The organism is Pseudomonas palleroniana (genome assembly GCF_003031675.1).
Taxonomy (GTDB): domain Bacteria; phylum Pseudomonadota; class Gammaproteobacteria; order Pseudomonadales; family Pseudomonadaceae; genus Aquipseudomonas; species Aquipseudomonas palleroniana.
In genome coordinates this window covers 1-57,671 of the sequence record NZ_PYWX01000017.1, presented here as the reverse complement: position 1 = coordinate 57,671, position 57,671 = coordinate 1, and the positions used below count along the sequence as shown (strand labels likewise).

Annotated in this window: 42 protein-coding genes (1 of these 42 running past the window's edge); 26 read left to right on the top strand and 16 right to left on the bottom strand. The window is 61.6% G+C overall.

Going from position 1 to position 57,671, the window contains the following annotated elements; all coding sequences use genetic code 11:
• From C9383_RS05800 to C9383_RS05755, 10 genes are all read left to right on the top strand, one after another.
• Positions 1 to 423: the final stretch of an AAA family ATPase gene (locus C9383_RS05800; RefSeq protein WP_090370604.1), read on the top strand. It extends 2,004 nt beyond the left edge of the window; only the last 423 of its 2,427 coding nucleotides appear in the window; the start codon falls outside the window, past its left edge; it ends in the stop codon at positions 421 to 423.
• On the top strand, positions 420 to 1,952 hold the full coding sequence (locus C9383_RS05795; RefSeq protein ID WP_090370606.1) for a sigma-54 interaction domain-containing protein: 1,533 nt from the start codon (positions 420 to 422) through the stop codon (positions 1,950 to 1,952). Before C9383_RS05800 ends, C9383_RS05795 begins: the two co-directional genes overlap by 4 nt.
• Positions 1,953 to 2,033: 81 nt before the next feature.
• Positions 2,034 to 2,165 (top strand): hypothetical protein, encoded by a 132-nt coding sequence (locus tag C9383_RS05790; RefSeq protein ID WP_048729418.1) that lies wholly within the window; start codon positions 2,034 to 2,036, stop codon positions 2,163 to 2,165.
• Between the two features lie 16 nt (positions 2,166 to 2,181).
• Positions 2,182 to 3,372: a type VI secretion system-associated FHA domain protein TagH gene (gene tagH / locus C9383_RS05785; protein WP_162843528.1), complete on the top strand. Its 1,191-nt coding sequence runs from the start codon at positions 2,182 to 2,184 to the stop codon at positions 3,370 to 3,372.
• 5 nt (positions 3,373 to 3,377) lie between these two features.
• Positions 3,378 to 3,863: a type VI secretion system lipoprotein TssJ gene (tssJ, locus tag C9383_RS05780; protein WP_090370608.1), complete on the top strand. Its 486-nt coding sequence runs from the start codon at positions 3,378 to 3,380 to the stop codon at positions 3,861 to 3,863.
• A gap of 1 nt (position 3,864) precedes the next feature.
• Positions 3,865 to 5,193, top strand: a complete 1,329-nt coding sequence (tssK, locus tag C9383_RS05775) for a type VI secretion system baseplate subunit TssK (RefSeq protein WP_090370609.1) — start codon at positions 3,865 to 3,867, stop codon at positions 5,191 to 5,193.
• A gap of 5 nt (positions 5,194 to 5,198) precedes the next feature.
• Complete coding sequence (icmH, locus tag C9383_RS05770; protein ID WP_090370611.1) at positions 5,199 to 6,059, top strand: type IVB secretion system protein IcmH/DotU; 861 nt, start codon at positions 5,199 to 5,201, stop codon at positions 6,057 to 6,059.
• 16 nt (positions 6,060 to 6,075) lie between these two features.
• Positions 6,076 to 9,435 carry a type VI secretion system membrane subunit TssM gene (gene tssM / locus C9383_RS05765; RefSeq protein WP_090370613.1) on the top strand — a complete coding sequence of 1,120 codons (3,360 nt, stop codon included), beginning with the start codon at positions 6,076 to 6,078 and terminating at the stop codon, positions 9,433 to 9,435.
• Complete coding sequence (locus C9383_RS05760) at positions 9,432 to 10,163, top strand: PP2C family protein-serine/threonine phosphatase (RefSeq protein ID WP_090370615.1); 732 nt, start codon at positions 9,432 to 9,434, stop codon at positions 10,161 to 10,163. Before tssM ends, C9383_RS05760 begins: the two co-directional genes overlap by 4 nt.
• Positions 10,160 to 11,002, top strand: coding sequence for a serine/threonine-protein kinase (locus tag C9383_RS05755; RefSeq protein ID WP_090370617.1), 843 nt, complete (start codon positions 10,160 to 10,162; stop codon positions 11,000 to 11,002). The genes C9383_RS05760 and C9383_RS05755 overlap by 4 nt, the downstream gene beginning before the upstream one ends.
• 52 nt (positions 11,003 to 11,054) lie before the next feature.
• On the opposite strand, the gene C9383_RS05750 is transcribed toward C9383_RS05755, so the two are convergent.
• Positions 11,055 to 11,333, bottom strand: coding sequence for a hypothetical protein (locus C9383_RS05750; RefSeq protein WP_060752596.1), 279 nt, complete (start codon positions 11,331 to 11,333; stop codon positions 11,055 to 11,057).
• A gap of 291 nt (positions 11,334 to 11,624) precedes the next feature.
• Between C9383_RS05750 and C9383_RS05745 the strand changes: the two genes are divergently transcribed.
• A complete protein-coding gene (locus tag C9383_RS05745; RefSeq protein WP_090370619.1) occupies positions 11,625 to 13,700 on the top strand; it encodes a PTS sugar transporter subunit IIC/EAL domain-containing protein in 2,076 nt (691 codons plus the stop codon).
• On the opposite strand, the gene C9383_RS05740 is transcribed toward C9383_RS05745, so the two are convergent.
• The 3 genes from C9383_RS05740 to C9383_RS05730 are packed head-to-tail and all read right to left on the bottom strand — an operon-like array spanning position 13,697 to position 16,980.
• The gene (locus tag C9383_RS05740) at positions 13,697 to 14,539 is read right to left on the bottom strand and encodes a metal-dependent hydrolase (protein ID WP_060752598.1); all 843 of its coding nucleotides are present in this window, start codon (positions 14,537 to 14,539) and stop codon (positions 13,697 to 13,699) included. The genes C9383_RS05745 and C9383_RS05740 overlap by 4 nt on opposite strands.
• Before the next feature lie 15 nt (positions 14,540 to 14,554).
• Positions 14,555 to 15,445, bottom strand: a complete 891-nt coding sequence (locus C9383_RS05735) for an SDR family NAD(P)-dependent oxidoreductase (protein WP_090370621.1) — start codon at positions 15,443 to 15,445, stop codon at positions 14,555 to 14,557.
• Entirely contained in the window at positions 15,442 to 16,980 is a 1,539-nt protein-coding gene (locus tag C9383_RS05730; protein ID WP_090370623.1) for a flavin-containing monooxygenase, read from the bottom strand. The genes C9383_RS05735 and C9383_RS05730 overlap by 4 nt, the downstream gene beginning before the upstream one ends.
• A 277-nt stretch (positions 16,981 to 17,257) precedes the next feature.
• On the opposite strand from C9383_RS05730, the gene C9383_RS05725 reads away from it, so the two are divergent.
• The 10 genes from C9383_RS05725 (at position 17,258) to C9383_RS05680 (ending at position 30,813) form a co-directional block, all read left to right on the top strand.
• A complete protein-coding gene (locus C9383_RS05725) occupies positions 17,258 to 18,256 on the top strand; it encodes an alpha/beta fold hydrolase (protein WP_174554039.1) in 999 nt (332 codons plus the stop codon).
• A 318-nt stretch (positions 18,257 to 18,574) separates the two neighbouring features.
• Positions 18,575 to 19,855, top strand: a complete 1,281-nt coding sequence (locus tag C9383_RS05720; protein WP_090370628.1) for an alkane 1-monooxygenase — start codon at positions 18,575 to 18,577, stop codon at positions 19,853 to 19,855.
• 131 nt (positions 19,856 to 19,986) lie between these two features.
• Positions 19,987 to 20,481 (top strand): alkane oxidation protein activator PraA, encoded by a 495-nt coding sequence (praA, locus tag C9383_RS05715; RefSeq protein ID WP_090370630.1) that lies wholly within the window; start codon positions 19,987 to 19,989, stop codon positions 20,479 to 20,481.
• 135 nt (positions 20,482 to 20,616) lie between these two features.
• Positions 20,617 to 21,102 carry an alkane oxidation protein activator PraB gene (gene praB, locus C9383_RS05710; protein WP_090370631.1) on the top strand — a complete coding sequence of 162 codons (486 nt, stop codon included), beginning with the start codon at positions 20,617 to 20,619 and terminating at the stop codon, positions 21,100 to 21,102.
• A gap of 116 nt (positions 21,103 to 21,218) precedes the next feature.
• Positions 21,219 to 22,664: an outer membrane protein transport protein gene (locus tag C9383_RS05705; protein ID WP_090370634.1), complete on the top strand. Its 1,446-nt coding sequence runs from the start codon at positions 21,219 to 21,221 to the stop codon at positions 22,662 to 22,664.
• A gap of 301 nt (positions 22,665 to 22,965) precedes the next feature.
• Positions 22,966 to 25,491, top strand: coding sequence for an acyl-CoA dehydrogenase (locus C9383_RS05700; protein ID WP_090370636.1), 2,526 nt, complete (start codon positions 22,966 to 22,968; stop codon positions 25,489 to 25,491).
• A 54-nt stretch (positions 25,492 to 25,545) separates the two neighbouring features.
• Positions 25,546 to 26,889, top strand: coding sequence for a 3-oxoacyl-ACP reductase (locus tag C9383_RS05695; RefSeq protein WP_090370639.1), 1,344 nt, complete (start codon positions 25,546 to 25,548; stop codon positions 26,887 to 26,889).
• Between the two features lie 3 nt (positions 26,890 to 26,892).
• Positions 26,893 to 27,783 carry a MaoC/PaaZ C-terminal domain-containing protein gene (locus C9383_RS05690; RefSeq protein WP_090370641.1) on the top strand — a complete coding sequence of 297 codons (891 nt, stop codon included), beginning with the start codon at positions 26,893 to 26,895 and terminating at the stop codon, positions 27,781 to 27,783.
• A complete protein-coding gene (locus C9383_RS05685; RefSeq protein ID WP_090370643.1) occupies positions 27,780 to 29,078 on the top strand; it encodes an acetyl-CoA C-acetyltransferase in 1,299 nt (432 codons plus the stop codon). Before C9383_RS05690 ends, C9383_RS05685 begins: the two co-directional genes overlap by 4 nt.
• 31 nt (positions 29,079 to 29,109) lie before the next feature.
• A complete protein-coding gene (locus tag C9383_RS05680; RefSeq protein WP_090370645.1) occupies positions 29,110 to 30,813 on the top strand; it encodes an AMP-binding protein in 1,704 nt (567 codons plus the stop codon).
• A gap of 579 nt (positions 30,814 to 31,392) precedes the next feature.
• On the opposite strand, the gene C9383_RS05675 is transcribed toward C9383_RS05680, so the two are convergent.
• Positions 31,393 to 32,508: a Gfo/Idh/MocA family protein gene (locus tag C9383_RS05675; RefSeq protein ID WP_090370647.1), complete on the bottom strand. Its 1,116-nt coding sequence runs from the start codon at positions 32,506 to 32,508 to the stop codon at positions 31,393 to 31,395.
• A 309-nt stretch (positions 32,509 to 32,817) separates the two neighbouring features.
• Here C9383_RS05675 and C9383_RS05670 point away from each other — a divergent pair, with 309 nt between their 5' ends.
• Positions 32,818 to 33,873 carry a WD40/YVTN/BNR-like repeat-containing protein gene (locus C9383_RS05670; protein WP_090370649.1) on the top strand — a complete coding sequence of 352 codons (1,056 nt, stop codon included), beginning with the start codon at positions 32,818 to 32,820 and terminating at the stop codon, positions 33,871 to 33,873.
• A gap of 16 nt (positions 33,874 to 33,889) precedes the next feature.
• Positions 33,890 to 36,265 (top strand): efflux RND transporter permease subunit, encoded by a 2,376-nt coding sequence (locus tag C9383_RS05665; RefSeq protein WP_090370651.1) that lies wholly within the window; start codon positions 33,890 to 33,892, stop codon positions 36,263 to 36,265.
• A gap of 442 nt (positions 36,266 to 36,707) precedes the next feature.
• Here the strand turns inward: C9383_RS05665 and C9383_RS05655 are convergent, their stop codons facing one another.
• Positions 36,708 to 41,642 (bottom strand): dermonecrotic toxin domain-containing protein, encoded by a 4,935-nt coding sequence (locus C9383_RS05655; RefSeq protein ID WP_235863256.1) that lies wholly within the window; start codon positions 41,640 to 41,642, stop codon positions 36,708 to 36,710.
• A 246-nt stretch (positions 41,643 to 41,888) separates the two neighbouring features.
• Between C9383_RS05655 and C9383_RS05650 the strand changes: the two genes are divergently transcribed.
• The 3 genes from C9383_RS05650 to C9383_RS05640 all read left to right on the top strand — a co-directional run bounded on the left by C9383_RS05650 (position 41,889) and on the right by C9383_RS05640 (position 43,677).
• Positions 41,889 to 42,179 carry a DUF5629 family protein gene (locus C9383_RS05650; protein WP_090370655.1) on the top strand — a complete coding sequence of 97 codons (291 nt, stop codon included), beginning with the start codon at positions 41,889 to 41,891 and terminating at the stop codon, positions 42,177 to 42,179.
• A complete protein-coding gene (locus tag C9383_RS05645; RefSeq protein WP_090370657.1) occupies positions 42,166 to 43,341 on the top strand; it encodes a lactonase family protein in 1,176 nt (391 codons plus the stop codon). The genes C9383_RS05650 and C9383_RS05645 overlap by 14 nt, the downstream gene beginning before the upstream one ends.
• 156 nt (positions 43,342 to 43,497) lie before the next feature.
• Positions 43,498 to 43,677, top strand: a complete 180-nt coding sequence (locus C9383_RS05640) for a hypothetical protein (RefSeq protein ID WP_060752616.1) — start codon at positions 43,498 to 43,500, stop codon at positions 43,675 to 43,677.
• A gap of 9 nt (positions 43,678 to 43,686) precedes the next feature.
• Here C9383_RS05640 and C9383_RS05635 read toward each other — a convergent pair whose 3' ends face one another.
• The 10 genes from C9383_RS05635 to C9383_RS05590 all read right to left on the bottom strand — a co-directional run bounded on the left by C9383_RS05635 (position 43,687) and on the right by C9383_RS05590 (position 57,457).
• Positions 43,687 to 44,280: a glutathione S-transferase gene (locus C9383_RS05635; protein WP_090370659.1), complete on the bottom strand. Its 594-nt coding sequence runs from the start codon at positions 44,278 to 44,280 to the stop codon at positions 43,687 to 43,689.
• Entirely contained in the window at positions 44,277 to 47,915 is a 3,639-nt protein-coding gene (locus tag C9383_RS05630; protein WP_090370661.1) for an AAA family ATPase, read from the bottom strand. Before C9383_RS05630 ends, C9383_RS05635 begins: the two co-directional genes overlap by 4 nt.
• Positions 47,912 to 49,153 (bottom strand): exonuclease SbcCD subunit D C-terminal domain-containing protein, encoded by a 1,242-nt coding sequence (locus C9383_RS05625; protein WP_060752619.1) that lies wholly within the window; start codon positions 49,151 to 49,153, stop codon positions 47,912 to 47,914. The genes C9383_RS05630 and C9383_RS05625 overlap by 4 nt, the downstream gene beginning before the upstream one ends.
• Before the next feature lie 268 nt (positions 49,154 to 49,421).
• On the bottom strand, positions 49,422 to 51,062 hold the full coding sequence (locus tag C9383_RS05620) for a BatD family protein (RefSeq protein WP_090370663.1): 1,641 nt from the start codon (positions 51,060 to 51,062) through the stop codon (positions 49,422 to 49,424).
• Positions 51,059 to 52,798 (bottom strand): tetratricopeptide repeat protein, encoded by a 1,740-nt coding sequence (locus C9383_RS05615; protein ID WP_090370665.1) that lies wholly within the window; start codon positions 52,796 to 52,798, stop codon positions 51,059 to 51,061. Before C9383_RS05615 ends, C9383_RS05620 begins: the two co-directional genes overlap by 4 nt.
• Positions 52,795 to 53,883 (bottom strand): vWA domain-containing protein, encoded by a 1,089-nt coding sequence (locus tag C9383_RS05610; RefSeq protein WP_060752622.1) that lies wholly within the window; start codon positions 53,881 to 53,883, stop codon positions 52,795 to 52,797. The genes C9383_RS05615 and C9383_RS05610 overlap by 4 nt, the downstream gene beginning before the upstream one ends.
• Positions 53,876 to 54,370, bottom strand: a complete 495-nt coding sequence (locus tag C9383_RS05605; protein ID WP_060752623.1) for a DUF4381 domain-containing protein — start codon at positions 54,368 to 54,370, stop codon at positions 53,876 to 53,878. The genes C9383_RS05610 and C9383_RS05605 overlap by 8 nt, the downstream gene beginning before the upstream one ends.
• Entirely contained in the window at positions 54,367 to 55,299 is a 933-nt protein-coding gene (locus tag C9383_RS05600; RefSeq protein WP_090370667.1) for a DUF58 domain-containing protein, read from the bottom strand. The genes C9383_RS05605 and C9383_RS05600 overlap by 4 nt, the downstream gene beginning before the upstream one ends.
• Positions 55,300 to 55,304: 5 nt before the next feature.
• The gene (locus tag C9383_RS05595; RefSeq protein WP_060752625.1) at positions 55,305 to 56,264 is read right to left on the bottom strand and encodes an AAA family ATPase; all 960 of its coding nucleotides are present in this window, start codon (positions 56,262 to 56,264) and stop codon (positions 55,305 to 55,307) included.
• Positions 56,265 to 56,524: 260 nt separating this feature from the next.
• On the bottom strand, positions 56,525 to 57,457 hold the full coding sequence (locus C9383_RS05590) for an IS110 family transposase (RefSeq protein ID WP_090365966.1): 933 nt from the start codon (positions 57,455 to 57,457) through the stop codon (positions 56,525 to 56,527).
• Between the last annotated feature and the right edge of the window lie 214 nt (positions 57,458 to 57,671).

The following is a 57,671-nucleotide window of genomic DNA, read 5'->3' as shown; positions in this document are numbered from 1 at the left end:
ATCAGTGAACTGTGTGGCGATGGATGCCGGCCTGAGCCCCAGGTGCTGCAAGACGCGATCTACCCCATTTTGCGCAACCACTTCAAGCCGGCCTTGTTGGCACGGATGCGCGTCGTACCGTATTACCCGCTCTCAGGCGACGTGTTGGGTGACGTAGCGAAACTCAAGCTGGCGAATGTGGGCACACGGTTACATCAACGCAAGCTTGCATTCACCTACACACCTGAGTTGGTTGCGCATATGACCGAGCGTTGCGCTGATGGGGACAGCGGTGCGCGATACATCGATCAATGGATTGAGCGCCACTTGCTGCCACAGATGGTGGACGGTCTTCTCGACGCTACGGCCAGGGATGAGACGTTGACCGGCGTGCATGCGTGCCTCGATGGGAATGGTCGACCCACCTGCGAGCTCAGCCAATGACCGACAATCTCTTTGCACAGCGGCCCGATCCGCAGGCTGATAGCGATGCTTTTCTGGATTGCTTCACACGCTTGGGGCTCGACTGCGATGAAACCTCACTGCCCGATGTGTGTGTCGCAGGCGCGGCGCGACTGAGCGGGTGTGAACTCAGCCAGTTATACCTGCTCGATGAAGTGAGCGATCGGCTCGATCTGATTGCCCAGTATATGCCCGGGAGTACGTGGCGAGCTGGCGCAGGCGAGTGTCCTGACCTGAGAAACCAGCAACTGCTGCATTACACCTTGAGCCAGGGGCGTGCGCTTGGCTTGGATACGGTGCAAAGCAGTCTGTATGACATCGGTTTCTTGCCGGCCTTGGGTGCACCTTGGTGTGCCCTGTTGAGTGTGCCGCTGTTCAACCGGAGCGGTGGCGCCACGGGTGTATTGCTATGCGCCAGCCGGCGCTGCATTCAACTGCAAGGCCATGCAGCGGCGTTGGGGCAACTGGGTAGTTTTGCCTTGAACCAACTGCGGATGCTGCGGCAGGTGCAACCGGTGTCCGGCATTCCAGACCCGAGGCGCAGTATGCCCCTGGCCGGAGCGTACGGCTTGATCGGCACCAGCCCGGCGATGGAGCAGACCTGCAAGTTGCTCGGCAAGGTCCTGCATTCCCCTTACACCGTGTTGCTCTGTGGCGAGACCGGTACCGGCAAGGAGGTGGTCGCCCGCGCCATCCATGCAGCCGGGCCGCGTGGCGGCAAAGCCTTCGTGGTGCAGAACTGCGCAGCGTTCCCCGAAGGGCTGTTGGAGAGTGAGTTATTCGGTTACCGCAAAGGTGCGTTCACCGGCGCCGAACGCAATTATGCCGGGCTGTTTGACGCGGCCGACGGCGGTACGTTGCTGCTCGATGAAATCGGCGATATGCCGCTGGCGTTACAGGCCAAGCTGCTGCGGGTATTGCAGGAAGGCGAGGTACGCCCGTTAGGCGCCAATGCGGCCCATAAGGTTGATGTACGCATCATTGCGGCCACCCATCGCGACCTGGCTGCGATGGTTGCCGAGGGTAGTTTTCGTGAAGATCTGTATTACCGACTCGCTCAGTTCCCGATCCAACTGCCTGCCTTGCGTGAGCGCGACGGCGACGTGCCGTTGCTGGCGCGGCATTTCGCGCAGAACGCGTGCACGACGCTGGGGAGGGCGCCGGTGGGATGGTCGAATGCTGCCCTGGATCAACTGTTGAATCATCGCTTCCCCGGCAACGTGCGCGAACTCAAGTGCCTGGTCGAGCGCGCCGTACTGCTGTGTGACGACGAGGTGATTCTGCCGACGCACCTGTCGCTGCCACCGACACCGGCCGCATCGGCTGGCGATGATGTAACGCTGCGCCAGCGCATGGAGCGGGTGGAACGGGTGTTCCTGCTCGATTGCCTGCACAAGAACCGTGGCAATCGGACCCGCACCGCACGGGAATTGGGCGTCGCCCGACGCACGCTGCTCTACCGACTCGCTCGTTTGAACATTCCCCAGTGGGACGCGAGGGAAGAGTGCTGATTGCGAACTTGAATCTTGCTGGAACACATGCCGCCTTCATCGAAATGAGCCGGCCTGCCTTTTCATTCTGGGAGAAACCAAATGCCTGACCGTCCATGGCAAGCCGTGGTGCTTGTGTTGTGTTTGCTGGGTGGCTGTAACGCCAACTACGTTTTCGATGACGCCGATTATCGACCACTGGGTGACCCGCAGGCGATCACTCGTGGCCAGTGAATGGGGATGCCTGACGATGCAGCTCGTACTTGAAGTGTGTGGGAGCGATGGCGGCGCACCCGTGCCCTTGGCCCGTAAAGTCTTTGACCGTGTCGGCGGCGTGATTGGCCGCGGTTCCGGTTGTGACTGGGTGATTCACGATCCCAGTCGATTGCTTTCCAGTCACCATGGGTTGATCGGTTACCGCGAGGGCCGCTACTTCTTGACCGACATCAGTCGTAACGGGATTGGCGTGGCGGGCAGCCCCGAGCGCTTGCGCAAAGGGCAGGCGCGACCCATCAGCCATGGCGACGTTTTTCAGTTGGGGGCACTGGTGATGCGTGCCGGGTTGATGGAAGCACAGCGCGGTCCGGAAGCAGCGCTGGTCGGCGCGGGAGGACCGATCCCCGATGACGCCTTCCTGGGGCTTGACCCCTTGCAGGCGCTGGACCTTGAACAGCAGCGGCAGGTTGCCTCGAATGAGCTGCAAGCCTTGAGCGAGAGCAGCGAGGAGCCGGGTGCATGGCAGGAACGGCACGCGGCCGACAGGGCGTTTCTGGTCATGCCTCGCCGGGCGGAGCCGCCAGTGGAGGACGCCACGGACGCAATTTCCGCGCTTGGAGCCGCCGTTGAGGAGCCGTTTTGGACGGCGTTTGCTGCTGCCCTGGGCATGGATCTGGACCACCTTGACGGACCGGGCCGTGCGGCGTTGGCTATCAAGGTGGCGCACCTTTTTCGCGTGGCGATCGAAGGGTTGCAACAAAATCTGCGCACCCGTGAAGCGCTGAAGAACGAACTGATGCCGGCATCTACCGACAGGTCGGCGCAGAGGCAAAATCCGTTGGCGGTCTGTGTGGATACCCCGGCTGTATTAACCGCGATGTTAGGTGCGCAGGCGCTGGATCAATGCTCTGCCGAGCGCGCCATTACCCAGGCCCATCAAGACGGGCAAATCCATCAGGTGGCTCTGCTGGCGGCGTGTCGCAGTGCATTGCGTCACGCACATGCCGTCTTCGCCCCTGGGCATTTGCTGTTGAGCCTGGAGTCCCAGCGCAAGCCTTCCAGGTTTTTCAGCGACGCTGGGTACTGGCGGGCTTACCAGCGCTATTACCAACGTCTTGCCGAGGACGATCAGTTCAACGATCCCCTGCTGGGCCGCGAGTTCACCAGGGCTTATGAGGAACAGGTACATCTGGCCTCAGTCCTGCACATCGATTATCCAGGATGATATTCATGCATCGAACACCCCTCAGATTCATGCTGTGCTTGTGCAGCCTGTTGGCCGGCTGCACGGCGCTGTCACCTTTGTCGACATTGACCAAACTGGATGTGGTGCTGACAGCCACCGAACAGGTAAACCCCGACCTTCACGATCGACCCTCGCCGGTGGTGGTGCACCTGATTGAACTGCGTCATGCCGTAGCCTTTGAGAATGCCGACTTCTTCAGCCTGTATAACCATGCCGAACAGGTGCTGCCAAAGGATTGGGTGAGCAGTGAAGAGATCGAACTGCGTCCGGGTGACCGCCTGGCCCTCAAGCTTAGTGTTCGACCGGAAAGCCGTTTCGTGGGGGTACTGGCGGCCTATCGGGATTTGCCGCATGTGCAGTGGCGGCTGCTACTGCCAGTGACACCGCGACACCTGAACCGTGCCGACCTGGTACTGGACAAAGCCGGGGTTCGTATTGCCGGCCCGCTCTCCGGCACGGAGACGCAATGACATGCAGGTTCACAAAGTCATCTGGCAGGAAGGCATGCTGTTACGGCCGCAGCACTTGCAGCACAACGACCGCTATTACCAGCAGCAACTCAACCGCACGCGCTTGTTGGGCAATGATGCCTGGGGCTTCCTGACGCTGGAACTCAATGAGCAGTACCTCAACCTGGGCAAGCTGGTGCTCAACCAAGCCAGTGGCGTTTTGCCGGATGGCAGCTTCTTCGACCTGAGCGCAGTCATGGAGCCTCTGGTGCTGGACGTGCCTGCCGATTCGGGCAAACACGCGGTTTACCTGGCGCTCCCCCTGGCCACCGGCAATCAGGTTGAAACCCGTCAACCGTCCCAGAGCGAGGTGCTGGCCCGCTATATCGCCTGTGAAGTCGAAGTGGGGGATTCGAACGCCGGCATGGGTTCCCCTTGCCGGATCAACTGCGCACGCCCCGATTTGCGCCTTCTGCTGGACGAAGGGGAGAGCGATACGGGCTTCGTGAAACTCAAGGTCGCCCAGGTACTGGTGTCGTCGGGTGAAGGTGGTTTGAGCCTGGACAGGGAGTTCATGCCGGCCTTTATTTTTGTGCAGGACTGCGGGTATGTGTCGTCGTGCCTGCGGGAGGTCATCAGCCTGCTGGCCAGTCGAGGGGATGCCATTGCTGCGCGGATGTGCGGCGAGGGTACGGCAGCCGGAAGCCATGTGGGCGATTTCCTGATGCTGCAAGTGATCAATCGTACCGAGCTGGAGTTGCGTCATTACTTGAGCCAGCCTTTGGTGCGCCCTGAGACGCTGTTCCGGGCACTGGTGTCGTTGCTTGGTGAGTTATCAACGTTCACCTACGACAGCAAGCGTGCCCACCTGGACGTGCATTACCAGCATGCTGACCAGGCAGGCAGCTTCCGCGGCCTGATGGCGCAAGTGCGTGCCGCGTTGTCGGTCGTGCTCGAACAGCACGCCGTCGAGCTGACGTTGCAGCAACGTCAATACGGGGTGTTGGTCTGCCCGGTGAGCGACTTGAAATTGCTCGGCACTGCGACATTCATCCTGGCGGCGACTGCGCAATGTGACTCTGAGGAACTGCGCAATCGGCTGCCGGCCCATCTGAAAGTCGGCCCCGTCGAACGCATCCGTGAGCTGGTCAACCTGCATCTGGCAGGCATCAAGGTCAAGCCATTGCCTGTGGCACCGCGACAGATTCCATTTCATGCCGGCAAGACCTATTTCATGCTCGATATGAATGCCCACGACATCGCGCAGCTGGAGCAGTCAGGTGGCTTCGCTTTCCATGTAGGCGGGGATTTTGCCGGGATTGAACTCAACTTCTGGGCCATTAGGAATTGAACGCTATGGACAGTGACTACCCGCAGGACGAAAAGACCGTGCTGCTTGACCATGAAGGTCGCGGACCGGCACAGGGGCCGATGACCGACTTTCCAGCGCCGCCGCGTTATGAGCAGTTGGAAGACCGGATGATTTATGCGGGCCATCTGTTGGGGGCGCAGCGTTTCAAGGTGGGCCTCAACCCCCTGGTGACGGCGGCCTGGGAGCTGTTGTCGGAGTTGGTCCAACTCAAGGGCTGCTCCGCACGTGAGCAACTGGATACGATCAACGACCGGTTATTGTCGGCGGTCACTCAATTCGAAGCCCGCAGCTTGCAGAGCGGCATCGAGAGCAGCCAGGTCATGTCGGCGCGCTACGTATTGTGCAGTGTCATTGATGAAGCCGTCGTCACCACCCCGTGGGGGGCCAGAAGCGACTGGTCGAAGATGAGCCTGTTAAGCCGTTTTCACCATGAAACCTTCGGCGGCGAAAAGGTCTTTCAACTCCTGGAACGATTGTCTCGCGACCCGGTGAAACACCTGGCCGTCCTGGAGTTGATCTACCTGTGCCTGAGTTTGGGGTTTGAAGGCAAATATCGGGTCATGGAGCGAGGCGGGCTGCAACTCGAAGCCATTCGCGATGGATTGTATCGACAGATCCGGCAAGTGCGCGGCGATCTGCCGGTGGAACCTGTGCTTCCTGCCAGGGACTTGTCGCGTCGCCGCAGGCCGTTACGCCTGATCCCAGTCCCGTGGTTTGTGGCCTTTGTCTTGGCCTGTTTGTTGGTGATGTACACCGGGTTTTCCTGGGTGCTCGGCAAAGAGCGGGCGAATGCGCTGCAACCCCTTCAACTGTCGGCGTCGGATTTGAACCAGACGCCTTTGTAAACGCTGGGAGCGATGAATGAACGCATTCTTCAAGGGCGCGGGCGCTGTGCTGGGCACCGTTTGGGTCTGGAGCCTTTTACTGGTGCTGTGCAGCGCTGCTGTGGTGTGGTGGATCGGGCCGTTATTGGCCGTGGACGATCATCGGTTCTGGCAAGGTTCGGCGGCCCGGCTGGTCAGCATCAGTGTGTTGTTTCTGCTGTGGGGCATTGCGATGGCGCTGGCGGGCGGGGGCCAAGTTGCCGGCCTCGCGAAACCGGGGCGGCGGGCACGCCGGCAGCCATTGAAATGGGTCGAGGAGGAGCACCGGCATGTACGCGGTCGGTTCAAGCAGGCCGTTCAGTTGTTGAAGACGTCCCGGCGCTATGGCGAGCATAACCAGCGTTGGCGCCGTGACTTGCCCTGGTATCTGTTGATCGGTGAGCGCGGCAGTGGCAAGACGCAGCTGTTGGCCGCCGCCGGCTTGCCGTCGCCGTTCGACCAGGCGGGGGGGACGCCGACGAGCGGCGGCGTTCACTGTGACTGGTACTTCGCCGACGAAGGCGTGCTCATCGATACGCCGGGGCGTTACCTGTTACAGCCTGACGTTTCAGTCGATGCGACCGGTTGGACAGCGCTGCTGCGCCTGCTCAAGTGGCGGCGCCGTGCGCGGCCGCTCAACGGCGTGGTGGTGACGCTTTCGGTAGAGCGGCTGACGATCGACAGTGAGCATGATCTGGAGCAGCATGCACGAGCCGTGCATTCACGTTTGCAGGAAATCCAGCAGGTGCTGCATGTGGATGTGCCGATTTATCTGGTATTGACCCAGGCTGATCGGCTGCCGGGGTTTGCTGAGTTCTTCGACTCGCCCCTGGGAGAAGCTGCCGATAGCTTGCTTGGCCAGCCACTTGAGCCTGGCAAAACGGGTATTGAAGTCGCTCAGGTTCACCTGGCGTTCGAGCAGTTGCTGCAACGTTTGAATGATCAACTGATCGCTCGATTGCATCAGGAGCGTAATGCCGACCGTCGTGGCCAAATGCTGGGTTTCCCGCAGCAGGTTGCGCGCCTGGGCGAGCGCCTTTGCCTGTTCATCGAGCTGGCTTTTTCCGCTCATCGCTATCAGCGCGTCAATGGTCTGCGAGGGTTCTACTTGACCTGCGCCAATGGCAGGCGCAACCACTTTGTCCAAGGCCTGTTCAGCCGGGTGATATTCGCCGAAGCCGACCTCGCCGGTTTGCAGGCCCACGAGCAACAGCGCATACGGCGGCGTCAGGGTCTGCAGGCATTGGCAGCAGCGCTGGTGATCTGTGGGGTCGGGGGGCTGTGGATGTACAGCTATTCGCTGAACCAGCAACGCCTGGCTCAGATAGCGGCATTGGCAACTTCAGTTTCGAGCGTCCCGCAGGGTGGCGATGCAGCCTTGAATCTTGTGGCTGTGTTGGATGCGCACCTGTCGGCAACCCAGGTTTTCCCGGATGTGGCAGGCACCCGGCTGGTGGAGCGAGCAGGTTTGTATCAGGGCGAGTTGAGTCGCCCGCTCCTGGTTCGAGCCTATGAGCAGGCGTTGCACCAGCGGCTCCTGGCCCACGTCACGGCGCTGCTTGAAGACCAGGTACGCGCCAGCCTTGGGGATCGGGAGCGCCTGGTGGAAAACCTGCGCGCTTACCTGATGCTCAACCTGCGCGAGCGGCGCGATACCCGCTGGCTGGCGCAACAGGTGGCGGGCCATTGGGCCGCCGGTTTTGCCGGCAACGCTTCGGTGCAGGCGCGCTTGAATCAGCACTGGGTGCGCTTGCTTGAACAGCCGTTCACGGCGCATCTCAACGAGGAGTTGGTGGCGCAGGCACGTGCAGAGCTGCGAGGCGAGTCGTTGGCGGAGGGGATTTATCGCGTGCTGCGCGAGCAGTCGCGCCACCTTGAACCGCTGCGCCTGGCCGAGGGCAAGGTATTCGCCGCCATCGACCCACCGATTCCGGGTTTCTATACAAAAAAGTATGTGCAGTATTTCGAGGCCCAGGGGCCGCGACTGGTGAATGCTATCGCACAGGACAACTGGGTATTGGGGGAGGGCACTGATCTGGGTGCCATGGATTTGCGTCGGTTGATGGTCCAATTGCAGCAACGCTACTTCAGTGAGTATGCCGATGTCTGGGCTGCCGCTCTGGGCCGACTCAGGCTGCTGCCGACCGACAATCTGCGCCAGGACGCCGAGCAGCTGGCGGACCTGACCTCCGCTCAATCCCCGCTGATCCAACTGTTGCTGCAACTGCGTGAAAACACCCGTTTGCTGGCGGGGCATGAGCTTCTGGGCAAAGTGGCCCAGCAAACCGGTGAGCTGGGCCCCTTGACCTCGGCGGCGGCAGCGCAGGCGATGTTTCCCGACGCCGGGCGGCGGGCGTTGCAACGGCGTTTTGAACCCTTGCATCAATTGCTCGATGAGCAGGAAAACCCAGGCGCGCAATTGACTCAGGCATCGCGCTTGCTGGACGAATTGCATCTGCAATTGGCGGCCCTCAACCGAGACAGCTCACCGGAGCAAGCGGCCTTCCTCAGGGTCAAGCGGCGCATGGAGGGGCAACCGGATGTACTGGGTACGCTGCGTGATGCAGCCGCCCGTTTGCCGCTGCCGTTGGCGGGCTGGGTCGAGGGCATCGCGGATGACAGTTGGCGTCACTTGCTGGAACAGGCCTATACGCATGTCAACCAGCGCTACCAGAGCGACGTGCACCCACTCTATGCCAGGGCGATTCGCCAGCGTTACCCGTTCAACGCCCATGCAACCAGCGATGTGGCCCTCAACGACTTTCATGAGTTTTTCAAGCCTCAGGGCGTTCTGGTGCGTTTTTATGAAGGTTACCTGCGACCCTTCGTCAGTGCCGACGGCAACCGCTACCGGTTACGGGGCATGGATGGGCAAAACTTACCGGTCTCACGCTTTCTGTTGGACCAACTGACGAAAGCCCAGGTGATCCGTCGCGGTTTTTTCACTGAGGAGCAGGGAGAGCTGTCAGTCCGGTTTACCCTGGCGCCCTATAGCCTGGACCAGTCGGTCAGCCGGGCGATCCTGCGGGTTGGCGACAAGCAGTTGGAGTACCGCCACGGGCCGATCCTGCCCATGATGTTCCATTGGCCGAGCGACGCGGATAACGGTCGCAGCAGCCTGGTTCTGGAACGAGGCGCTGGGCAACGGCCATTGGGCCTTGAAAAAAGTGCCGGGGCCTGGTCGTTGTTCAGGTTGTTTGACTTGTTGCAGAAAGAGCCTGCCAGTGGGCGCAACGCCCAGTTGTTCAAGGCGAACCTGGCCGGCTTGCGCGCCAACTTCTTGCTGACCAGTCAACGTACGCCCGGGCCGTTTGAAATCGATACCTGGCGCACTTTCCGATTACCGGAGCAGCTATGAGCTGCGGCCAGCATCAATGGCGCAGTGCCGGGCGTTCGCAGCAAGGGCGAGCGCGAGCCCGCAATGAGGACGCCTTCCTGGACTGCCCGCAGCGAGGCTGCTGGGCTGTGGCGGATGGCATGGGCGGCTATCGCCATGGCGAGGTCGCCAGCCAGTGGGTGGTCAGCAGCCTGGCGGCAATGTCGGCCGAGGGTGACCTTGACCGACGGGTTGGCGCGCTTCGCCAACGTTTGCAAGACGTCAATCAACGGTTGGGCGATGTGCGAATGGCGCCCGCCACGGGCGGCGACGTCATGATGGGCAGCACCGTGGTTGCACTGTTGCTTGAGCACGGGCGTGCGGCCTGTATCTGGGCGGGTGACAGTCGCTGTTATCTGTGGCGCGATAAGAGTCTTTACCAGTTGTCGAGGGACCATTCCCTGGCGCAGCGCCTGATGGATGAGCGCCTGTTGAGCGTGGCGCAAGCCCAGGCTCACCCCGATGCCAGGGCCTTGACCCGCGCCGTGGGCGCGCGTTCGCGGTTGCAGCTTGAGGTGCTGGAACTCAGCACCCGCCCAGGCGATGTATTTTTATTGTGCAGCGACGGTCTGTACCAGGCACTCAGCCATGGTGACCTGGGATGTGCGTTGAGCCTGGGGGCACCCCGGCAGGCGGTGGACCACTTGTTTGCCAGGGCGTCGTGCCGGCCAACGGCGGATGACCTGACCGCTGTCGTGGTGCAATCTTGAACGCCGCGTCGACCCCTCCCGGCCTGCTCGTGGGGCGCTATCACCTTGAGCGCGTGTTGGGGCGGGGCGGGATGGGCGTGGTGTATGGCGCACGAGACCTGTTGCACGAGCAGTTTGGTGAGCCCTGCTCCAGGGTTGCGCTCAAGCGGCTGGATGAGACTTTTTCGGCGTGCCCCGATGCACATGTGCTGTTGTTCAGCGAGTTTGCGTTGACACGCAGCCTGCGTCACGACCGTGTGGTGCGCATGTTTTCGTTCGAGGTCGACACCCACAGCCAGGTCGCGTTCTTTACCATGGAGTGGCTGCACGGCATGACCCTGGATCGGTTGTTGCTGGAATGCCCGCAGGGTTTGCCCTGGCGGGAGCTGCAACCCTTGGCCATCCAGTTGCTGGATGCGCTGGTCTATATCCATCAGCAAAACATACTGCATGGGGATGTGAAACCGGCCAATGTCATGGTCGGTGAAGACGGGGTGCGTTTATTCGATTTTGGCCTGGGTTATACGCCGGCATGGGCGAAGGCGGGTTTGCCGAGTCTCAGCCGCGACCGTTTCAACGCCTGGACGCCCGCGTACGCGGCCCCGGAGCTGCTGGCCGGTGGCGCGTTGACGGCTGCTGCCGATGTGTACGGTGTCGCGTGCGTGTTGTATGAACTGGCCCATGGCCAACGTCTGGGTGAGCGCAGCTGCATCGCCAAGCTGACCCGGCCCAGGCAACTGCCTGGGCATTGCTGGCCTGCACTGCGCTGTGCGTTGGCTACGAGCCCCGAGCGGCGCAGTGTGACGGCAGCTGAGTTGCGCGAGGCCTTCGGCCGCAGGCGGTCTTGCTGGTGCCTCTAGGGTAGGGGGCAAACGGTCACGTCATACAACTGGGCTGACAAGAGGGGGCCCCTTAGTGAGAACGACGCGGCTCGATATCAGGGGAGGGCCGGCTGAGATGACGTCGAGCGCGTTTCTGGGCCTTGCGGCGTATCCAGTTTTGCAAGGGCGCCAGCAGGAAAAACATCAGGTAGGCCGTGAGCACCAGGGTCAGGTCTATCCAGGTTTCAGCGACTGGGCCGGTAAAGATTTCAATGACGTTTTTGATGATGAACAGCAACGCTACGCTGCACAGCCACAGCACCATGGTGACAAAGATCGGGCGCATAGGGTTTGGGCGTTTGTCTTGCATGGTAAAACTTCTCCTGAGTGCCTGCTTCCGTTCCAGACAACATCCTTGAGTGGGTAGCCCGGTTTTCATCCGGTCTGCAACATCCATTAATGCGCAGAACGGCGCGGATGATACCGACTCAGATCAGTTTAGGGAGCAGGTTATGTCGGAAAGTTCCTATTATTCATCTGGAAATTGGCGTAACTGATGGGCTTCCACCGCCAAAATGCCCCTGGATAAGTGGCAAAAGGCTTTCGCTTCCGCCATCAGGACGTGTAGCGTTGCAGCGAGTCACAGGCAGAGGGACGGGTCATGGCGCAAACGCTGTTCAAGCTTTTCCTTACTCAGCGCCTGGCGGCCCTGGCCAGTACGGATTCATTGCGCGCGATTCGTGAGGGGTTGCTGTGGATCCTGCCGTGCCTGCTGGTGTCCGCCGGCTTCCTGATCCTGTCCGAGTGCGCCAGTGTGCTGGGGTTCAGCTCACAAGTAGTGGGCTTTCTATCGGGGGTGCACAACCAGATCAGCTCGGTTATCCCCTTGTTGGTGGCCGCATCCATCGGGTACATGCTGGCCATTCAGTATCGCCTGCCACAGCTGCCGGTCGCTTTCCTGTGCCTTGCCCATGTGGTAGTGGCCACGTTCGTGCTGAGTGATTATCCCCGGGCTTCGGCGACCTTCGTGCTGTTCATCGCGATTGCGTCACCGTTGATCAATGTGCCGGCCATCGCCTGGTTGCACCGCTTTCGTTGGACGCGCCTGGTCAACGAGGACCTGGTGGGGCACAACCTCAAGGGCACTATCAACATGGTGCTACCGGGTGCAATCACGGCGCTGTCATTGGTGCTGGTGTTGTCGTCTTTGCTGCAGATTCCCTATGTCGGGCAACTCCAGGGGCCCCAGGTGCTCGATGCGCTGCAAACGCCCTACGGCAGCGGGTTGTTCGTCACGATGATGAATTCGTTGTTGTGGTTTTTCGGCATTCACGGAGTGTATGCCATGCAGCCGCTGTTCGATGTCCTGGACCAGGCCGTAGTGCTCAACGGTGCGTCGCTGGCGGCGGGGGAGCCCAGCCGATACCTGCTCAACAGCGGGCTGTTGGGGTGTTTCGCATTTATCGGCGGCTCGGGCGCGGCGTTGTGCCTGCTGTTTGCGATCCTGCTGTTTTCCAAGAGCCACACCGTGCGCCTGCTGGCGATTGCCAGTTTGCCGCTGTCGTTGTTCAACGTCAGCGAGGTGCTGCTGTTTGGATTGCCGATCATCCTCAACCCGCGTCTGTTCATCCCCTTCCTGCTGGCGCCTGCGCTCAACGCCATGGTGGCCCTGGTGGTGGTGCAGATGGGCTGGGTATCGCCGGCGGTGGCCAGCGTGCCGTTGACCGCACCGGTATTGCTCAATGCCTACCTGAGTACCCATGGCGACATCGGCGCGGTGGTGTTGCAACTGGCACTGCTGGGGCTCGGCACTCTGGTGTATGCGCCGTATGTGCGGGCAATGCATCGCCAGGCCAATGAAAGCGGTACGGTGTACCTCAAGTCGCTGGACATGACTTTTCGCGGCCTCGAGGAAAAAGGCCGCTTGCTGGAGCTGGACCCCGTGCTGGCGTCCCATCGCAGCGCAGCGCGCCAGGCGGTGGAGTTCAGCCGGATTCAGCAGATCAGCGATTACGAGTTCTACTTGGAGTTCCAGCCCCAGGTCTCCATCCGTACCGGCCTGTGCACCGGTTGCGAAGCCTTGATGCGTGCCCGCGACAACCAGGGCGTGGTGCATTCCCCCTGGGAGTTCCTGCAATGGCTGGCGCAGGCACGGCTGATGCCGGATGTGGACGTCTGGGTGGCGTCCCAGGCCGTGCGCCAGTATCAGCAATGGAAGAAGGTTGGCTTCGAGTTGCCGATGACCATTAATATTTCCAGCTCGACCCTGACGCACGCCGCCTATGGTGATCGCCTGGTGCAGATCCTTGCCCAGGCTCATGGGCGAGTGTCAGTGGAAATTACTGAAGACGCATTGGTCGGTGATATCCAGGCCACGCGCCAGACCATCCAGAAACTGCAATCGATAGGCGCCAAGGTGTATATCGATGACTTTGGTACCGGGTTTTCGGCGTTGAGTTACCTGCACCAGTTTCCCGTGGACTTCATCAAGATCGATCGCAGTTTTGTCGTCGCCCAACGCGACCCCAAGGGGGCCCAGGTGCTGACCGGCATGTTGCGTTTCTGCGAGGCGCTGAACCTGGGCGTCGTGGTCGAGGGCGTGGAGACCGCCGAGCAGTTGGCCTTCCTGAACACCGGCACTGAATTGTTTGTCCAGGGCTGGTATTTCAGCAAAGCGCTGCCCAGCGATCAGATGCCGGATTTCGTGCGCGAACGCGAAACTTTGGCGCAGGTCTAGGCCGATTCGTAACCGCGTCGCGTGCGTTCTATCTCGTCGAGCAGGTTATCGATGCCCGCCAGGCGTGCGCGGTTGTCGTGATCCCAGGGGTGAAAGCCCGGTTTGAAGTAATGCAGCCATGGCCGCAGCATGCGCGGGAACACCCCTTTGGGACCGTACAAAAACTTGAGCATGCGCCAGAAACCCTTCAAGTGCCCGCCTGAGGTGCGATCGGCCAGCAGCAGGCGCAGGTGAAAATCAAACACCACCAACCAGAACAGCACCGTCGTGGTAAGCATGGTGCCGGTGCGCAACAGGTAGCGCAGTGGGCCGGGCTTGATCACTGCGTTCCACACATCGAACGCCACCGCCTTGTGTTCGGTTTCTTCGAAGGCGTGCCAATACCACATTTGCTGGTAGCCCTTGAGCGAGTCGCCAAAGCGCGACGGGTCGCTGAGCAGAATCTCCGCAAGCATCGCGGTGTAGTGCTCAAGGGCGATGGTCACCGCCAGGTTGAACGAAGGCGGCAGGTGTTTTTTCTGCAGGTCGAGGATGAATTTGAGACGACGGTCGAGGGTGTGTGCCGGCAACCCGGCCGCTTGCAGCAGATCGTTGTAGGCCACGTGTTCGCGGCTGTGCATCGCCTCCTGGCCGATAAATCCCTGGATCTCGGCCTTCAAGGCGGGATCTTCAATCTGTGAGCGGTAGTGGCGCACACTGTCCATGAAAAACAGCTCGCCCTGAGGAAACAACAATGACAAGGCATTGAAGAAGTGGGTGATGAACGGGCCTTGTTCATGCCAGTTCTTGATGCGCTCGGCAGGCAAGGCAAAACGGATATCGCGGCGGATCGGCAGCATGGTGCGTTCTCCTGTTCAGTGACGGGGCTCGTCGTTGGTTTCAAACACCGGCCTGCGTGGCTTGGGGGCCATGCGTTTGCTGGCGACGACCACGAGCGCTTGATAGGCCGCCGGCAGGCAACGGGCGAGCAGGTCGAGGAAGTAGGCGTCACGGCCGATCAGCACGCGGCGTTTGTTTTTGCGGATGCCGTGCAAAATCACCTTGGCAGCCTGATCGGCGTCGGTGATGAACAACTTTTCAAAATCGGCGCGGGCCTGTTGTTCGCTGTGGATGAGAAAGCCGGTCATGTTGGCGTCGATACGGCTGCTGCGGCAGATGTCGGTGCGGATGCCGCCGGGGTGCACGCAGGTGGCCGAGACGCCGCAACGCTGCAGGTCAAGTTCCTGGCGCAAGGCTTCGGTAAAGCCGCGCACGGCGAACTTGGTGGCGTTGTAGCCACTCATGCCGGGCTGGGCGAACAAGCCGAATACGCTGGAAGTGTTGATCACATGCCCATCGCCGCTGGCTTTGAGGTGCGGCAGAAACGCCTTGGTGCCGTGCACCACGCCCCAGAAGTTGATGTTGACGATCCACTCCATGTCAGCGTAGTCCACGCCTTCGACGGTGCTCGACAGCGCCACCCCGGCATTGTTGAAGATCAGGTTGACCTGTCCATGGTCGGCGACGCAACGGTCGGCCCAGGCCTCCATCGCTTGGCGATCGGACACATCCAGCACCTGCGTGGTGACCGTCACCGGCGACGAGTTCGAGGTCCGGACCAGCGCCAGTGTCTGCTCCAGGCCCTGGCTGTTCTTATCGGCGAGTGCCAGGTGGCAGCCTTCCCGCGCCAGGGCCAAGGCCAATGCGCGGCCCATGCCGGATGCCGCGCCGGTGATTGCCGCCACGCGGCCGTTGAATGACTTCATGACAGGCTGCCTTCTGCGCGGGAGTGGGGCGCTGGAACCGGATGGAGGGAGGGGCTGGTCGCGATCGGATGGGTGACGTAATCCTTGAGCGCGAATTGGCGGGTCACCTGTTTAAAGCGCCAGGTCGAACCGGGCCACAAGGTGGTGTTCTTGCCGGTACGCGGGTCGAGGTACCAGCTGCGGCAGCCACCGGTGTTCCAGATGGTGCGCTTGAGCTTGTCCTGCAACCGACGGTTATAGGCATCTTCGACGGCGGGCTTGATGTCCACTGTGGCGATGTGATGACGCCGCATCTGCTTGAGGGCATCGAGGATGTAGCTGACCTGGGCCTCGATCATCAGAATCATCGAGTTATGGCCCAGCCCGGTGTTGGGGCCGACGATCAGGAACAGGTTCGGGTAGCCCGGCACGGTGGTGCCTTTGTAGGCATGGGCGCCCTCGCGCCAGGTGTCCATCAGGTCGATCCCGTCGCGGCCGATGATGCAGTCCCGAGGCAATGGGTCGGTGGCCTGGAAACCGGTGCCAAAGATCAGGCAATCGGCCGGGTGCTTGATACCGTCACGGGTGATCACGCCGTCGGCTTCGATACGCAGCACACTGTCGGTGATGACCTCGACATTGCTGCGCGAGAGCGCCGGGTAATAGTCGTTGGAGATCAGCACGCGCTTGCAGCCGATGGTGTAATCCGGCGTCAGGGTTTTGCGCAGGGAAGGGCGGGTGACTTGTTTGTGCAGGTGGCGCAGGGCGATTTTCTGCACCATTTTCATCAGGCGCGGGTGCCGGGCGAAGCCGAGCACACGCCCTTCCAGCGCCCAATAATACGCGCCGCGCACCAGCCGCTGCGTGAACGGCAGGTGCTTGAACGCCCAGCGCTCGAAGCGCGAAATGTTTCGGTCCGGTTTGGGCATGATCCACGGCGGTGTGCGTTGAAACAGCTGCAGATGAGCCACCAGCGGCGCGATCTGCGGTACGAACTGAATGGCGCTGGCCCCGGTGCCGATCACCGCCACGCGCTTGCCCCGCAATGAATAGGCGTGGTCCCACTGCTGGGAGTGGAAGCGCTTGCCTTTGAAGCTGTCCAGCCCGGGAATATCCGGCAGCGCCGGGCGCGACAGGCCGCCCATGCCCGAAATCAGCACGCGCGCATTGATGTGTCGTCCATTGCTGAAGCTGAGCTGCCAGCGTTGCTGCTGTTCATCGAACACGGCGCGTTGCAGGCCCATGCCAAAACGCAGGAAGGACGCCAGCTCATAACGCCGGGCGCAATGCTCCAGGTACGCGCGGATCTCCGGCTGCGGGGCAAATTGCCGGGTCCAGTCCGGGTTGGGGGCAAAGGAAAACGAGTACACATGGGACTGCACGTCGCAGGCGCAGCCAGGGTAATGGTTGTCACGCCAGGTGCCGCCGAGGGTCTCGGCTTGCTCGGCGATCAGGAAGTCGGTGACCCCGGCCTCCTTGAGTTTGATCGCCATGCACAGCCCGGCGAACCCTGAGCCGATGATGGCGATATCGATGGCGTCGCTGTAGGCATTCATAGCTTGTCCTTCGTGGGCATCGGTTGTGCTCCTGTTTTTGTTGTGTCTTTTGGATAGAACACCATTGCAAAGGAAAATTGAATTAATTATTTTAAAAAAGATTTTAAATAATCTACCTGAAAATATCGCTTACGCTAGGACCTTGTTGCGCAGGTCCGACTTTGTCCGACGGACGAGTAGGGTCTGCATGAGGTTCAAGTCCAGGGTGTGGACGATGGCTGAGGCCTTGATCAATACCGGTCGGGTCGCCAGCAGCAGGGAAGCAGAGGACCGAGCTATGGCTGTCGAATGGGTTGTCGCTGCGGCTGTGTGTGTGGGGGCAAGCGTTGTGTTATGGGGTTTCAGCGCCTGGATGACCCGGCGTATTGAAGCGGCTGTTCCGATCAACGGGCGTTTCGTGGAGGTCGATGGCGAGCGCTTTCATTATGTAGAAGAAGGCAAAGGCCCACCGCTGGTGATGATTCACGGGCTGATGGGCAGCAGCCGCAACCTGACCTACGCCTTGTCCGGCCAGTTGCGTGAGCGTTTTCGGGTGATCACGCTCGATCGCCCGGGCTCGGGTTATTCCACCCGGCATAGCGGTACCGCGCCGGACCTGCCGGCCCAGGCTCGACAAATAGCCGCGTTCATCAAGACCCTGGACCTGGATAAACCACTGGTGCTTGGGCATTCCCTGGGCGGCGCGATCGCCCTGGCGCTGGCGCTCGATCATCCCCATGCGGTCAGCGGCCTGGTCCTCGTGGCACCGCTGACCCATCCGCAACGTATGTTGCCGCCGGTGTTCCTGTCATTGGCGGTGCGCCCGGCCTGGTTGCGTCGTTGGCTGTCGCACACCCTGACGATGCCCATCGGCCTGCTGACCCAGAGGGCGGTGGTCAACGGGGTGTTTGCTCCGGATGCTCCGCCTACGGATTTCGCCACACGCGGTGGCGGGTTGCTGGGCATGCGTCCCGACAACTTCTACGCCGCTTCTACCGAGATCAATCGGGTCAACGATGACCTGCCGGATATGGTCAAGCGCTACCCGCAACTGAGCCTGCCCATCGGGTTGATCTATGGTGCGCGGGACAAGGTGCTCGACTTCCAGAAGCACGGCCAGGCCCTGGCCAGCAAGGTGCCAGGGCTGAAACTGCAGGTGGTGGAAGGGCGTGGCCATATGTTGCCGATCACCGCTACCGAGCGGGTCGCTGCGGTGGTGGAGCAGATCGCCAAACGCGTGCGGCCACTGCAAAGCGCCACGGTGCTGCATCCGCCGTTTGCCCTGGCGAGTCAATAATTTTGCAATCGAACCTGCGGTTCGGCGGCGTCAATGCTTGCCCTAGACACCTGACCCGGGAGCCGGAAAAGGGACTGCTCGGTCACGTCCAAAAGGCCCTTAGAAATTAGTTGACGACCTAACGATTCCGCGCTATTTATTTAAAAAAATTATTTCAATATCTAATTTGAAACAATTTTTGAAATGCCTAAGAGCGAATAAAATAATGAAAAAAACGCCTTTTATCGCATGGTTGGTTTTCCGGGGCAGTCTGCGCTCCGTGAACCTGTTGTCCGCTCGATTTGTCACCCCCGCCACCGGTCTCGTACGGAGGTTGCCATGAATCAGTCCCTGGCCACTTCCAACGTCTGGACCGACGGCAAGCGCCACTTGTGGTGGCTTGGCATCATGCCTCTGGCTACCCCATTGCTCTCTGGTGCGCTGGCCATCACCACCGGTGTGCAACAACTGTGGTGGGTCGGTGTCCTGGTCATCTTCGGCCTGATCCCGTTGATCGATGGCCTGCTGGGTGAAGATGTCAGCAACCCGCCTGAATCCGCCGTCAACCACCTTGAATCGCAAAGCTATTACCGCTGGATCGTTTACACCGGCGTCGTGTTCGTCATTGCTTCGGTGGTGATCACCGGTTGGCTGGCGGCGGGCGGTATCGACTGGATCATTCAGGGCGGCCTGTTGCAGGCCACCGCGCACCTCGACCCGTCGAGCTGGCCGGCCCAGGCCGCCAGCTACCTCACTGCACGCACGCAGCTGCATGGATCGGTAAGTTGGTTCACTTATCTGGGCATGGCACTGTCCACCGGCGCCGCCACCGGCATTGCGATCAATACCGCCCACGAGTTGGGGCACAAACCCAAACCCCTGGAAGTGTTTCTCGCCAAGGTGACCCTGGCGCCGACGTTCTACGGGCACTTCTACACCGAACACAACCGCGGCCACCACGTGCGGGTCGCGACCCCCGAAGACCCGGCCAGCTCGCGCCTGGGTGAGAGCTTCTGGGCGTTCCTGCCACGCTCGGTTTGGTTCAGCGCCCGCTCGGCCTGGAACCTGGAGCGCGAGCGCTTGCGCAAACTCGGCTTGCCGGCCTTGCATTGGAAGAACGCTGTCCTCAGCGCGTGGCTGTACAGCGTGGTGTTGTGGGGCGCGATGATTGTGTGGCTTGGCGTCGCCGTGATTCCTTTCCTGATCATCCAGGGTGTCTACGGGTTCTCGTTGCTGGAAGTGGTGAACTACGTCGAACACTACGGCCTTAAACGCCAGAAGTTGCCCAACGGCCGTTATGAGCGCTGTTCGCCTCGGCACTCGTGGAACAGTAATCGGATTGTCACCAATATCTTTCTGTTCCAACTGCAACGGCACTCCGATCACCATGCCAACCCCACACGCAGTTATCAGTCGTTACGTCACTTCGATGAGTCACCGCAACTGCCTTATGGATACGCGAGCATGATTGTCTGGGCTTATGTGCCGTACTTGTGGCGCCGTCGCATGGATCATCGAGTGCTGAATCATTACGGCGGCGATATCCACCTGACCAATCTTCAGCCGTCAAAACGCCTGAAGTATTTGGAGAAATACGCGAACGGTACGGCACCGTTCTGATAGCAACCTTGTCGTCGGGCTGACTCGGGATCCAGGTATTGCGCAGGTTCCGATCGCCCAAAGTTTAAAGATTGAATGCAAGTGAGTTGTTTGACCCGAACAAAAATAATTTCAAGGGAAGGACCTGCACCATGCAAACAGCTGCCAAGTTCACCACTCATATCGTGCTGGCCGCCCTCGGCCTGATTGTCTACCAACAGGCCCAGGCTGCCCGTATCGAGCCTGCGGGCAGCGCCTTCACGGCCCAAGGCCCGATCAGCTTTTCCAAGGGCGCCCTGATCAGCGCCGACTGCACCATCAAGGTGGCCGGCAAAGTGGCGGCCGATGGTGCGTCGGTGAACGTCGACAAAGTTGAGTTCGATGGCGGCCTTAAATGCAGCCGTGTCGAAGCCATCAACTTGCCCTGGATCCTGGTCGCCAAAGATACCCAAAGCGGTTCCATGTCGAAGATCAGCGTGGATGTGCACGCCTTCGGCCTGGGCGGCAAGTGCGGTCCTTCGACCGCCAACGGCACCTGGGATAACGCCACCGGCAAGTTGGAAGCCGCCAACGTGCCGATCGGCGAGGACTGCAAGATCAAGACGGTGTCGATCAAGATGCCGCCCAACTTCAAAGTGGTTGAATAAACACAGTCGAAAGATGCGGTGGTAATCGAATTGAGATTTGGCTGGAAAGGGAAGTTCTGCAGTTTCACCGTGACCTCTCGTTCATGGCCATTACCCCTGGCGAAATGACTTCGCCATAACATGTGAGGAAAAACAATGAAAAGCTTGAAAACCCTCGTTTGTGCAACTTCTTTTGCAATGTGCTTTGGCGCGGCTTCGATGGCCAGTGCGGCTTCGGTTTCCCCAGACGGTCCGTTCTCTACCAGCGCCGGCACCATCGTTGTGAAATCGCCATCTTCCTTCGGGGCTGCGGTGACCTGCGGGATTACCTTCACCGGCAACGTCAGCGGTGGCGTGGCTTCCATCAACGGCGCAACCCTGACCGGTGGCGGCCTGTGCGCGTTGCCGACGCTGACCAACCTGCCATGGGTGCTGACTGCGGCGACGGGCACCACCGGTACCGTGACCAACGTCGGCTACAAAATCTCCTCGATCCCTGCCACCAACTGCGGCCCTACCACCATTGCGGTGGCCTGGAACCCGAGCAGCAAAACCCTGTCTGCGGCCAACCAGGCGCTTTCCGGCAACTGCACCGTAGTTTCCCTGAGCGTGGCAGCGCCAACGCTGACGGTGAACCCGTAAACCGTAACTCCTGAGGGCTGATCACCCCCGGTACACACAGGCGCCTCGCCAGAGGCGCCTGTTCGGGTACCGAACACCGGCAGGGGCCGGGCGTAGATAATAATAAGGAGTACCGCATGAATAATAAGAAACCACACGCTCACACGTTACTGGGGCTGGCCTTGCTGGGCGGCCTGATGACCACGGGGCCGGTCGAGGCGGGCGGGTTTTCTACGCCTACCTACGGCGCACCGGGTTGGGGGCGTGCATTCGGGGGCGGTTCACTGTTCAAGAACGATCCGAGTGCGGCCTACAACAACCCGGCGGCAATGGCGTTCATCGACTCCACCATTGCGCAGCAGACGGTCGATTATGCTCGGGTCAAGATCAAATACTCCGGCCAGGCTTTTGACCACAACGGCAACCCGGTGACCAATACGCCGGTTCTGGATGATCAAGGGACCTTGGGCGATCCGGCTCTCAATACCAACAATGGCGGGCAAGGTGGCTTTACCGCCTGGCTGCCGACCGGCTTTCTGGTGGTGCCCATCGGCGACCGGTTCGCCTTTGGCCTGAGCCAGGTGGTACCCCAGGGCATGAAAACCACTTGGGATCAGAACTCGAAGCTGCGCGATTTCGCGGTCGACACCAAAATCGAAACGGTCGGCCTCACAGGCTCCCTCTCGTTCAAAGTCAATGATGAGTTCTCGGTGGGTGCCGGCCTGATCTATCAGCGCAGCCAAGGCTTTGTCAGCCAGAACATTGACTTGCTGGCGGCTGCGGACGTTTCTCCCGGGCTGGGAGGCACTGGTTTTCCAACCGGTGTCGGGCATTCACTGATGCGTGTGAAAGTCGATAACAGTTCAGTGGGCTGGTTTGGCGGCATTGTCTGGAAGCCGACGCTGCAAGACACACTGGGCCTGAACTATCACGCCAAGATCAAAAACAAGATGACCGGTAAATACAACATTTACACGGATGCCATTGGCCGCAACGCCATGACCAACCCGATCGGTCCAAACGGCGAAACCCTGGTTGAAATGGCTTATCCCGGCCTCAAGCTGTTCCCGGATGGCGCGCATGCCAGTACTCAGCTGGACATTCCGGCGACCGCCGCCGTTGACTGGGTGCACCAGTTCAATGACCGCTGGGCGTTGGGTGTGAGCGTGATGTGGACCGAATGGTCTTCGTTCCAGGACCTGACGCTCAAGTCGCAAGGTTCGACGATTGTCGCTATTCCCTACAACTACAAGAACGCCTGGATGACGTCGATTGGCGGCGATTACAAAGCCACCGACGAACTGACCCTGCGTGCCGGTGTGGCGTACGACCAGACCCCCACCCGCAATTCAACCCGAGACCCACGGATTCCTGATGGTGACCGCTACTTCCTGGCGTTCGGTGCCGGTTATGACATCAAGGCCGTGCCTGGCCTGTCGGTGGATGCCGCGTATTCGCACCAGTTCGTCGAGAAGGTCAACCTGAGGACCAAGAACGTGGATCGCCTCGGAGCCGCGCAGTTGGATGGCAAGGCCGAGTCGTCTGGTGATGTGGTCAGCCTGTCGGCCACCTACAAGTTCTAAAGCGTCTGGCACGGCAGTCGTGGGGCAGGGCGTCCAGCGCATCTAGAGGCTCGGCTCCACACTGTCGTCGGATTGGGCGGTTGGCCCTTGTGATGGTCCTGATATTTTCCTTTATAACCTGAAAGGCTGACGTGTTCAGCCTGGTATTTTTTCGCCAAACGATTAAATAAAAATTTCAAAACAAAATTTGAATTTGTCTTTTCAAGTTTGTAGTGTGGCTTTACGCAGCAGCTCATTTCGATCTGCCGTGCAACAGCCTGCCCTGAATCGAGTTGTTCTGGATCAAGTAGAGGTATCCCCCATGGTTATCTGGTTATTGATAGGTGTCGCAGCAGCGATTGCCCTGGCATATCGACAAGCCGCCGCTGCGGTTTGGCTTGGCGCTGGCCTGGTCTGGCTGGCGATGGGTTACCTGTTCAACGCGGTGGCAGGCTTCGGCGCCACCGTCGCGGCGGTGCTGGTGGTGTTACCCGCCTTGTTGATGAGCCTCAAGCCGCTGCGCCGCAGCTTGTTGTCGAGCAAGGCGCTGGAGCTGTTTCGTACGATCATGCCGGCGATGTCCGACACAGAGCGCGCCGCCATCGAGTCCGGTACTGTGTGGTGGGACGCCGAGTTGTTCAGTGGCAAACCCAATTGGGCGCGCCTGCTCAACGCGGCACCGGCGCGCCTGAGCGCCGAAGAGCAAGCCTTCCTCGACAACGAGGTCGAAACCCTGTGTGACATCGCCAACGACTGGGAAACCACCCAGGTCTGGCAGGACATGTCCCCTGAAGCCTGGCAGTACACCAAGGACGCCGGCTTCCTCGGCATGATCATTCCCAAGCAGTACGGCGGCAAAGGCTTCTCCCACTACGCCCATTCCCAGGTGGTGATGAAGTTGTCGACGCGCTGCTCGGCGGCGGCGATTTCGGTGATGGTGCCCAACTCCCTCGGCCCGGCGGAATTGCTGCTGCATTACGGCACCGATGCCCAGCGCAACTATTACCTGCCACGTCTGGCGCGGGGCGAAGACATTCCCTGCTTTGCACTGACCAGCCCTTACGCCGGCTCCGACGCCGGGGCGATTCCGGACCTGGGGGTCGTCTGCAAAGGCGTGCACGAGGGCGAGGAGGTGTTGGGTTTCAAAGTGACCTGGGACAAGCGCTACATCACTCTGGGCCCGATCGCCACGGTGCTGGGCCTGGCATTTCGCGCCGAAGACCCGGACGGGCTGCTCGGCCAGCCGGGCTCGTTGGGGATCACCTGCGCATTGATTCCGACGGCTCATCCGGGGGTGAACAGTGGTCGTCGTCACTGGCCACTCAACGCGGTCTTCCAGAACGGTCCGACCACCGGCAAGGATGTGTTCATCCCGCTGGAGTGGGTGATCGGCGGACGCGAACAAGTCGGCAATGGCTGGCGCATGTTGATGGAATGCCTGGCCGCCGGCCGCGCGATTTCCTTGCCTTCGGCTAACGTCGGCCTGGGCAAGGTCGCGGTGCGCGGCACCACCGCCTATGCGGCGATGCGCAAGCAGTTCGGTTTGCCGATCGGCAAGTTCGAAGGCGTACAGGCACCCTTGGCGCGCATGGCCGGGCACTTGTATGCCTGCGACGCCGTGCGCAAGGTCTCGGTGGCATCCCTGGATGCCGGCGAGAAACCTTCGGTGATTTCGGCCATCGCCAAATACCACGTCACCGAACGGGCGCGGATGATCGTCAACGACGGCATGGACATCGTCGCCGGCAAGGGCATCTGCATGGGGCCGAACAACTTCCTGGCCCGCGCCTACCAGCAGAGCCCGATTGCGATCACGGTGGAGGGGGCGAACATCATGACTCGCTGCCTGATCATCTTCGGCCAGGGCCTGATCCGTTGCCATCCCTACGTGTTCCGCGAGATGGAAGCGGCGCACCACTCGGACCGGCGCAAGGCGCTGGAAGCGTTCGACAGTGCGATGTTCGGCCATCTGAGCTTTGTGCTGGCCAACACCGTGCGCGCCGCCGTGCATTCGCTGACGGGCGGGCGACTGATTGCTGCACCGGCCAAGACCGACCCGGCGCTGGCGTCCTACTACCGGCAGGCCAACCGGCTGTCGGTGGTGCTGGCGCTGATCTCGGACATTTCCATGGGCGTGCTGGGCGGTGCCCTCAAGCGCAAGGAAAGTATCACCGGGCGCCTGGGGGACATTCTGTCGCAGCTGTACATCTTGTCCTGCGTGCTCAAACGTTTTGAAGATGATGACCGGCCCCAGGCCGACCTGCCGCTGGTGCATTGGGCTGCCCAGGATGCGTTGCTGCGCGCCCACGAAGCGTTGGCCGAAGTGCTCGATAATTACCCTTCGAAAGCGGCCGCACGGGTGGTGCGAGGCTTGAGTTTCCCCTTCGGTATTCCCCTGCGCAAACCTTCGGACCGTTTGCTGGCACAGGTGGCTGAGGTGGTGCAGACCCCCGGCGAAACCCGTGACCGTCTGTTGGCCAATTCCTACATCCCTCGGCCGGAAATCGACAAGCTGGCCTATGGCGAACTGGGCTTCCGTTTGCTGCCGCAGGTAGAGCTGATCGACGCGCGCCTCAAGTCTGCCGTCAAGCAGGGTCTGATCGAGCCGATGCCGATTTCCACCACCGCCTTTACCGCCTGGCGCGTCAAAGCGCGGGCGCTGGACCTGATCAGCGACGACGAAGACGCCTTGCTCGGGCGTTATGTGGAATACGCCGACCACGGCATCCAGGTCGACGACTTCCCGCAGGACTTCGGCTTGCTGGAAGCCTTGCAGCAGCGCCAGCAGGCGTTGGAACCCAAGGCCAGGCGCCGCACCGCCCAAAACGAAAACGCCCCGGTCAACTAGGCGAATGCGGCCAGTGTGGGGCCGCGTTTACAGAGCAAGTGAGTGAGTACCGATATGAGTGACAGCTACCTTTCATTCGTCAATTCGTCCTGGGGGCGTCGCCTGGCCCAGGCCATTGGCCTGCCGCAACCGTTGCCGCTGCAACGCCATCGCAGCGGCCAGCCTGGCCTGGCCAACCCGGTGATCGTCGCCGGGGCCGGGCGCCTGGCGCCACAGGTGCAACAGATCTTCAGCACCACTGACACAGTCGTCGCCACCCCGGCGACCCTCCAGGCGCCGTCCACGCTCAAGGTGCAGGGCGCGGTGTTCGACGCCAGTGGTGTGGTGGATGTCGAGCAACTCGATGAGCTTTACCTGTTCTTCCACGCCAATGCCAAGCGCCTCGGCCATCACGGTCGGGTGGTGGTGCTCGGCACGGCGCCGGAACATTGCAGCGATTTGCCCCAGGCCATCGCCCAACGAGCCCTGGAAGGGCTGGTGCGTTCCCTGGCCAAGGAACTGCGGCGGGCCATCACCGTGCAATTGATTTACGTCGCGCCGGGCGCTGAAGAGGCGCTCGACAGCAGCCTGCGTTTCTTTCTGTCACGCCGTTCGGCCTATGTGTCGGGGCAGGTGGTACGCCTGGAGAAGCCGGTGGAAGGGCACGTCACCGTCAATTGGGAAAAGCCCTTTGCCGGTCGTCGCGCCCTGGTTACCGGCGCCTCACGCGGGATCGGCCTGGCCATTGCCCAAGTGCTGGCCCGCGACGGTGCCCATGTCGTGTGCGTCGACGTCCCCCAGGCCCAGGACGCACTGCAGCAGGCGGCCGGCAGCGTGGGCGGCTCGGCGTTGCCGCTGGACATCACCGCCGCCGATGCGGCCGCCTTGTTGCAGGCGCATGCCAGTCAATACGGTGCCTTTGACGTGGTGGTGCACAACGCCGGGATCACCCGCGACAAGACCATCGCCAAGATGACCGAAACCGCCTGGCGTGAGGTGCTGGCGGTCAACCTGCAAGCGCCCCTGCAACTCAGTGAGGCGTTGCTGCAAAGCCAGGGTTTGAAGGCGGGCGGGCGCATTGTTTGTGTCTCGTCGATATCCGGGATAGCCGGCAACCTGGGGCAAAGCAATTACGCCACCTCCAAGGCTGGCGTGATTGGCCTGGTGCAGGGCTTGGCCTCGCGCGCGGCCGCGCAGCAGGTGACGGTCAACGCCGTCGCGCCCGGGTTTATCGAAACCCAGATGACGGCGAAGATCCCGCTGATGATCCGCGAAGCGGGGCGGCGCATGAACTCGCTGTCCCAGGGCGGCCAGCCAATTGACGTGGCCGAGACCATCGCCTGGCTGGCCCACCCGGCCTCGGGCGGGGTCAACGGCCAAGTCGTACGTGTGTGCGGGCAAAGCCTGCTGGGGGCTTGAGCCATGGACTACGTGACACAGATCATCGACCCGCCGCCGACCCGCACCCAGCTGTTGCTGGGCGGCCTGCGCGCCTTGCGCAAACCCACGCTCGATGGCGCCCCGTTGTTGCCCCAGGAGCGGCTGGTGCGCTCAGCCGTGGAATTGTCCGCCAGCGGCATTGCCGCCTACGGCCGCGCCTGCGGTTTTCGCCGCGAGCAGGGCGTGCCGCTGTCGTATCCCCACGTGCTGGCGTTTCCCTTGCATTTGCTGCTGCTGACTCGGCCGAGTTTTCCCTACCCGGCCAGCGGCATGGTGCATCTGGCCAACCGCATTCGGCAGCATCAGCGGCTGGCGGAGGGCCAGGCCCTGCGCCTGGAGGTGTACTGCGAGCGCTGGGTCGCCCACCCCAAGGGGCAGGCGCTGAGCATTGCCACCCGTGCCTACAGTGCCGGCACGCTGGTGTGGGAAAGCGACAGCCTGTACCTGCGCCGCGACGTGCACAACCCCGTCGGCGAGCCCTGGACTGACGGGTTGCCGTTGCAGGAAGAGGGCCTGTTGCGCACCCAGCGTTGGGTGTTGCCCGCCGACCTGGGCCGACGCTTTGCTCAGGTATCGGGGGACTTCAACCCGATTCACACCTCGGTGATCGGTGCCAGGCTCTTCGGTTTCCGCCGCGCCATCGCCCACGGCATGTGGACCCTGGGCCGAGCCCTGGCCGCGCAGCAACCGCCCGGTGGCGTGGACCAGGCGCAAGCCGATTGCGACTTCAAGTTACCGATCTTCCTGCCCGGCCAGGTCGTTCTGTGGAGCCACCCCGTGAGCGGCCCACGCCGCGAGTTTGAAGTGCGCAATTTCGCCGGCGATAAACCGCATATGCGCGGCTTGTTTATCTGGAATGAGACCTGTCGATGAGTGACTACAGCTTCAATCCGGCCCCGACCCGCCGCGTGGCGATTATCGGCGGCAACCGTATTCCGTTCGCCCGCTCCAACACGGTGTACGCCCACGACAGCAACCAGGACCTGCTGGTGGCTGCGTTACAAGGACTGGTCGACCGCTACAACCTGCATGGCCAGCGTCTGGGCGAGTTTGCCGCCGGCGCGGTGATCAAGCATTCGCGGGATTTCAACCTGGCGCGCGAGTCCTTGCTGTCGACCACGCTGTCGCCGCAAACCCCTGCGTACGACGTGCAGCAAGCCTGCGGCACCGGCCTTGAAGCCGCCTTGCTGGTGGCCAATAAAATTGCCCTGGGCCAGATCGACGTGGGCATTGCCGGTGGTTCCGACACCACCTCCGACGCGCCCATCGGCATCAATGAGTCCTTGCGGCATACCTTGCTCGCGGCCAACCGGGGCAAAAGCCTGGGCGACAAGGCCAAGGCGCTGTTCAAGGTCCGCCCCTCGATGTTCTTCAAGCCATTGCTGCCGCGCAACGGCGAGCCGCGCACCGGTTTGTCCATGGGCGAGCACTGCGAAGAAATGGCCAGACGCTGGCAGATCAAGCGCCTGGCCCAGGATGAATTGGCCCTCACCAGCCATCAGCGGTTGGACGCGGCCTACAAACGCGGCTTTTTCGACGATTTGATCAGCCCCTATCGGGGGCTCACGCGGGACAACAACCTGCGCGCCGACACCCGCCTGGAAAAACTCGCCGGGCTCGCCCCGGCCTATGACCGCCAGAACGGCACCCTCACGGCGGGCAACTCCACGCCATTGACGGACGGCGCCTCGGTGGTGCTGCTGGCCAGTGAAGCCTGGGCCGCCGAACGGGGCCTGCCGGTGTTGGCCTATCTGCGCACCGGCGAAACGGCGGCAGTGAATTTTGTCGACGGCACCGAGGGCCTGCTGATGGCCCCGGCCTATGCCGTGCCGCGCATGCTCCAGCGCGAGGGCCTGAGCTTTGCCGATTTCGATTTCTTCGAGATCCACGAAGCCTTCGCTGCCCAGGTGTTGTGCACCCTCAAAGCCTGGGAAGACGCCGATTACTGCCGCGAGCGCCTGGGCCTGGACGCGCCGTTGGGCAGCGTTGACCGCGCCAAGATGAACGTCAACGGTGGCTCGCTGGGCTGTGGCCACCCATTTGCCGCCACGGGCGGCAGGCAATTGGCGGCGTTGGCTAAAATGATCGATCAGAACGGCGGCGGGCGCGGTTTGATTTCGATTTGTGCGGCGGGCGGGCTGGGCATTACTGCGATCGTCGAAAAATAGCGCTGTCAAAAACAACAACAAGGAGACTGCCATGAACGCTGTAAGCCTGGAACAAACCGAACGGGTCTGGTTGAACGCTTACCTGCCCGGCGTGCCGGCAGACATCGACGCGGGGATCGAGGACTACCCGTCGCTGCGCGAGGTGTTCGTGGAGCACCTGGAAAAATTTCGCGAGCGGGTCGCCTATGTCAGCATCGGCACCGAGATGACCTACGCCGATTGGCACGCGCAAGGGGTCGCGTTTGCGGCCTGGCTACAGGGGCAGGGCGTGAAGAAGGGCGACCGCGTGGCGTTGATGATGCCCAACTGCCTGCAATATCCGATCTGCCTGCTCGGCACCATCCTGGCCGGTGCGGTGGTGGTCAACGTCAACCCGTTGTACACCTCCCATGAGCTCAAGCACCTGCTCAAGGACAGCGAGGCCGAAACCGTGGTGATCTTCGAGAATTTCGCCTACACCCTGGAAAAGGTCATCGCCGGCAGCTGTGTCAAACGCGTGGTGGTGGCGGCCATCGGCGATTTGCTCGGCACCTTCAAGGGCGCAGCCATGAACTTCATCCTGCGCAGCGTGCAGAAGCAGGTGCCGGCATTCAAGCTGCCGGGGGCGTTGCGCTTCAACGAGGTGCTCAAGCAAGGGCGGGCGCAGCATCATTTTCCGGTGGCGATGGCCCTCGACGACCTGGCCTTCCTGCAATACACCGGTGGTACGACGGGCGACGCCAAGGGCGTGATGCTCAGCCACCGCAATATTATCGCCAACCTGCTGCAAGCCAAGGCCTGGGTCGGTGACCAACTGGACCAGAACCAGCAGGAAACCAACGTCACCTTGCTGCCGCTGTACCACATCTTTTCCCTGACGGTGAACTGCTTGATGTTCATGTGCCTGGGCGGGCGCAACATCCTGATCGCCAACCCGCGTGATGTGAAACGCGTGCAGATGATCCTGCGTAAAGAGCGCTTCAACGGGATTGCCGGGGTCAACACGTTGTTCAATGGTTTGCTGGAGAACAAAGAGTTCTGTGCCCGGGATTTTTCTGCGCTGCGCATGGTGATCGCCGGTGGCATGGCCACCCACACGGCCGTGGCCAAGCGCTGGAAGGAAGTCACCGGGTTACCGATCATCGAAGGCTACGGCCTCACCGAGTGCTCACCGGTGGTCAGCATCAGCCCCATCGACATTGCGCGCATGCGCGAGATGGAGTTCACCGGTAGCATCGGCGTGCCATTGCCCTCGACCTGGGTGCGCTTCATGCGAGAGGACGGCGAACTGGCCGACATCGGCGAGCAAGGCGAACTGCAAGTACGTGGCCCGCAGGTGATGCAGGGTTACTGGAAGCGGCCCAAGGAAACCGCCGAAGTGCTGGATGACGAAGGCTGGCTGTCGACCGGGGATATCGGTGTGATGGACGAGCGTGGCTATATCCGGCTGGTCGACCGCAAGAAAGACATGATCCTGGTATCGGGCTTCAACGTGTACCCCAATGAAATCGAAGATGTGGTGGCGATGCATCCGGGAGTGGGTGAAGTGGCGGCCATCGGTGTGGAAGACCCGGTGACGGGGGAGCGGGTGAAGATCATTGTGGTGCGCAAGGACCCGAACCTGACCCAGGAACAGATCCTCGCCCACTGCCGGGAATACCTGACGGGGTACAAGGTGCCAAGGTATGTGGAGTTCCGCAGCATCGAACTGCCCAAGACCACGGTGGGTAAAGTACTGCGCCGGGCCTTGCGTTAGAGAGGATCTGATTTTGTAGTGAGCGGGCTTGCCCCGCGCTGGGCGGCGCAGCCGCCCCACCAAAGCCGCCGCGTTATACCAGTGAAACCCAAATCCCCGGATTCTGGGCCGCCTCCCAACCCATACCTCCGAAACCGGGGACACCGTTTACACATTCGAAACGCGGACGCCCCTGTGCGTAGCAGGCCCATTTTTGGGGCCGCTTCGCGGCCCATCGGGAGCAAGCCCCCTCCCACAGTGAAAGCGTTAGGCCTTAGCTGACTGGTATTAGGGCTTGCCCCGCGCTGGGCGGTGTAGCCGCCCCACCAAAGCCGCCACGTTGTCCCAGTGAAACCGAAATCCCGGATTTTGGGCCGCCTCCCAACCCATACCTTCGAAACCGGGGACATCGTTTACACATTTGAAGCTCGGACGCCCCTGCAGTGAGCGGGCTTGCCCTAATGCTTGTCAGTTAAGCGACAGAGTGGACGATGGATAACCTGTGGGAGGGGGCTTGCTCCCGATAGGCCGCGCAGCGGCCTCAAAAATGGGCCTGCTACGCAGTCCATCGGGAGCAAGCCCGCTCACTACAAGTTTCGCTTAAACTTCTTGCACTTTGATCCAGCGTTCTTCCTTCGCCGCCACACGGATCGCCGTCGCCAGACGCTCCACCGCCCATGCCGCGTCAAAGTCAGTGCCCTCGGCCCCTTGGCCGGCCACGGCCATGATCAATTCCTGCACCTCCAGCGTTTTCAACTCGTTGTAGCCCAACTGGTGACCGGCCGCCGGGCTGAACGCGGCATAGCCAGGCAGGGCGGGGCCGGCCAGCAGGCGTTGGAAGCCGTCCTGGCCGACACGGTACAAGCGCAGTTCGTTCAAGCGCTCTTGGTCGAATGCCAATGTGCCCAGGGTGCCGCTGATCTCGAAACTCAGGTGGTTCTTGTAGCCCTGCTTAAGCCAACTGCTGCTCACCGTGCCGCGCGCGCCGTTGGCGAACCGCAGCAATGCATGCACCTGGTCATCCACCGCGATGGCTTTCAACTCGCTGCTGCCTGATGTAACAGGACGTTGGGCGTGCACGGTGTGGGTGTCGGCACACACGCTTTCCACGTCGCCCACCAGGTAGTGCGCCATTGCCAGCAGGTGGCTGCCCAGATCTGCCAGGGCACCACCGGCATGCGCGACTTCGCAGCGCCATGACCAGGGGGACGTGGGGTCAGCCATGAAGTCTTCACTGAATTCACCCTGAAAACTGATGATTTCGCCAAGGTCGCCCTGGGCGATCATCTGCCGCGCCAGGCTGATCATCGGGTTGTGCTGGTAGTTGTAGCCGACCCGCGTCACGACCCCGGCGGCGTGGGCTGCACGGCGCATGGCGTCGGCCTGTTCCAGGCTGACCGCCAAGGGTTTTTCGCAATACACGGCTTTACCCGCGGCGATTGCCGCCATGGCCATGGGATAGTGCAGATGGTTGGGAGTGGTGATGGCCACCAGTTCGACGTTGGGGTCGTTGATCAACGCTTGCCAGTCGCCGTGGGCCTGGGCAAACCCCCAGGCGGTGGCGCAGCGCTGGGCGCGCTCAACGTCGGCGTCGGCCAGGGCGGCCAGCTTGAGGGTGACCGGCAGTTCGAATACCGCACGGGCATTATTGAACGCCAATGCATGGGCGCGGCCCATGAAACCTGTGCCGATCAAGCCGATTCCGAGTTCACGCATAGCCGTGGTCCTTTGAATTGTTGTTTTCAGGAATGGCATTAATGGAATAAAAATTTCTAAAATTCAACATTTAGAATAAATATTCATCGTGGGACTGTTTCGGCGCAAGATGTAGGAACAATCAACGCTACTGATGTGGCTATATTCAGCGCATGGCCAAATGCTGCCAGTTAACAAAAGATAACGTAGCGCCGATTGTCAGACGATTCGAAAGCCCGATAGGATGGCCCCTGCTTCCTTCAGGCGCTCTAGATTGCAGGTTTCAGCGCCTGGTAAAGCCCCTAACAATAATAAAATGGGAGAAGGTCTATGAGTGAGCCTGTCACGGGTTGGGTTGTCTGCCGCCCACGTGCCGCACGCAAGGTTGCGTTGCTGGCCACAGCGCTCTCGTTGCTGGCCGGTGCCGCGTTGTCGGTACCGGTGCTGGCAGCCAGTGATACCGCCGCACCGTCGGTGTTCGCGATTGAATCCCCCAAGGCCGCCAAGGGCCTGATGATCGATGTAGTCCATGCCGGTGCGCGCTTGGTGGCGGTCGGTGACCGTGGGCACATTCTCTACTCCGATGACCAGGGCAGCACCTGGACTCAAGCCAAGGTCCCCACCCGGCAGTTGCTCACGGCAGTGTTTTTCGTCGATGACAAACACGGCTGGGCGGTGGGTCATGATGCGCAGATTCTCGCCAGCACCGACGGCGGTGCCACCTGGGCCCAGCAGTACCAGGACCTCAAGCGCGAAGCGCCGCTGCTCGATGTCTGGTTCAAGGATGCGAACCACGGCATGGCCGTCGGCGCCTACGGTGCGTTGATCGAAACCACCGATGGCGGCAGGACGTGGGCGGACGTCAGCGACCGCCTCGACAACGAAGACCAATATCACCTCAACGCCATCGCCCAGATCAAGGACGCCGGGCTGTTCATTGTGGGCGAGCAGGGCAGCATGTTCCGCTCCAGCGATGAGGGCCAGACCTGGGAAAAACTTGAAGGCCCCTATGCAGGCTCGTTGTTCGGCGTGATCGGCACGGCCCAGCCGCAGACCCTGCTGGCCTATGGCCTGCGCGGCAACCTGTACCGTTCCACGGATTTCGGCAGCAACTGGGAGCCGGTGGCGTTGAACGCCACGCGCGGTGCGTTGGAGTTCGGCCTGTCGGGCGCCACGTTGCTCGATGATGGCACCCTCGTCGTGGTCGGCAACGGCGGCAGCGTGGTGGTCAGCCATGACGATGGCGTGACGTTCAGTGTGTTCAACCGCCCGGATCGCATTTCGCTGTCGTCCGTGACGGCGGCAGGCAATGGCAACTTGATTCTAGCCGGGCAGGGTGGCGTGCGTGTCGCCACGCCGACTGGCGCAGAACTCGTAAAACAATAATAAGGGCGGGGAAAGCATGAGCAGTCATCACAACGATAAAGCGACCCTCCTTGAGCGCCTGATCTTCAACAACCGTCCGGCGGTGATTGTCATCTGCCTGCTGGTGAGCATTTTCCTGTTCTGGCAGGCGACCCTGATTCGCCCCTCCACCAGTTTTGAAAAGATGATCCCCCTGAAGCACCCCTTCATCGAAAAGATGATGGAACACCGCAACGACCTGGCCAACCTGGGCAACACGGTGCGCATCTCGGTGGAGGCCAAGGACGGTGACATCTTCACTCAGGCTTATATGGAGACCCTGCGTCAGATCAACGACGAGGTGTTCTATATTCCCGGCGTCGACCGCTCCGGTCTCAAGTCGCTGTGGAGCCCCAGCGTGCGCTGGACCGAAGTCACCGAAGAAGGCTTCGCCGGGGGCGAAGTGATCCCACAGAGCTATAACGGCTCGGCGGGAAGCCTCGACCAACTGCGCAACAACGTGCTCAAGTCCGGCCAGGTCGGACGCCTGGTGTCCAACGATTTCAAGTCGAGCATCGTCGACATCCCGCTGCTCGAGTCCTACCCCGACCCGCAGGACCAGGGCAAGCTATTGGCCCTGGACTACCGCAAGTTCTCCCATGAACTCGAAGACAAGATCCGCGACAAGTTCGAAGCGCAGAACCCCAACGTCAAGATCCACATCGTCGGCTTCGCCAAGAAGGTCGGCGACCTGATCGACGGCCTGGTGATGGTGGTGATGTTCTTCGGCATTGCGTTCGTCATCACTCTGATTCTGCTGCTGTGGTTCACTCATTGCCTGCGCAGCACCGTCGCGGTGTTGAGCACCACGCTGGTGGCGGTGATCTGGCAGCTCGGGCTGATGCACTTTTTCGGTTTCGGTCTCGACCCGTACTCGATGCTGGTGCCGTTCCTGATTTTTGCCATTGGCATTTCCCACGGCGTACAGAAGATCAACGGCATCGCGCTGCAATCCAGTGAAGCCGATAACGCGTTGACCGCCGCACGTCGCACGTTCCGCCAACTGTTCCTGCCTGGGATGATCGCGATCCTGGCCGACGCGGTGGGCTTCATCACCCTGCTGATCATCGATATCGGCGTTATCCGCGAGCTGGCGATCGGCGCGTCGATCGGTGTCGCGGTGATCGTGTTTACCAACCTGATCCTGTTGCCGGTGGCGATCTCCTACGTCGGTATCAGCCAGCGTGCGATCGCCAAGAGCAAGAAAGATGCGCATCGCGAACACCCGTTCTGGCGCCTGCTGTCCCGGTTCGCCAGCGCCAAAGTCGCGCCGGTGTCGATTCTGCTCGCATTGATCGCCTTCGGCGGCGGCCTGTGGTACAGCCAGAACCTCAAGATCGGCGATCTCGACCAAGGCGCGCCGGAACTGCGCCCGGATTCGCGCTACAACAAGGACAACAACTTCATCATCAGCAACTACTCCACCAGCTCCGATGTATTGGTGGTGATGGTCAAGACCAAGGCCGAAGGCTGCTCGCGTTATGAAGCCATGGCACCCATCGATCAGTTGATGTGGAAGATGCAGAACACCGAGGGTGTTCAGTCGGCCATCTCGCTGGTGACGGTATCCAAGCAGATGATCAAGGGCATGAACGAAGGCAACCTGAAATGGGAAACCCTGTCGCGCAACCCCGACGTGTTGAACAACTCCATCGCCCGTGCCGATGGCCTGTACAACAACAATTGCTCCCTGGCGCCGGTGCTGGTGTTCCTCAACGATCACAAGGCCGAAACCCTCGACCGTGCGGTACATGCGGTGCAGGACTTCGCCAAGGAAAACAACAAGGACGGTCTGGAGTTTATCCTCGCCGCCGGTAACGCCGGGATCGAAGCGGCCACCAACGAGGTGATCAAGCAGTCGGAACTGACCATCCTGGTCCTGGTGTACCTGTGCGTGGCCACCATGTGCATGATCACGTTCCGTTCCTGGGCGGCAACGTTGTGCATCGTGCTGCCGCTGGTGCTGACTTCGGTGCTGGGCAACGCACTGATGGCGTTCATGGGGATCGGCGTCAAGGTCGCGACCTTGCCGGTGGTGGCATTGGGCGTGGGGATCGGTGTCGACTATGGCATCTATATCTACAGCCGCCTGGAGAGTTTCCTGCGGGCTGGCCTGCCGTTGCAGGAAGCGTACTACCAGACCCTCAAGTCGACCGGCAAAGCCGTACTGTTCACCGGCCTGTGCCTGGCAATCGGCGTGTGCACCTGGATTTTCTCGGCCATCAAGTTCCAGGCCGACATGGGCCTGATGCTGACCTTCATGCTGCTGTGGAACATGTTCGGTGCACTGTGGCTGCTGCCGGCGCTGGCACGCTTCCTGATCAAGCCCGAGAAGCTGGCGGGGCAGAAGGGTAATTCGTTGTTTGCCCACTGAGATCTGGGCGGGTGGGGGCTTGCCCTGCTGCCCATCAACCAGGAGGCAAATTACTCCTGTGGCGAGGGAGCTTGCTCCCGTGGCGGCCTGTCAGCCGACCGCGATGTGGGTCGTGTACATATCCATTGCTGCGGTAACGGCGGCTTATGGTTCCGCTCTTACAGCGGCTCACTTTTGGAGAGGCCCAAAAGTAAGCAAAAGGCCTTCGCCCCACCACTCGGCACCTCGCTCAGGCTCGGTGTGCCCGAACACAGGCTTGAATCCGTGGGCCGCCGCCACGCGCCATCCATGGCGCGGGGCGGCTAACCCGGCGTCCTGCCGGGTTACCCACGGATTCAAGCCTGCGTTCGGCCAGCGTGGTTTAACGGGGCGCCTAAGATCAGGATCAAAAGCAGATCAAAAACATAGGCGGTGAGTCAGGGTTGTCATGGGTGCTGGCAACTCAGAGCTTGAGGAACAGCTTCTGGTCCAGCGGTGGTTCGATCTTGGCCCGCACGATGCTGTTCAAGGGTTGGTTGTTGCGCCCGGCATTCTCCACCAGGTCTTTCTGGGTCATGTAGCGCTGCTCGGGCAGTTTCAGGTGCGCGGCGCTGTAGGTATTTCGTGCGGTGGTCGTGTTGGGGTAGTGGAAGTGCGCATACCAGAGCACGTTGGTACTGTTTTTCTCACGAACAGCGTACTCCGTGAGAAAGTCCGCGCCCTTGAGCTTTTTGCCACGGGTGACCAGGCTGATGTCGACGCGCCCATGGGTCCATAGGTAATCGATGTTCTCCGCTCGGGGGAGCTGGCGCAGGTAGCCGTCACAACGGTGCATGATCGCGCGCTCGCGCATGGCCTTGGCGGCATTTTTCCACGTTTCGACCAACGCTTTGGTTTCACTGGCTGCGCCGTGGTTGGCCTGGGCGTCCTGTGCGACTTGCTCAAGCTGGTCGGCCTGGGCTTCGAGCATGTCGCTCCAATCGCGAGGGTTGACGGTCTCCCGGCGAGCCGGATCATCCAGTTTCTTCTTCTGGAACTGGATCGAGCGCTCGATGCCGGCCTGTTCACCCATCAGTTTGCGGGCCGTGCCGATGGAGGCCGACAGCGGCTTGGGTGATGGCACGGAGGGGGAACTGACTGGCTCTGCGCTGACGATCTGGACCCAGTCACCCTCGGTCGAGTGCCAGCTGTAACTGCTCAGGGGTTGGCCGGTGCGGGAGTCAAGCACGTCGATAATCGGGATATCCTGGCCGGGTTGTGTATCACGTAACGTACCCACCAGGGTTTGTTTGTCGCGGGTCTTGAAGACCTTCTTGTTCAGCGATTTGCGCGCCCTGTCGTCACGGCGCGGGGCGACCGGTGGCAAATGCTGTTCTTCGCGCATCAGGTCCGCCAGCTCGACCTGGGCCTGGGTGATGACTTCTTGCAGGCACTCAAGATAACGCTTGCCATAGAACACACGGACGCTGTCGGGGCCGGTCTCTTGCAAGGCGTGCGCATTGTTGAATTCGGCCTGATATTTTTCGATCAGGTTGCTCAACACCGCGATACGTTCCTCGCCGGTGTAACCCTCATGTTGTTGCAGCTCGATATGGGAGTTCGCGGCGGCGTTCAGGTCGGCCTGGTTGAAGCGGTCGCGGAAAAAGGCTTCTTCGGGGGAGCGGGGGTCGATGGTTCGGTCCAGGCTCAACTCCCGCAGCGCGCTGAGGCGCTCCATGGTGGCGGTGAACACCTGATTGGCCGGTGGCTGCGGGAATTCCTTGATGAACGCCTCCGCGAGTTTCTTATTACCGGGGCAGTCGTTCTTCCATTCGTTCAGCACCTGGTTATAGGCTTGGGCGGCCTCAATCTGGCGCCCGAGGCGCTCGACGTGGTCAGCCATGTTCTCGATCAGATCGGCGTAGGCGCCGGGCTCATTGCGTTGGGTTCGTTCAATCAGCTTTGCGAGCGGCTCACCGGACTTCGCATGGGTGAACTGGTCGTTGACGTACACGTGATCGATCGTGCGTGAAAGCAGGGTGGCGGCGATGGCCTTGTACTGGTCCCCGCGTTTTTCCCGGAAAAGATTGAAATTCATCGCAGGGTTATCGCTGCTCAGCGCCTGGATCGCAATGCGCCTGTGGGCAAGCATTGCATTGGCGTTTTTCTGATCGTCTTCGAAGCGCATGCGCATCAAGGTCGACAGGTCTTTATTCTTCCTCAACTCTTGTTGGTACTGTTGCGCAAAGCCGGCACCACGCTCGCCACTGTTTACCAGGCCCCATAGCGTCCTCAGGGTTTTGTTCGACTTGCGCAGGGCTTCATCGGTTTCGTTCAAGCGCATATCACTGGTTTCGATGGCGCCCACCAGCGGTTGCATCGAGGCCACTTGTTCGGCGTATCGCCTGAGCATCGCATCGCTGAGTTCGATATTGCGGTCCAGAGTGGCTTTCATCCGTTCGCTGGCCCTGGGCATGCCGCCACGCAGTTTGGGGCGGGTGTCGAACTGCCATTGCCCCTTGGCGTCACGGGTCAGCGGCGGACCCGTGAGGGTTCTGTTTTGCTCGTTGATCACGAACGGACCATCCAGGTCCCTGGCGACACGATACCAATGGTTCTCGATGCAGGCGTGAAGCTTGCCATCGACGAGGTATAGGCCCGCCCGCGCGCCACTTTGAATGGGGGTGGTTGTACCGGTCGGTTTCGGTACGCTGAACGATTGAATGTGGGCGCGTTGCGAGGGGCTCAAATCACGCGGGCTGGAAAACGAGAAGTCAAAGGGTTGGTCGTGCGTGAGCAGGCCTTTGGCAACCGGTGCGGCGTCTGGCTCGACCACTACCCGCGGTACCTGGGATGTATCTCCGGCGGGTCGGCGCAACGGGGAAGAAACTTCCGGCCGCTGGTTAAAAGGCACATTGCCCACGGCGCGTTCCGGTGGGCGCACAGGCGTGGCATGGCTTAACAACGTGGCCACATTGACCAGCAGGTCCACCATCGCTCCCGCAGGGTCGGAGTTTTTCGGGTCGCTGGCCTGCCTGATGTCGTTTTCGACACTGGCCAGTTGCAGCAGCCAGCCGGCCATGGCGCCGGGGCCGCGCAATACCGGCAACAGGGTATTGAACAGTAACCAGCCCAACTCCTTGTAGGAGGCCCAACGACTCTGGATATCCGAGGTGGACTGGCCTTGGGCGAGGGTGACCAGGCTTTGGGTATTGGTAGTGAACAAGTGCTGCATCAACTTGCCGTCCCGTAAGTCCTTGCGCAGTTTCTCGCAGGCGCCATATCCGTCGATGGCCAGGCTCGTCGGGGCGGGTGTGGCGGGCGCATCGAACTCGTTAAAGACCCCGTAGCGGGCAATATGCGGCGTCTTGAAGCCGCCGTTGCCGTAGATCGCCCGCACCTTGTCGCTTGGCAGCCAGGCCAAAACGCTCTGTTGCAGAGGCCCCGGGGCCTGGATCGCAGCGAGCAGGGCATCGCGGCTGGCAAATTCCTGCAAAACCGGTGACAACTGCGGACGGTAGAGCAGGTGAGGGCCGTATGCAGGGTTTTGCGGTTCTATCAGGAACATATTGGCGACGACGTCCGGTGTGGCGCCGGGTTTGCGCACAAATGCCAGGGGGCGCAGGGTAATCGATTGACCGTCGACCTCTCGTGGGCCGGTGCCGGGCCGGGTCACGGCTTCCACCAACCGATAGCCCGTCTCGGTGATGCCGGCTTCGCCCTTTAACTTGAGCTCAAGCGCTTGCAGGGTCAGTTGTAGCGGCACTTGTTCAATGAAAAGCTTTGCGCGTGCCCTGGCTTCGTCGGTATCGCTGAGCAGGTGCTGATTGAGCAATGCGGGGTAGCGTTTGCCGATATCGATCGTGGTGATCAGATCCTTGAGCATCTGTGGCAATTCGGGGTCTTTGATCAGTTGCCCGCGCAGGCGAACATCCATGGCACCGGCGGGCAGCCCCGCAAGATTCTCCAGGGCCATGTCCACCAGGCTCATTTTCACCGGCTCGATGTAACCACTGCCCAGATCGCCGACCGGCACCTTAAAGGTCACTTCCAGATCTTTGGCGGCGTAGCCCTTGGAGGCCAGGTGGGCGTTGAGCTGTTGTTCGGCGTAAGTACGGATATCGGGAATATCCGTGAGGAACGTGCGGCCCTGGTTGCGCTGCACGCTGCTGGCCAGTTCCAGTGCCTGACGCTGGTAAGCGAAGCGCTCGGCGTCGGTGGCCTGGGTCAGCCATCCAGGCAGGTCACGGGGGCGGGTTGATGCCGTGTTGTTGAACCACATGGCCGTATCGCTGGCTTGGGAAAACAGCTGTTCCAGATCGCCGGCACGGCTGTTGGCCGGCAACTGTATTGCGTCCAGGTTTTGCAGTTGGCGGTCGAGCATCACGGCCGCCTGGGTATCAAAAATGTTGCCGTCCGGCTCCCGGCGCTTCCAGGTGAGGCGGTCGAACTTGAAGGACTGGTTAAGCTGGTGCTCCCATGCCTGTGTGAACGCCTCCAGGGAGGCGTAAGGCGTGACCTTGCCCGCAGCGGTGGCGTGCAGCACCAACGTTTCGCCGCCGATATTGCGGGTGATCAGCAGGCTCGGGTCCGAATGAGTGGCTGTGATCCCCGCTTGCTCAAGGGTTGTATCCACGATGAACGCGCGCGCGGCGGATTCGCCATAACGGCTGTTGCGTTCGCTGAGGTCGGGGTAGCCGGTGATCTGGTCCAGGGTTTCACGCTGGGTCGCGCTGAGGCCGGGTTGCTGGAGGCCGGCGATGCGCAGCGTATCCTTGAGTGTGTCGCTGAGCCAGCGCCAGCGGCTGGTACCGGCAAACGCGTCCTGCCCCCAGTAATGGCTTAACGCATCGGCGTAAGCGGCCTTCAGGTTGGGACGCAGGCTGCGGATGGCCAGTTCCATGGAGTAGGTGTCCAGGGGCGTGGCTCGGTTGCCGCTGGCGTCGACGACTTTGAGGGTGGTCGCCGTGTCGCGGCTTACCCATTTGGCGCCTTCGGGCAACGCCAGTTCGCCACCGCTGGCCATGTGCTCGAGCGCCAGGTCCAGCAGCGGGGTCAAGGTGTATTGCAGGGGATCCGTCGAGATCGGTACGGCCAGAGCGGTGTTGGCGCTGTTGAAGCTCAACGTGGGGTAGCGCTGGTTCAAGAGCGAGTCCAACTGCGCGGCCACCACGGAGCGCAACGTCGGGCGTGTGGCGAATTGGTTGGCGACGACACTGGCCGGTGTATCGGCAGCCGGAACGCCCTGGGCGTTCTCTTTCAAGCGGCCTTGAAGGCCCAGCGGCGGCTGGATTGAACGTATTGGCCTTGGAGGTGTTGAAAGCGGCGCCACGGCCGCTGCCGGTTCATCGGCAGGGGGCAGGGGGGCCATCGGCAGTGACACGGAGAAAAGATGAGGACGGGCGTTGATCGACGGCATGCAAGCGCTTCCTTGGCGGAGTGAAAAGAAATCAGCGCCGCGAAAGTACTGGGTTGTCGGCCAGCTAACGGTGCAAATGCGTTATGAACTGTTTCCAGTGCTGCGCGAGATCTTTGCCAACGCCCCGGTTGACGCGGGCCGGACACGTTTGTGTCGACGTATTTGCAGCCGGCCTGCCCGCAAAATCGGCACTGCCCCCGACACCCTGGGCTATCATTGGCGCTTTCCCGTAAATGATTGACTGCCATGACTGCCCAAACCCTGACCGCCGCCCTTGAAAATGCCGACATGCTCGAAATTGATGGCTTGCACGCCTTTGATTTCGTGTTGGACGACAGCAAACTGCTGATTACCGCGATGGACGGCCGTGCCGAAAAACGCTGGAGCTTCAGCCTGGAACAGGTACGGGCCGCGACCTTTGATGACACCTTGCAAAGCTGGACGCTCACGGGCGAGTCGGGCGAGCACCGCCTGGTCTGCCTGAGTGCGTTTACCGGCAACAATAACGATGAGGATGAAGCGGATGATCATGCGTAAATTCTGGCCCCTGCTGATGGCCGGCAGTGTGGGTGCAATGTCGGTGCAGGCTGCACCTGCCGACACCTATGAACTGCTGGTGGGCAGCTACACCGCCGGCACCAGTGAAGGGATCTACCGGCTGCAGTTCGACAGCCGTACCGGCCGGTTCAACGGCAAACCTGCGCTGGCGGCCAAGACGGCCAACCCGTCCTGGCTGACCCTTTCCAAGGACCAGAAGCATCTGTTCGTGGTCAATGAGAACGGCCCGGGCCAGAAAGACCCGGTCGGTCGGGTGAGCAGCTACAGCATCGACCCGCAGAACCATCAGCTGACCTTGATCAACCAGGTGCAGAGCCTGGGCAATGAGCCGACTCACTCAAGCGTGGCGGCCGATGGACATTACCTGTTCATCGCCAACTATTCGGTACTGGAAGATCCGGGCGGAAGCCTGGCTGTCCTGCCGGTGGACGCTGCCGGCAAGCTGTCGGCTCCGGTGCAATTGAGCGCCCACCCGGCCAGCCGCGTGAACCCTGAGCGCCAGGCGTCCAACCATGTGCACTCGGTGGTGTCGTCGCCGGACGGCAAGTATGTGTTTGTCCAGGATCTGGGGGCGGACAAGTTGTTTGCCTACCGTTACGACCCCAAGGCCAACCACGAACTGCCCCTGACCCCGGCCAACCCGGCATCGGTGCAACTGCCACCGGGCAGCGGCCCGCGTCACTTGCTGTTCAGCGCCGATGGCAAGCACGCCTGGCTGACCACGGAGATGAGCGCGCAAGTAGCCGTTTTCGACTACAACGATGGCAAGCTCAGCCAGACCCAACTGGTGGACTTTGCCGCCGGGCAGCCGGTGTCCGACAAGGCCGGTGCTGCGCTGCACGCGTCCAGCGATGGCAAGTTCCTGTACGTGAGCAACCGTGGCACCGCCAACCAGCTGCTGGTGTTCAGCGTTGACCCGGCTACCGCGCACCTCAAGGAGATCCAGCGCCGTTCCGTGGAGGGCGACCACCCGCGCGAGTTCAGCCTGGATCCGAGCGGCAAGTTCCTGCTGATCGCCAATCAGAAAAGTAACGAGATTGTGGTGGTCGAGCGCGACCCCATGACGGGGTTATTGGGCAAAACCGTGCAAAAACTGCCGATCGATGCGCCCAGCGACCTCAAGTTCCTGGTGCGTCAATAAGCCACAGGCCCCGAAGAGCGGGGCCTGAAGCTTTCTATTAATTCTATTAATAGCGGCTACTGTTTCAAAGCATTTCTAAGGTTTAGCCCTCGGGCGTAAGTTTGGTTCCAAGGCCTTCCAAGGCCACTTAATCAAACGAACACGAGGGTTACCGCCATGAACTTCAATCTCTTCTCGGTCATCGCCGCTTCCGCTGTTTCCGCCACCGTGGCCCTGCCTGCTGCTGCCAGCGTGGAAGTGACCGGTAAAAAATCCAGCACCAGCGCCTACACCCAGAAATACCTGCAACAGAGCGCTAATTTCTACGCCGCACTGGACCACAAGACCCAACAGTAGGAGTGAGCTTCAGGGTTTTGCCATCACCGCAATAAACAGCGGCGACTCCAGAAAACGTTGTAACCATTTCTGCAGCCGCCGATACGGTGTCGCGGCAAACCACTCCCGGTCCACATGGGCAAACTGGCGCACGAACGGCGCCAGTGCCGCATCCGCCAGGCTCATATGCTCAGCCAGCAGGTATTCATGCTGGGTCAGCAAACCTTCCAGCTTCTGCAAAAACACCTCGCCTTCGGCCCGATAATGCTCCATCGGGTGTTCGGGATAACGGTCGGCGTATTTGTATCGATTCAAGTGATGTTTGAATACCTGGTCATTCTCGGCAATCAGCGCCAACACCGCCGGGTCACCTTGCAGCAGCCAATCATCAGGGTCGTGCTGTGCCAGCGCCCATTGCATGATCGGCAGGCTCTCGTCGATCACCTGGCCCGCCACACTCAATACCGGCACCGTGCCCTTGGGTGACAGCGCCAGCATCTCGGCCGGCTTTGCCTTGAGGCTCACCTCGATAATGCGCACGGCCAACCCGCAATAACGCAGGGCCAGGCGCGCACGCATCGCGTACGGGCAACGCCGGAACGAATACAGCAGCGCCTCGCTCACTTGACCTCCAGGGTGCTCAACCCGTTGCCCTGGCGCTTGACCTGGATCTGCACCGGGATGCGCTCATGCATTTCCTGCACGTGGGAAATCACGGCCACCTTGCGCCCCTGGGCCTGCAAACCGTCCAAGGCGTCCATTGCCAATTGCAGTGATTCGGGGTCGAGGCTGCCGAAGCCTTCGTCGATGAACAACGACTCGATCTTCAACGTGCTGGACGCCATCGAAGCCAGGCCCAACGCCAGCGCCAACGACACCAGGAACGTCTCGCCACCGGACAACGAGTGCACCGAGCGCAGTTCATCGCCCATTTCCGTATCCATCACCAGCAGCCCAAGCATGCTGCCGCCACGTTTGAGGCGGTAGCGGCGCACCAGTTGGCGCAGTTGCACGTTGGCGTGGTGCACCAGCAGGTCGAGGTTGTAGGCCTGGGCGATTTTGCGGAAGGTATCGCCGGTGGCCGAGCCGATCAGCGCGTTCAGGCGTGCCCAGCGCTGCCATTCGTCATAGGCCTGGGTGATTTGTTCTGCCAGCGCCTGGTTGGCGTCCTGACGCCGCTGGTCCTCGACTTGCCGCGCGCGCAGCGCGTCGCAGTGCTTCTCGTCTTCGGTCAGGTGCTGATTGAGGGCCGCGAGGCTGTTGTCCAGTTGCTCGGCTTCCAGGTTGCCATTGTGCTGGGCCTGGTGTTCGGCAAGGCGTTGTTCGCGCTCCTGCAGCAGCACCCTGGCTTGCTCCACGGCTTTTTCGCTGTGTTGCAACTGCTGGCGCAGCGTACTGATTGCGTGGTCATCGAACGCCAGCAAGCGGGTGAGGCCGGCGTCATCCAGCTCGGGATGCAGGGCACGCCATTCGCCCAGGCGCAGGTCGAGGGTGTGTTGCTCGGCGCTGAGTGCCTGTTGGCGTTCCTGCTGGGCCTTGAGGTCGGCGGCCAGCTGGATCAGCGTGTTGCGCAAATCTTGCAACTGTTGGTTGGCGTCGGTTTCGTGTTGACGAGCTTGCGCCACCGCCTGGTCCAATTGCTGTTGCCAGTGTTCGGCGCTGGGGTATTCGCCCAACAAGGTGCCGAGTGTTTCCTGGGCCGCTTGCTGCTGGGCAGCCAGTTCCGCGACCTGCTGACGCAAGCCCTCCAGTTGTTGCTGGCGATGCTGCTGATGGGTCTGTTCTTTCTCGATGGCTTGCCGGCGCTCTTGCTGCTCGGCGTGTTCATCGCGCTGCTGTCCCAGTTGCTCTAGGCGCTGGCTGACCTGCTGGTCCAACTGCATGAAGGTCGCAGCCGGCTCGCGGCGCAGGCCGTCCAGGGTGGCGGCGGGCAGCAGGTTGGCGAAGGCGCTGAGTTCTTCTTCAAGGCGGTCGCGGTCATTGGACAGCTCGCGTTGCTGGTCTGCCAGCAACTGGCGCGCTTGCTGGCTGGCCTCCTGGGCGGCTTGCAATTGTTGCTGCAGGCGCCCGGCGTTTTGCTGCAGGTTGAGCAGGGCGCCCTGGCGTTGTTCATCCTGGCTGATACTTTGCGTCAACTGGTTGAGTTGCTGGGCCAGCCAGGCGCTGCGCTGAGGCGCCTCCAGGTTGAACAGCGCGGCGTACAGCGGATGGGCTTCCAGGCTGGGTTTGAGCGCCAGTTGCTGCGCCGCCAACTGCTCCTGCTGTTCCAGAAAACCCTTTTGCTGGGCGATCAAACCGCCCACTTCGCCACGCAGCTCGGTGAGTGTTTCCTTGAGGCTGTCGACCGCTTTCTGCGCCGTGGCCTCTTCATTTTCGTCATGGCGGCCGAGGCTTTGCAGCAGCGCCTCGGGCTGGTGGTACGGGTGCTCATGGCTGCCGCACACCGGGCACGGCTGGTCGTCTTGCAACTGCTCGCGCAACTCCTCGACGCTGGCACTGCGGGCCAGGCGCTGGCGCTCCAGCAATTGCTTGGTCACCGTGAGGGTTTGCTCGGCCACGGCCAATTCAGCCTTGGCTTGCAGGCCCGCCTGGTTGAGCTTTTCTCGTTGCTGCTGGGCCTGCACGAGTTTTTGCGTCAGCGCATCGCTCTGTTGATCCAGCTGTTGCTGGCTGTCCCACAGGCGTGTGAGCTCTTCGAAGGCGCGTTGCTGCTTGCGATTGTCCTGAAGCAGGCTGGCGAGCAATTGGATTTGTTCGGCCACGGCGTGGGGTTCGGCGCCGGCTTCCTGGTACAACAGCTCCAAGGCTTCGCGCTGCTGGGTGAACTGCTCGGCGGCGGCGCTGGCGCGCTGTTCCAGTTGCGGCAGTTCGGCCTGGCCTTTGCTCAGGCGATTGCCGATCAGCATCAGTTGTTGCAGGCGGTCGCGGTAGGCGGCCCAGGCCTCACTCAGCGGTGCGAGGGCGCTGCTGCGCTCAAGTTCGTTGGCCAGATGTTGCAGGCGCTCGCCCACTTGCGCTTGTTTCTCCAACAAGCCATCGAGTGCGACCTGGCCCTGGGTGCAGGCGGTTTCCTGCACGTGCTGGTCTTCGGTGCGCTTGGCCAGGTCTTTGCTCAAGCGGGCGAGGGTGCTCTGCTCTTCGAAGGCCCGGCGCAATAACGGCACGGCGTCGGCCTGATGTTTCAGGGCCTCGGTCAAGGCCGACTGAGCGGCGGCGTGCTGTTGTTGTGCCTGCTCTTGTCGGCTCTGCAACGCGGTTTGCTGCTCGATGTGCTGCGCAATCTGCGTGGCGAGCGGCGCCAGCAAAGTGCCCAGTTCGGCCTGCCGGGCGAAATGATGGCGCTGCGCCGCCAACTGCTCCAGGCGGCTTAAGTCCTGGCGTTGCTGGCCCTGGTCATGCCATTGCTGCTCGGCGTGCTGCAACTGTTCGGCGGCGGCTTGCCGGCGCTCCTGCCATTCGCGTAGCTCCTTGAGCCAAGTATGTTGCAATTCCAACTGCTTGAGCTGAGCCTGCCGGGTCTTGAGTTGTTGCTGGGCTTCGGCCAATTGTTGATCGAGTTCGGCCCGCGCTTCGGGGGCCAGCGGCACTACACCGGTGGCTTGGTCCTGCAGTTGCTTGTGGGCTTCCTTGGCGTCCTTGGCTTTGTCGAACGCACGGCGACCCAATTGCGTGTAAAGCGCGGTGTCGGTGAGTTTTTCCAGCAGTTCGCTGCGCTCGTTATCGTTGGCCTTGAGGAACGCGCTGAACTCGCTTTGCGCCAGCAATACGGCCCGGGTGAACTGCTCAAAGTTCAGGCCCAGGGCCTGTTCCAGCTGGGCCTTGTATTCGGTTTTCTGGCTGGCCAGCAGTTGATCGCTGTCCAGGTCGATCAGGCTTTGCCGGCTGTTCTGCAATTTGCCGCTGGCCTTGTCGCGGGCGCGGTTGGCTTCCCAGCGCGCACGGTAGCGACGGCCATTGACGCCGACAAAGTCCACCTCGGCGTAACCGCCGCCGGTGCCACGTCGCAGCAGGGTGCGCGGGTCGCCGATGGAAATGTCGCTGTCGGCATCGGGCATCTTGGCCTGGCCGGTGTCGCCCAGGCGCGGCACGGCACCGAACAACGCCAGGCACAACGCATCAAGCAGCGTGCTTTTACCCGCGCCGGTCGGCCCGGTAATCGCGAACAACCCGGCACTGGCCAAGGGCTCGGCGGTGAAGTCGATTTCAAACGGCCCGGCCAGGGAGGCGAGGTTTTTCAGGCGGATGGCGAGGATCTTCATGGCTGTTCATCCTCCTGTTGCACTTCCTGGAGCAGCACGGCGAAATCCTTCAAGGTCTGTTCATCCACTTCGCTGCCGTAACTGTCCTGCCAGGCGCGGCTGAACAGTTCCTGGGGCGTGAGCTGGTCGAGTTCAACCAGGCGCTCTTCATCGCGGTCTTCGCGGTTGCCCGCGCCTGCGTATTCGGCGGCGATGCGTACCAGGCGCACGGCTTTGCCTTGCAGGGCGGTTTCGATTTGCTGGCGCAGGTCCGGCTGTGGCTCGTCGAGGCGCACACGCACCTCCAGCCAAGGGTGGCGCTGGGTTTCGGCAAGCAGGTCGATGTCGGGCAAGTCGCCCAGTTGCTTGAGGATATCGGCCAGGGGCGCGGCTTCCAGGCGTTGCAGATTGACCGAGCGGGGGATCAGGCGCGGTTCGACGTTCACCAGCCGCTCGCCCTGAAACGTTACGTCAAGAATCTGGTGCTTGTAGCCGATTTCGGAAAATGACAGCGGAATCGGCGAACCGGAATAACGGATGCGTTCTTCGCCATTCACCTGCTGCGGCTTGTGCAAGTGACCAAGGGCGACATAGCCCACACGGTTATCGAACAGGCTGGCGGGCAGTGCTTCGGCATTGCCGATGATCAGGCTGCGCTCGGAGTCTTCCGACACCGAACCACCGGCCATATGCGCGTGGCTGATAGCGATCAACGCCTGGCCCTTTTTGCGTTTGGCCTTGGCCGCAGCGATCAGCCATTCATGCACCTGGCCGATACCGCGCAGGTAATCGTCCCCCAAGTGTGCGCCGGTGACTTCCGCCGGGCGCAGAAACGGCAGCGCCAGGCACCATGCGGCGATCTTGCCTTTGGCATCCGGCAGGGGAATCAGCAGGCGTTCGGCGTCGAGTTGCCCGTCGTCCAGCCACAGCACCCGGCCCAACGCATGGGTGCGCAAGCGGCGCATCAACGGCGCCGGCAATTCGATGCGCGAGCCGGAATCGTGGTTGCCGGCAATCATCACAATGGTGAGCTTGGGGTTTTGCTCGTGGGCGCTGATGATGAAATCGTACAGGCGCTCCTGGGCCTTGAGCGGCGGGTTGACCGTGTCAAAGATATCGCCGGCGATCAGCAACGCATCCGGTTGCTCGGCTTTTAATTGGCCCAGCAGCCACTCAAGGAAACAGGCGTGTTCGAAGTCGCGTTCCTGGCCGTGGAGGTTTTGGCCCAGGTGCCAGTCGGAGGTATGAAACAGACGCAAGGCGAACTCCGTGGAAAAGATGAAAAGGAGGGGAGTTTACCTGTAAAGCTGTGGGAGGGGGCCGGCTCAAATGCACAGTCAGTAAGGCGCAACGCTGTCCCTGCGGCGAGGGAGCTTGCTCCCGTTGGGCCGCGAAGCGGCCCCAGCTTATGGTTTGAAAAGACTGGGCCTGCTACGCATTCCAACGGGAGCAAGCTTCCTCGCCACAGGTTACCCGCTGCCTGCTTATCGCTTAACTGACTGGCATTTGAGCAAGCCCCTCCCACCGCTATTTGGGGTACAGCGGCGGCAAGCTGGTGGTGTCGGTGGCTGGGGTTTGGGTGCGTTCGGTCATGGGGATGGCTTTTACGGCGCGCCACAGGTCTTCGCCCAGCCAGTACTGGCCGCTCTCGCTGTACAACGCGCCATTGAGGCCATCCAGGGCGTCGGACAGCGGCACGAACCGCGCCGCCATGTCCGCCAGGGTTTCCGGCTGTTGCCGCGCCCAGGCGTCCAGTGCCTGGCGTGTGGCTTGCGGGTCGTTGGCCTGGGTGGCGCGCTTGAGGTCGTCGAGCAGGGTGCGTGGGCTCGGGCCGGTCTGCGCGGTGCGTTGTACGGCGGGTTGCCGGCGCGCGCGCCACCACAGGCCGAAGCCGAGCAGGGTGGTGCAGGCGAGCAGCAGTGTGCTGAGCTGCCATAGCCACAGGCGGTCATCGTCCGGTGCGGTGATCACGGTCGGCGTGGCGGGTGTGTCCACCACCAGGCTGGGGTTGGTCGCCACTTGCAGGGTGCGGGGCGGCAGGCTGGTGCGTTCGAGGTGGTCTTCGTGGGTGTTCCACCACACCACTTCCATTGCCGGCAGCTCCAGGGCTCCGGCGCGGGTCGGCACCAGCGCTTCGCGGTCTTCGCGGCTGCCGATCAGGCCGCGGTCGCTGCTCTGGTTGCCGAGTACCGGTTGATCCGGGTAGCGCCGCAGGCCACCGACGTCGGTACTCGGCAGGGCCGGCAGTTGCGCGCTGGAAAGACCTTCGGCCTTGACCGTGAGGCTGCGGGTCAGGGAGTCGCCGACTTGCAGGTGGTCGGGCTCGGGGTTCCAGGCTTCGCTCAGAGTCAGATTGCGTGCGGGTATCCACGGCGCATCCGCCGGGTACAGCGCCGGCTTGGGCTTGACGGTCAGCGGCAGTTCGGCCGAGCTGACATGGATCAGCTTGCCCGGCTTGGTGCCTTGCAGCGTGTTTTCCTGGGGCGGGCGCGGTTCGACCAGCGTGGCGCTGAAGGTCTGCGCCGGAATCAGCAGGGCGCCGCTGTGCTGCGGATAGATCGCGTAACGGGTTTCGATCACCCCATGGCGGATGCTGTTGATGACCTTTTCGTAGGTACGCGATTCGCCCAATTGCTCGATCCGCGCATCGGGGATCTGCAACGGCGTCAGGCTGCTGTCGTCATACAGTGACACCGAATGGTAAACGCGCACCGTCAACAATGCCTGGGCCTGCACGTACACGCTGTTCTGGTCGAGGCTGGCCTCGATGAACACCGGCGCCAGTTCGGCGCTGGTGTTCTGGCTGGCGGTTTCCAGCACCTGCAGGCTGATCGGCTGGGTCTTGAGGTCGCCCACTTGCAGCGGCGGAATCACCACGGTGCCGTTTTCCCTGGGCAGCAGGGTGATGATCCAGCGCGTGGTGGCGTGGTTGTCGCCGCCCAGGGTGGTGAGCTGGTTGATCTGGCGCGTGCCGCTGACTTCGAACTGTGCATCGAGGGGGGACAGGTCGGGTTTGCCGAATTGGGTGACGTCGCTGGACTCCACCGTCAGCTCCACCGTTTCACCGGAGTTGACGCGGCTGCGATCGACGCTGGCGACCAGGTTCGCCGCCTGGGCGTGGCCTGTCGATAACGCGAGCAGGAGCAGAAGGGTGGTGCGGCGGCTCATCGAGTCTTGTCCTGATGTTGTTGCTGTTCGTACCAGAATTTGCGGCGCAGCAGTTCACCGGGGTTGTCCGGGATCTCCCGCAGCCATTGCTCCAGGGCCTGGCGATGTTCGCCGTCAAGGCTGGCATCGGTGGGGCGCAAGGGCGGCGTAGTGGTTTGCTCATCACCCAGCTCGCTGCCCGGCACCTCATTGCCGCCGGCCTTTGGCGAGGCGTTTGCCTGGCTGTCGGTATTGCCGGCTTCACCCTGGCCCTGGGTGGACTGCTCGCCACCGGTAGAGCTTTGCCCGCTGGCGCCCGGTTGCGCAGTTTGGCCGGGTTGGGTGGTTTCGTCATCCTCGTTTTTGACAGGCTGCGCCGGTTCGGGCTGGGCCTGTTCCTGGATCAGGCTCTCCACCAGGGCCTTGTTTTTCAACGCCGGTTGCAGGTCGGGCTGCGCTTCAAGGGCTTGTTCGTAGGCGTCGACCGCAGCCTCCAGGGCGCCGGACCTGGCCAGGGCATTACCGCGATTGTAGTGGGAATAGGCGTCATTGCCCTCGGCAAAACGTTTGATCGCTTCGGCATAGTTGCCGGCCTCGTAAAGCGCCACGCCTTGCCATTGCGGGTCTTCAAAGTGCTCGGCGGCTTCGGCCGGGCGTTTGTGCTTGAGCAGGTATTGCCCCTGCTGGTCGGGACGCAGCCACAGGTCCTGGAATTCAAAGGCATAGCTCGGTTGCGGCGCGCCCAGCCACAGCAGGGGTAAGCAGAACAGCCAGCCGCGACGCCCGGCGCAAGCGGCCAGCAGCAACAACGGCAGGAGCAGCCAGTAGCCCTGGTCGGCCCAGGTGTCGAGGTGCAGCAGTTGGCCGTCGTTGCGCAGGGCCTGCGGGCCGTCGAGCAGGCCGAGTTGGCGCAGGTCTTTATCATCCAGACGTGCGGCGCGGTAGCGGCCACCCATTTCACTGGCGAAGGCCTTGAGGGTCGGGCTGTCGAGGCGTGGTACCAGGATCGCGCCCTGATCATCCTTGAGGAACTCGCCACTCTCCTGGGTGACCGGGGTGCCTTCGCGGCTACCGATACCGAGGATCGACAACGCCGGGGCCTGCGCCCCTTGCAGCAGCAGGCGGATGCCCTGGCGTTCCTGTTTCGACAGCGACGAGCCCACCAGCAACAGTCGCCCCTGGCCGAGGCCGCCTTGCTTGAGCAGGGCCAGCGCCTTGTCCACCGCCAGATCGGCGCGATGGCCGGGCTCGGGCATGATCGAGGGGCGCAAGGCTTCCAGCAGGTTGCGGCTGGTGCCCAGGTCATCCGACAGCGGCACCAGGGTGTGGGCGCTGCCGGCATACACCACGATGGCGGTCGGCGCATTGCCCCGTGCCTGCAGCAAGTCATAGAGCTTGCGGCGCGCCTGCTCCAGGCGGGTGGGCGGGCTGTCGGTGGCGAGCATTTCCGGGGTCAGTTCCAGCAGCACCACCAGCGGGTCGGCGGGTTTCTGGCTGGACTGCTCGACTCTTTGCCAGCTTGGCCCGAGCAATGCCAATACCGCCAGCAGCCAGGCAATGCCCAGCAGCACCCACGGCGATTTGCTCTCGCGCCCGCTGCCGCCACTGAGCAATACCGCATGAAAGGCCGGCGGCAGGATCACCTGCCAGCGCCCCGCGCGTTTTTGCCGGTGCCACAGCTGCCACAGCAACCAGCCGAGCAGCGGCAGCAGCAACAGCCACCAGGGGCGGAACCAATGCGGCCACAGGTCGATCATCGACGCCTCCGCAAACGCAGGCGTTTAAGGCGTTGGCGCCACTCAGGATGCTGTTGCAGGAACAGGCCTTTGCTCGAGAGTTTATTGAAGGCGCGTTGCAAGGCGTTGTCGGGCCAGCGCTCCTGGATCACCAGCAACATGCTCAGGATCAATGCCAGGGCCAATGGCGCGCTGTACAGCGCCTGGGCCGGGCGGGCCTGGGTGGGTTGTTGCGCCACGGGCTCGAGCTGGTCGAGGGTTTCCTTGATCTTTTGCAGCTCGTCGCCGTCGCGGGCGCGGAAGTAGCGTCCCCCGGTGGCGGCGGCAATGGCCTTCAAGGCGGGTTCATCCAGGTCCAGGCTCGGGTTGACGCCGAGGATCCCCAGGGAACCGGTCTGTTCGGGGTCGGCGCCGATGCCGATCGGGTAGATTTTCACGCCTTCTTCGGCCGCCAGGCGTGCGGCGGTCAGCGGGTCGATCTGCCCGGCGTTGTTGGCGCCGTCGGTGACCAGGATCAGTACGCGACTCTGCGCCGGGCGCTGGCGCAGACGTTTGAGGGCCAGGCCGATGGCATCACCGATGGCGGTGTTCTTGCCGGCGATGCCGATGCGCGCTTCATCCAGCCAGGTGCGCACGGTGTGCCGGTCGAAGGTCAGGGGAGCTTGCAGGTAAGCCTGGCTGCCGAACAGGATCAGCCCCACGCGATCGCCTTCGCGGCTTTCGAGGAAATCCCCGAGCAGGTGTTGCACCAGGCTCAGGCGGCTGACGTCGTCGTCCTGCCAGTGCATATCGGGGAAATCCATGGAACCGGAAACGTCCACCGCCACCAGCAGGTCGCGGCCACTGGCGGCAATCGGTAGCGGTTCACCCAGCCATTGCGGGCGTGCAGCTGCGGTCAACAGCAATAGCCATAACACCACGAACGGCGCTTGCTGGCGCCAGCCCGGCAGGTTGACGCGGGCGCGACGGCGCGCCAGGCCTTCGAGGTCGGCCAGATAGCTGACCTTCAAGGCGGGCTCGCCGCTGTCGGCCACGGGCAGGATAAAGCGCATCAACCAGGGCAATGGCAACAGGGCAAAGATCCACGGCCAGGCGAACTCAAACATGTTTGCGGATCCAGGTGTCGACGGCTTGGGTCAGGCCCGCGATGGCTTTATCGTCGAGTTTGCATTCGGGCTTGTAGGCGCCTTCCACCAACACCATCCAGCGGGTCAGGCCCGCAGCGGGGCAGCGGTTGTCGAGAAAGGCCAGCCACTTGCGACCGTTGAGCGTGTGGCTCTGGCTGTAGGGGTAGTCGTTGCGGCACAGGCGTTTGAGCAGGCCGTTGAGCTGCTGCAGCCAGGCCCCGGCCGGGGCGCCGTCGTAGGGTTTGGGCATCAGGGCCAGTTCGGCGAGGGCGGCGATGCGCAGCGGGTCCAGGGGCTGTTCGGCACGAGCCACGGGGCGTTTTTTGGGCAGGAAGCGGCGCAGCCACCACAAGCCCCAACCGAGCAGTGGAATCAGCAGCAGCAACAGCCACCAACCCGGTGCAGGCGGCCAGAAACCAATGGCGGGAGGTGCAATCAGCGGTTGCAGTTGGTCAAGGCTGCTCATTGCTTTTTAACCGGTCGTTGCGGGTTGAGGTATTCGCGCAGTTGCTCGACCATTTCGCTCTGGGTGCTCAAGGGCATCAATAACACTCGCAGCTTTTGCGCGAGCAGTTCCCAGCGGGCAATGCGGGCTTCGGCCTGGGCCTTGTAGGCTTGGCGCAGGTCGAAGTTCAGCGTGTCCAGTTCCAGCTCTGCGCCGCGCTCGGCGAAACGCAGCAGCCCGGCGGCCGGCAGGGCATGGTCCAGCGGGTCGGAGATCGGCAGCAGCAGCAGGTCGCAATGGCGTGACAGCAGGCTCAACTGCTGTTCGGCGCCTTCGGTGAGCGCGCGCTCATCACAGACCACGATCACCAGGCTGCCGGGGCGCAGCACTTCGCGGCCACGGCGCAGCGCCATGCCGAGGGCGTCGGCTTCCGGATGGCGTTCGGTATTCAGGCTCTGGTTGACCCGCACCAGCCGGTTGAGCAGTTGCAGCAGGCTTTGTTTGCTGCGTCGCGGTTTGATTTCGTAGTGCTCGCTGTCGCCGAATACCAACCCGCCCACGCGGTCGTTGTGCCCCAGCGCGGCCCAGCCGATCAGGCTGGCCGCCTGCGCCGCCAGCACCGACTTGAACATCTGCCCCGAGCCGAAAAACAGCCGGCAGCTCTGTTCCACCATGATGAAGATCGGCCGTTCGCGTTCTTCATGGAAGAGTTTGGTGTGCGGCTCCTGGGTGCGTGCCGTCACGCGCCAGTCGATGGTCCGCACGTCGTCCCCGGCCTGGTACACGCGCACCTGGTCGAAATCGACGCCACGCCCACGCAGCTTGGAGTGGTGCAGGCCGATCAACGGGCTGCGCTGGCTTGGGGTGGAAAACAACTGCACTTCCCGCACGCGATGGCGCATCTCGATCAATTCGCCGAGAGTGACGCGGATGCCATCGCCTGCGTTCATGGGGTTCAAGCGACGGCAACGACGTCGAGAATGCGCTGCACCACACGGTCCTGGTCAACGCCGGCCGCTTCGGCCTCGAACGACAGAATGATGCGATGGCGCAGCACGTCGAACAGCACCGCCTGGATATCTTCCGGGCTGACGAAGTCGCGACCGGCCAGCCAGGCGTGGGCGCGGGCGCAGCGGTCGAGCGCGATGGAGCCCCTGGGGCTGGCGCCGTAGGCGATCCACTCGGCCATTTCCGGGTCGAACTTGGCTGGCGTGCGCGTGGCCATGACCAACTGCACCAGGTATTCCTCAACCGCGTCAGCCATGTACAGGCCGAGGATCTCTTTGCGCGCCGCGAAGATCGCTTGCTGGCTGACCCGGCGTTCAGGCTTGGTTTCGCCGTTGAGCGCCTCGCCACGGGCCTGTTGCAGGATGCGGCGCTCCACGGTGGCGTCCGGGAAGCCGATCTTGACGTGCATCAGGAAGCGGTCGAGCTGGGCTTCGGGCAGCGGATAGGTGCCTTCCTGCTCGATAGGGTTTTGCGTCGCCATCACCAGGAACAGCGGTGACAGGTCGTAAGTGCTACGGCCCACGCTGACCTGACGCTCGGCCATGGCCTCCAGCAAGGCCGATTGCACCTTGGCCGGGGCGCGGTTGATTTCGTCCGCCAGCACCAGGTTGTGGAAGATCGGCCCTTGCTGGAACACGAAGCTGCCGGTTTCCGGGCGATAGATCTCGGTGCCGGTGATGTCGGCGGGCAACAGGTCGGGCGTGAACTGAATACGATGGAACTGCGCTTCGATGCCTTCGGCCAGCTCTTTGATCGCTTTGGTCTTGGCCAGGCCCGGCGCGCCTTCGACCAGCATGTGGCCGTCGGCGAGCAGGGCGATCAGCAAGCGATCAATGAGTTTTTCCTGGCCGAGAATCTGCGTAGAAAGAAAGGTTCGCAGCGCAAGCAGCGCTTCACGATGTTCCATCGATGACGGTTCCTGGAGAGATGAGCCCGGGCGTCGAACAAAAACACCGGGCCTGGGGCGCTTACTTTAATGCATCGAGGGGGGCGGCGACTAACGGCATAACCGGTATTTTTGGCAAAACTTGTAGGATTATTGTGTCAGAACGCCGTCAATGTGGGAGCAACTGTCTAAATGGATTCAATTCAGAAGTCATATTCATAGGCAGCAAGACTCCCACAGCTCTAGGCCATGCAATGCTGAACGAAAGAGCTGCTGCCGTGCTAAGCGGTGTGCTCTTTCCATTCAGTGCCGTCACGCAGCATCGCGTTCAGGCGTACCAATAAAACGCGCATACAGGCGATCAGTGCAACCTTGGCGCATTTACCTTTATCACGTAACAACTGGTATCGAGCTTGGAATTCCGGCTGGTCCCGAATGATCACCCAGCAGGCCATATACAGTGAGCGGCGGGCTGCAAATCTTCCGCCACTAATGTGGCGTGCACCTTTGTGCTTTCCGCTGTCGTTGTTGTAGGGCGCGAGGCCTGCAAGTGCCGCGATCGGGCGTCCCCCGATTTCGCCCAACTCGGGAAGGTAAGCCATAAGGCTGCTGGCCGTAATCAGCCCAATTCCCTTGACCGAGCACAGTCGAGCCACCTTTTCGCGATCTAGCTCGTTCGCACTTTGACGAATCAGCTGATTTATCGCTTCCACTGCTGCGCTCAAATACTCGATATGGCTCTGCAATGCAGGCTTCACCGCATCGCAGGACGCCGTTTTCAGGCGCCGCCTGTCGTCATCTCTTTGCTGAACAAAATGCTCTCGCTGCTGGACCAATGCGCGCAGTCTTTCATGCTCAGGGCTTGTGATTCGGGCGCTTGGCGAGTCTATGACGGCTGCAAATTGTGCAAGAGACTTTGCGTCTATCGGGTCGGTTTTGGCTTTTTGGCCCATCGCTCTGGAAAACGCTTTGGCGCGACGAGGGTTAACGCAAATGACCTGAAGGCCAGCCGCTTGCGCCGCTTTAACAACGTTTCGCTCGTAACCGCCCGTCGCTTCCACCAACACGCGGCTGACCTGGTAAAGCCGCAGCCATCCAATCAGCGCCGGCAAATCTTTCTCAGTATTTGAACAACTTACCCCAGCCTCAAGTAAATGAATCCGAGCCTCGAGGCTGTCTTTGGAAACATCAATGCCTGCTGAATAGGAAAACATGGCCAAATCCTCTTACACTCAGGGTGAGAGCGCTCTGGCTTGGCCCACGCTTGTAACTGTTCGAGGTGGGCTCGTTCAACTGTTCGGGCTCATGTCCAGAGCGGAGAGGTGAGTAGCAGCATGGGCTCCCACACGTGCTTTGAGCACTCGGGGCATTCAGCTTGCTACTCACCGCTCTCACCCTCAGTTTATTCCTGACTTAAGACACAAGGGG

What these genes read in the sequence shown, in the direction of transcription:
- C9383_RS05795 (WP_090370606.1), top strand. Translation starts at nt 420, where the DNA reads ATGACCGACAATCTCTTTGCACAGCGGCCCGATCCGCAGGCTGATAGC.
- C9383_RS05790 (WP_048729418.1), top strand. Translation starts at nt 2,034, where the DNA reads ATGCCTGACCGTCCATGGCAAGCCGTGGTGCTTGTGTTGTGTTTGCTG.
- tagH (WP_162843528.1), top strand. Translation starts at nt 2,182, where the DNA reads ATGCAGCTCGTACTTGAAGTGTGTGGGAGCGATGGCGGCGCACCCGTG.
- tssJ (WP_090370608.1), top strand. Translation starts at nt 3,378, where the DNA reads ATGCATCGAACACCCCTCAGATTCATGCTGTGCTTGTGCAGCCTGTTG.
- tssK (WP_090370609.1), top strand. Translation starts at nt 3,865, where the DNA reads ATGCAGGTTCACAAAGTCATCTGGCAGGAAGGCATGCTGTTACGGCCG.
- icmH (WP_090370611.1), top strand. Translation starts at nt 5,199, where the DNA reads ATGGACAGTGACTACCCGCAGGACGAAAAGACCGTGCTGCTTGACCAT.
- tssM (WP_090370613.1), top strand. Translation starts at nt 6,076, where the DNA reads ATGAACGCATTCTTCAAGGGCGCGGGCGCTGTGCTGGGCACCGTTTGG.
- C9383_RS05760 (WP_090370615.1), top strand. Translation starts at nt 9,432, where the DNA reads ATGAGCTGCGGCCAGCATCAATGGCGCAGTGCCGGGCGTTCGCAGCAA.
- C9383_RS05750 (WP_060752596.1), bottom strand. Translation starts at nt 11,333, where the DNA reads ATGCAAGACAAACGCCCAAACCCTATGCGCCCGATCTTTGTCACCATG.
- C9383_RS05745 (WP_090370619.1), top strand. Translation starts at nt 11,625, where the DNA reads ATGGCGCAAACGCTGTTCAAGCTTTTCCTTACTCAGCGCCTGGCGGCC.
- C9383_RS05740 (WP_060752598.1), bottom strand. Translation starts at nt 14,539, where the DNA reads ATGCTGCCGATCCGCCGCGATATCCGTTTTGCCTTGCCTGCCGAGCGC.
- C9383_RS05735 (WP_090370621.1), bottom strand. Translation starts at nt 15,445, where the DNA reads ATGAAGTCATTCAACGGCCGCGTGGCGGCAATCACCGGCGCGGCATCC.
- C9383_RS05730 (WP_090370623.1), bottom strand. Translation starts at nt 16,980, where the DNA reads ATGAATGCCTACAGCGACGCCATCGATATCGCCATCATCGGCTCAGGG.
- C9383_RS05725 (WP_174554039.1), top strand. Translation starts at nt 17,258, where the DNA reads ATGGCTGTCGAATGGGTTGTCGCTGCGGCTGTGTGTGTGGGGGCAAGC.
- C9383_RS05720 (WP_090370628.1), top strand. Translation starts at nt 18,575, where the DNA reads ATGAATCAGTCCCTGGCCACTTCCAACGTCTGGACCGACGGCAAGCGC.
- praA (WP_090370630.1), top strand. Translation starts at nt 19,987, where the DNA reads ATGCAAACAGCTGCCAAGTTCACCACTCATATCGTGCTGGCCGCCCTC.
- praB (WP_090370631.1), top strand. Translation starts at nt 20,617, where the DNA reads ATGAAAAGCTTGAAAACCCTCGTTTGTGCAACTTCTTTTGCAATGTGC.
- C9383_RS05705 (WP_090370634.1), top strand. Translation starts at nt 21,219, where the DNA reads ATGAATAATAAGAAACCACACGCTCACACGTTACTGGGGCTGGCCTTG.
- C9383_RS05700 (WP_090370636.1), top strand. Translation starts at nt 22,966, where the DNA reads ATGGTTATCTGGTTATTGATAGGTGTCGCAGCAGCGATTGCCCTGGCA.
- C9383_RS05695 (WP_090370639.1), top strand. Translation starts at nt 25,546, where the DNA reads ATGAGTGACAGCTACCTTTCATTCGTCAATTCGTCCTGGGGGCGTCGC.
- C9383_RS05690 (WP_090370641.1), top strand. Translation starts at nt 26,893, where the DNA reads ATGGACTACGTGACACAGATCATCGACCCGCCGCCGACCCGCACCCAG.
- C9383_RS05685 (WP_090370643.1), top strand. Translation starts at nt 27,780, where the DNA reads ATGAGTGACTACAGCTTCAATCCGGCCCCGACCCGCCGCGTGGCGATT.
- C9383_RS05680 (WP_090370645.1), top strand. Translation starts at nt 29,110, where the DNA reads ATGAACGCTGTAAGCCTGGAACAAACCGAACGGGTCTGGTTGAACGCT.
- C9383_RS05675 (WP_090370647.1), bottom strand. Translation starts at nt 32,508, where the DNA reads ATGCGTGAACTCGGAATCGGCTTGATCGGCACAGGTTTCATGGGCCGC.
- C9383_RS05670 (WP_090370649.1), top strand. Translation starts at nt 32,818, where the DNA reads ATGAGTGAGCCTGTCACGGGTTGGGTTGTCTGCCGCCCACGTGCCGCA.
- C9383_RS05665 (WP_090370651.1), top strand. Translation starts at nt 33,890, where the DNA reads ATGAGCAGTCATCACAACGATAAAGCGACCCTCCTTGAGCGCCTGATC.
- C9383_RS05655 (WP_235863256.1), bottom strand. Translation starts at nt 41,642, where the DNA reads ATGCCGTCGATCAACGCCCGTCCTCATCTTTTCTCCGTGTCACTGCCG.
- C9383_RS05650 (WP_090370655.1), top strand. Translation starts at nt 41,889, where the DNA reads ATGACTGCCCAAACCCTGACCGCCGCCCTTGAAAATGCCGACATGCTC.
- C9383_RS05645 (WP_090370657.1), top strand. Translation starts at nt 42,166, where the DNA reads ATGATCATGCGTAAATTCTGGCCCCTGCTGATGGCCGGCAGTGTGGGT.
- C9383_RS05640 (WP_060752616.1), top strand. Translation starts at nt 43,498, where the DNA reads ATGAACTTCAATCTCTTCTCGGTCATCGCCGCTTCCGCTGTTTCCGCC.
- C9383_RS05630 (WP_090370661.1), bottom strand. Translation starts at nt 47,915, where the DNA reads ATGAAGATCCTCGCCATCCGCCTGAAAAACCTCGCCTCCCTGGCCGGG.
- C9383_RS05620 (WP_090370663.1), bottom strand. Translation starts at nt 51,062, where the DNA reads ATGAGCCGCCGCACCACCCTTCTGCTCCTGCTCGCGTTATCGACAGGC.
- C9383_RS05615 (WP_090370665.1), bottom strand. Translation starts at nt 52,798, where the DNA reads ATGATCGACCTGTGGCCGCATTGGTTCCGCCCCTGGTGGCTGTTGCTG.
- C9383_RS05610 (WP_060752622.1), bottom strand. Translation starts at nt 53,883, where the DNA reads ATGTTTGAGTTCGCCTGGCCGTGGATCTTTGCCCTGTTGCCATTGCCC.
- C9383_RS05605 (WP_060752623.1), bottom strand. Translation starts at nt 54,370, where the DNA reads ATGAGCAGCCTTGACCAACTGCAACCGCTGATTGCACCTCCCGCCATT.
- C9383_RS05600 (WP_090370667.1), bottom strand. Translation starts at nt 55,299, where the DNA reads ATGAACGCAGGCGATGGCATCCGCGTCACTCTCGGCGAATTGATCGAG.
- C9383_RS05595 (WP_060752625.1), bottom strand. Translation starts at nt 56,264, where the DNA reads ATGGAACATCGTGAAGCGCTGCTTGCGCTGCGAACCTTTCTTTCTACG.
- C9383_RS05590 (WP_090365966.1), bottom strand. Translation starts at nt 57,457, where the DNA reads ATGTTTTCCTATTCAGCAGGCATTGATGTTTCCAAAGACAGCCTCGAG.